Here is a 57671-nt window from a genome sequence, read left to right on the forward strand (position 1 = left end):
AGGAGCGAGTCTGCCAGGGCCTGGCCGGTCTCCCAGGCGAGGCGCGAGGGTACGGCCTTGGGGTCGACGGAGTAGAAGTTGCGGCCGGTCGGCAGGACGTTGACCAGACCGCGGAGCGGGGAGCCCGAGGGTCCGGCGGGGACGAATCCGCCGTCCAGCGCGTGGAGGGCGTGGTCGAGTTCGTCGGTCGTGGCGGCCAGCCGCGGCACCACCTCGCGGGCCGCGAAGTCGAGGATGTCGCTGACGGCCCGCGGGTGCCCGGCCGCCACCCCGGCGACGGCTTCCGGAGACCAGTCCGCGTCCTCCATCGCCTGGACCAGGGCGCGGGCCCGCTCCTCGGCCTCGTCCGCGGTGACCCGGGTCGCGGCGGACTCGTCGAGCCCCAACGCCTCGCGCAGGCCCGGCAGGGAGGCCGTGCCGCCCCAGATCTGACGGGCGCGCAGGATCGCGAGGACGAGGTTGACCCGGTCGGCGCCGGCCGGGGCGCCGCCCAGGACATGCAGGCCGTCGCGGATCTGCGCGTCCTTGATCTCGCAGAGCCAGCCGTCGAGATGCATGATGAACTCGTCGAAGCCCTCGTCCTCGGGGCGGTCTTCGAGCCCCAGGTCGTGATCGAGCTTGGCCGCCTGGATCAGGGTCCAGATCTGTGCGCGGATCGCCGGCAGCTTCGCCGGGTCCATCGCCGCGATCTGGGCGTGCTCGTCCAGGAGTTGTTCGAGCCGGGCGATGTCCCCGTAGCTGTCGGCGCGCGCCATCGGCGGTACGAGGTGGTCCACGAGGGTGGCGTGGACGCGCCGCTTGGCCTGCGTCCCCTCGCCCGGGTCGTTGACCAGGAACGGGTAGATGAGCGGGAGGTCGCCGAGGGCGGCGTCGGGGCCGCAGGCGGCGGAGAGGCCGGCGTTCTTGCCGGGCAGCCATTCCAGGTTGCCGTGCTTGCCGAGGTGGATCATCGCGTCGGCGCCGAAGCCGTTGTCGTCGGCCGGGGCCGCGATCCAGCGGTAGGCGGCCAGATAGTGGTGCGAGGGCGGCAGATCGGGGTCGTGGTAGATCGCGATCGGGTTCTCGCCGAAGCCGCGCGGCGGCTGGATGAGGATGAGCAGATTGCCGCGGCGCAGGGCCGCGAGGACGATGTCGCCCTCCGGGTTGCTCGACCGGTCCACGAACATCTCGCCCGGGGCGGGGCCCCAGTGCTGCTCGACGGCTTCGCGGAGCTCGGCCGGGAGGGTCGCGTACCAGCGCCGGTAGTCGGCGGCCGGGATGCGGACCGGGTTGCGGGCCAACTGCTCCTCGGTGAGCCACTCCTGGTCGTGGCCGCCCGCCTCGATCAGCGCGCGGATCAGCTCGTCGCCGTCGCCCGACGCGAGGCCGGGGACCTCCTCCGTACCGAAGTCGTATCCCTCGGCGCGGAGTCGGCGCAGCAGGGCGACGGCGCTGGCCGGGGTGTCGAGGCCGACCGCGTTGCCGATCCGGGAGTGCTTGGTCGGGTACGCGGAGAGGACGAGCGCGATCCGCTTCTCGGCGGCCGGGATGTGGCGCAGCCGGGCGTGGCGCACGGCGATCCCGGCGACGCGGGCGGCGCGCTCGGTGTCGGCGACGTACGCGGGCAGGCCGTCCTCGTCGATCTCCTTGAACGAGAACGGAACGGTGATCAGGCGGCCGTCGAATTCGGGGACCGCGATCTGGCTGGCGGCGTCGAGCGGGGAGACTCCCTCGTCGTTGCCTTCCCAGTCGGTGCGCGAACCGGTGAGGCAGAGGGCCTGGAGGATGGGTACGTCGAGGCCGCTGAGGACGCCCGCGTCCCAGGACTCGTCGTCACCGCCCGCCGACGCCTCGGCGGGCCGGGTGCCGCCCGCGGCGAGGACGGTCGTCACGATCGCGTCGGCGGCGCGCAGCGCTTCGATGAGTTCGGGCTCGGGGGTGCGCAGCGAGGCGACGTACAGCGGCAGCGCGCGGGCGCCCGCGTCCTCGACGGCACGGCACAGGGCCTCGATGAACGCGGTGTTGCCGCTCATGTGGTGGGCGCGGTAGTAGAGCACGGCGACGACCGGGCCGTCGGTGCGCCGGGGGGTGCGCTCCAGCGGGCCCCAGGAGGGTGCCGGGGCGGGCGGGGCGAAGCCGTGGCCGGTGAGCAGGACGGTGTCGGAGAGGAAGCGGGCGAGCTGGTCCAGGTTGGCGGGCCCGCCGTGGGCCAGATAGGCATGGGCCTCGGCGGCGATGCCGATGGGAACCGTCGAGGCGGCCATCAGCTGGGCGTCGGGGGCCTGTTCGCCGGTGAGGACGACGACGGGGCGTCCGGTGGCGAGCACCTGGTCGAGGCCGTCCTGCCAGGCGCGTACCCCGCCGAGGAGGCGCACGACGACCAGGTCGACGCCGTCCAGGAGCTGTGGCAGGTCCTGGAGCGGGAGCCGGGAGGGGTTGGCGTAGCGGTAGGAGACCGGGCCCTCCGAGGCGCGGGCGCTGAGCAGGTCGGTGTCGGACGTCGACAGGAGCAGGATCATGCGGCGTCGGGCCTTCCTCGGGGTGTCCACGCCCCGGGCGGTGTCGGAATGAAGCTCCCCGCTCGAACGGATCCGAGCGTGTGGGGAAGGGAGTTCCTGACTTGCCCGGCCGTGGCCGGACTCACAGTGGCGGGACCGTGCCGGACTTGCACCGGACTTCCTCCCCTGTCGCCGTCTGTGGCGACGACGTGCCGGATGGCCCGTCACTAGGCATAGTAAGGGCCGGTCAACCGATGGAGGACATACGGATCTGGTCAGATGGTCGGTATGCTCGCCGCCATGCCCCGACCTGCCACTTCGCCTTCACCGCCGGGAGACGCGTCTCCCCGGGACCGCGGTGACGCCTGCCCCGGCACGCTGCGGCTGCACCGGGCGGACGACGGCGCTCTGGCCCGCGTCCGTGTTCCCGGCGGGCTGCTGACCGCGGTGCAGGCGGACGCCCTGGGGGCGTTGGCGGGGAGCCTGGGCGATGGTGAGTTGCATCTCACTTCGCGCGGCAATGTCCAGTTGCGCGGGCTGGGCCCGGACTGCGGAGGCGAACTGGCCGACAGGCTGGGCGAGGCGGGGCTGCTGCCCTCCGCGCGCCACGAGCGGATACGCAACATCGTGGCGTCGCCGCTCTCGGGGCTCGACGGCCGCGGCGCACGGGACGTCGGCCCCTGGCTGTCCGCGCTGGACGCGCTGTTGTGCGCGGGCGACCGGACGGCGGGCCTCTCGGGCAGGTTCCTGTTCGTGCTCGACGACGGCCGTGGCGATGTGGACGCGCTGGGCGGCGACGTGACGTTGCTGGCGCAGGACGACGGAACGGCGCTGCTGCGGATCGGCACGGCCAGGACAGCGGTACGAATACCGGGCGCGCAGGCGCCGCAGGCCGCCCTCCTGGCGGCCGGGACCTTCCTGGATCAGGCGTCGGGCACCGGTGCCTGGCGCGTGTCGGACCTGCCCGGCGGTGCCGGATCCCTCTTCGACGAGGTCGTACGACGGTTGCGGGCGACGGGTACCGGCACCACTTCCACCGAGGACCGTGCCTGCCCGCGGAGCTCGGACGGCCCCGCCCCCGGCGTCGTGACCGGCCCGCACGACGGGGCCGCGCTGTCCGTCGGCATCCCCCTGGGGCGCGTCGGCCCGGCGCAGTGGCGGTCGTTGACGGACACGGCCCGGCACCGGGGCCGCGGTGAGTTGCGGCTGACGCCGTGGCGCGGGGTCGTCGTACCGGGGGTGGAGCGGCGGCGGGCCGCGGGTCTGCTGGACGATCTGGGGGCCACCGGCCTCGTCGTCGGACCCGGCTCCCCCTGGGCCGGGGTGGGTGCCTGTATCGGCCGGCCGGGCTGCGCGAAGTCGCTGGCCGATGTGCGGGCCCAGGCGGCGGACGCGGTGGGGGCCGTGGGCCCGTTGCCGGTGTACTGGTCCGGGTGCGAACGCCGGTGCGGCCACCCCCGCGGCGAGTGGGTGGACGTCGTCGCCACCCCCGACGGACACCGGATCTCGCTCGTACGGGGCGAGGTACGGGACGCCCCCGTGAGCGTCCCCGACAGCCCCGGTGGGCTCGCCGCCGCGGTGGCCGCGGCCCGCCGCGCGCGCGGCTGATCCCGTACGCCCCACTCCCCTGTACCCGACCGTCGCACACCCGAGGAAGAGAGCGAAAGCACCGTGCACCAGTACGAGAAGGACGGACCGGCGATCTATCGCCAGTCCTTCGCCACGATCCGTGCAGAGGCGGATCTCGCAGGCCTGCCCGCCGATGTGAGCCAGGTCGCGGTCCGCATGATCCACGCCTGCGGGATGGTCGACCTCGTCCGTGATCTCGCTTTCACCCCGGACGCGGTCGCCCGCGCCCGCGCCGCTCTGCGGGCCGGCGCACCCATCCTGTGCGATGTGGCCATGGTCGCCAGCGGCGTCACCCGCAAGCGGCTGCCCGCGGACAACGAGGTGGTGTGCACCCTGTCCGACCCGGCGGTGCCGGAACTCGCGAAGCAGCTGGGCACCACCCGCAGCGCCGCCGCCCTGGAGCTGTGGCGCGACCGGCTGGACGGCGCGGTCGTCGCCGTCGGAAACGCACCGACCGCCCTGTTCCGGCTGCTGGAGATGATCGAGGAGGGCGCGCCGCGCCCCGCCGCCGTCATCGGCGTGCCGGTCGGCTTCATCGGTGCCGCCGAGTCCAAGGACGCCCTGGCCGCGCACCCGTCCGGGCTGGAGCATCTGATCGTCCGGGGCCGTCGCGGCGGCAGCGCCATGGCGGCCGCCGCGCTCAACGCGATCGCCAGCGAGGAAGAGTAGACGTGAGCGAGCAGAAGACGGGCCGGCTGTACGGGGTCGGGCTCGGCCCCGGCGATCCGGCCCTGATGACCGTACGCGCGGTGGAGATCATCGCCGAGGCCGATGTCATCGCCTATCACAGTGCCCGGCACGGGCGGTCCATCGCCCGGTCCATCGCGGCGAAGCACATCCGTACCGACCATGTCGAGGAGCCGCTGGTCTACCCCGTCACGACGGAGACCACGGACCACCCGGGCGGTTACCGGGGAGCGATGGAGGAGTTCTACGCCGAGGCGGCGGCCCGCCTGGCGGTGCATCTCGACGCCGGCCGCACGGTCGCCGTGCTGGCCGAGGGCGACCCGCTCTTCTACGGCTCGTACATGCACATGCACAAGCGGCTCGCCGACCGCTACCCGACCGAAGTGATCCCGGGCGTCACCTCGGTCAGCGCGGCCGCCGCACGGCTCGGTACCCCGCTCGTCGAGGGCGAGGAGGTGCTGACCATCCTGCCCGGCACCCTGCCGGAGGAGGAGCTGACCGCCCGGCTCGCAGCCACCGACGCCGCGGTGGTCATGAAGCTGGGACGTACGTTTCCCGCCGTGCGCCGCGCCTTCGAGACGTCCGGGCGGCTGCCCGAGGCGCGGTACGTCGAGCGCGCCACGATGGCCGGGGAGCGGGTGGGCGACCTGGCCGAGGTCGACGCCGGCTCCGTGCCGTACTTCGCGGTCGCGGTCCTGCCCAGCAGGATCGGAGCGCCGCGTCCCGAACGCGCCCCGGAGGGCGGCGAGGTGACCGTGGTCGGCACCGGCCCGGCCGGGCCGCTGTGGCTGACTCCCGAGACGCGCGGGGCGCTGGCCGCCGCCGACGACCTGGTCGGCTACACCACCTATCTGGACCGGGTGCCGGTACGGCCGGGGCAGGTGCGCCACGGCTCGGACAACAAGGTCGAGTCGGAGCGCGCCGAGTTCGCCCTCGATCTGGCCCGGCGCGGGCGTCGGGTGGCCGTGGTGTCGGGCGGCGACCCCGGGGTCTTCGCCATGGCGACGGCCGTCCTGGAGGTGGCGTCGCAGGACGAGTACGCGCAGGTGCCGGTGCGGGTGCTGCCGGGGGTGACGGCGGCCAATGCCGCCGCTGCCCGAGCGGGTGCGCCGCTGGGCCACGACTATGCGGCGATATCGCTCTCCGACCGGCTCAAACCGTGGGAGGTGATCGCTGAGCGGCTGCGCGCTGCGGCGACGGCGGATCTGGTGCTCGCGCTGTACAACCCCGGTTCGCGCAGCCGGACCTGGCAGGTCGGCAAGGCCCGTGACCTGCTGCTCGAACACCGCTCGCCGGACACCCCCGTGGTTCTCGGCCGGGATGTGGGCGGACCCGCCGAGAACGTGCGGACCGTACGCCTGGGCGATCTCGACCCCGCCGAGGTCGACATGCGCACGATCCTGCTCGTCGGGTCCTCGCAGACCCGCTGGGTACGGCGCGGTGACGGTCGGCAGATCGTCTGGACACCCCGCCGCTATCCGGAGGACTGAGCCGGGTGCGCCGTGCGCCACACGCCCTAGAGCCGGCGGAGGACGTGTTCCCGGAGCCAGCCGACGGCCGGTTCGGGGCCGTCGACGACCGGGATGCCCTCGGGCACGGGCGGCCGCCGCACCACCACCACCGGGATCCGCGCCTCGCGGGCCGCGGTGAGTTTGGGGGCCGTGGCGGCGCCTCCGCTGTCCTTCGTGACGACGACGTCGACGCGATGACGGCGGATCAGCTCACGTTCTCCGTCCAGGGTGAACGGGCCCCGGTCGAGCAGGACCTCCATCCGGGCGGGGTACGGCGCTTCGGGGGCGTCCACCGAGCGCATCAGGAACCACAGCTCGTCCAGGCCCGCGAAGGCGGCCAGCCCCATCCGTCCGGTCGTGAGGAACACGCGCCGTCCCAGCGCGGGCAGCGCCGCCGCCGCCTCGGCCAGGGAGCCGGCCGAATGCCAGTCGTCGCCTTCGCCGGGCACCCAGCCGGGCCGCCGCAACGCCAGCAGGGGAACATGGGCGGCAGCGGCGGCAGCGGCCGCGTTGAAACTGATCGTCCCGGCGAAAGGATGGGTGGCGTCGATGAGCACGTCCACCTGGTGCGTACGCAGCCATGCGGCGAGCCCGTCGGCTCCCCCGAAGCCGCCGATGCGGACCTCGCCCGGGGGAAGCCTCGGGCCGGACACGCGTCCGGCGAGCGAACTCGTCAGCCTGGCACCGGCCGGGAGCAGCTCCACCAGCAACCCGGCGAGGCGACGGGCCTCCGTCGTTCCGCCGAGTACGAGTACATGCATCGGATCCATCCATGGGTGAGAGTGAGGGCGGACGCAGCGCCCAGCTGAAGCACACCGGTCTGCGGCCCGGCTGGACCACCGGCGCCTGTGCGACCGCGGCGGCCACCGCCGCGTACACGGCCCTGCTGACGGGCGACTTCCCCGACCCGGTGACGATCACCCTACCCAAGGGGCAGACGCCGGCTTTCGCGCTCGCGGTGGAGGAGCTGGCCGAGGGGCGGGCGACGGCCGGGGTGGTCAAGGACGCGGGCGACGACCCCGATGTGACGCACGGCGCTCTGGTCCGGGTGACCGTACGGCGGCTGCCGACGGGCTCGGGTGTGGTGTTCCGCGCCGGGCCCGGCGTGGGCACGGTCACCCTTCCCGGGCTGCCGCTCGATGTCGGGGAGCCGGCGGTCAATCCCGTGCCGCGCCAGATGATCCGCGGCCACATCGCACGCGTCGCCGCGGAGCACCGGGGTTCCGGGGACGCCGAGGTCACCGTCTCCGTGGACGACGGCGAGGAGATCGCCCGCTCCACCTGGAACCCTCGCCTCGGCATCCTGGGCGGTCTGTCGATCCTCGGCACGACCGGTGTCGTGGTGCCGTACTCCTGCTCGGCATGGATCGACTCGATCCGCCGCGGCGTGGACGTGGCCCGTGCCGCCGGGCACACCCACGTGGCCGGGTGCACGGGTTCCACCTCGGAGAAGACCGTGGTGTCCGAGTACGGTCTGCCGGAGATCGCGCTGCTCGACATGGGGGACTTCGCGGGCGCGGTGCTGAAGTACGTCCGCCGTCACCCGGTGGACCGGCTCACGGTCTGCGGCGGGTTCGCGAAGCTGTCGAAACTCGCCGCCGGACACCTCGACCTGCACTCCGCCCGGTCCCAGGTCGACAAGCCGTTCCTGGCCGAGCTGGCCCGGCGGGGCGGTGCGGACGAAGCCCTGGCGGCCGAGGTGGCGGTCGCGAACACAGGTCTCGCGGCACTCCAGTTGTGCCGCGCGCGCGGTGTACCGCTCGGGGACCTGGTGGCCGTGGCGGCGCGGGACGAGGCGCTGTCGGTGCTGCGGGGTGCGCCGGTCGCCGTCGATGTCATCTGCATCGACCGGGCGGGCGCGGTCGTCGGGCGCAGCAGCGTGCGCTGACCGTCCGCCCGGCCGATGCGGTGGTGCCGTCAGCAGGCGTGGCGTTCGCGTCCGGGCGAGTAGAGGTGGCTGTCGCGGAACTGTTCGGCGCCCAGCGTGCGGCCGACCATGATCACGGCGGTACGGATCACGCCCGCCGCCTTCACCTGCTCGGCGATGTCGTCGAGGGTTCCGCGCAGGACGAGTTCGTCCGGGCGTGAGGCCAGCGCCACGACGGCGGCCGGGCAGTCGGCCCCGTAGTGCGGCAGCAGTTCCTCGACGACACGGTCCACGTACCTGGCGGCGAGGTGCAGCACGATCAGGGCGCCGCTGCGGCCCAGCGTGGCCAGGTCCTCGCCCTCCGGCATCGCGGTCGCGCGGTTGGCCACCCGGGTGAGGATGACGGTCTGGCCGACGGTCGGCACGGTCAGTTCACGCTTGAGCGCCGCCGCGGCGGCCGCGAACGCGGGTACGCCGGGCACCACTTCGTAGGGCACACCGGCCTCGTCGAGCCGACGCATCTGCTCGTTGACCGCGCTGAACACCGAGGGGTCGCCCGAGTGCAGCCGCGCCACGTCGTGGCCGGCCCGGTGCGCGGCCGTCAGCTCGGCGGTGATCTGGTCGATGTCGAGCTGTGCGGTGTCCACCAGGCGGGCGTCCGGGGGGCATTCGGCGAGCAGTTCCCGGGGGACCAGGCTGCCCGCGTACAGGCACACCCGGCAGGAGGCGAGGGTGCGGGCGCCGCGCACGGTGATCAGGTCGGCCGCCCCCGGGCCCGCGCCGATGAAATACACGGTCATCTGTTGTCTCCTGGGTCTTGCGCGGGCTCTTCTGCTGAGCGTTCCGCATCGGTACTGATCGAGGGTTTGCGTACGGACCACTGGGTGACCGGCATGGCCTGCCGCCAGCCGGTGAAGCCGCCGACCGGCACGGCATGCGCGACCGCGAGCCGGACCAGGTCACCGCCGTGCAGGCGGTGCGCCCCGGCGAGCAGCGCCTCGGACTCCAGCGTGACCGTGTTGGCGACCAGCCGTCCGCCGGGCGGCAGCGCGTCCCAGCAGGTGTCGAGAAGGCCGGGCGCGGTCAGCCCGCCACCGATGAACACGGCGTCGGGCGTGGGGAGTTCGGACAGGTTGCCGGGGGCCCGGCCGGTGACGACGCGCAGGGCCGGGACGCCGAGACGGCCGGCGTTGCGCGCGATGCGTCCGGCCCGTGCCGGGTCGCGTTCCACGGTGATCGCGCGGCAGGACGGGTGGCTCCGCATCCATTCGATCGCGATGGACCCCGAGCCGCCGCCGATGTCCCAGAGGAGTTCGCCGGGGGCGGGCGCGAGCACCCCGAGGGTCGCGGACCGGATGTGCCGCTTGGTGAGCTGCCCGTCGTGTTCGTAGGCCTCGTCGGGCAGGCCGGGGACGGCGCCGAGGCGCAGGGCTTCGGGGGTGCGCCGGCAGTCGATCGCGATGACGTTCAGCGGGTCGCCCGGTGGGTGCGGCCAGTGGTCCGCGGTGCCCTCCAGGCATGCCTCGTCCGCTCCGCCGAGCTGTTCGAGCACGCGCAGCCGGCTCGGGCCGAAGCCCTGTGCGCGCAGCAGTCCGGCCACCGTGGCCGGGGTGCCGGCGTCCGCGCTGAGGACCAGCACCCGTCGGCCGTCGTGCAGTGCGGCGGCCAGCCGGGCGGCGGGGCGGCCGACCAGGGTGACGACCTCGGTGTCCTCCAGCGGCCAGCCGATCCGGGCACAGGCGTAGGAGACGGACGAGGGGTGGGGCAGGATCCTCGGCGCACCGGCACCGAGCACTTCGGTGAGGGCCCGGCCGATGCCGTAGAACATCGGGTCGCCGCTGGCCAGGACGGCGAGCCTGCGCCCGGCGTGCGCGGCGAGCAGGCCGGGGACGGCCGGCCGCAACGGCGAGGGCCATGGCACCCGTTGTCCCCGGCAGGACGGCGGGAGCAGGGCCAGTTGCCGCTCACCGCCGATGAGAACCTGTGCGTCGACGAGCGCCGTGCGCGCCGCGTCGGTCAGTCCAGCCCATCCGTCGGCGCCGATTCCCACGACGGTCACCGCAGGTGGGACGGGTTGTTCGGGTGGAGCGAGAGTCACGGCCGGTACCTCGGTGTTCAGGGGATGACGCAGCCGAACTCTACTGTCCGGCCATGATCGGGCGACGGCCAGGTGGCCACCCCCGTACCCTTATTGCAATCTCACGGGCGACCCGGACGCGGTGGTCTTCCCGCGTCCGCTCACCGGGCCCCGCGACGCTCCCTACGCGTTCCCCTTCCCCGGCCTGAAGACCGCCGCCCGCACGTACGGGCCCTGGCGGAGGCGCGGGGCCGGGCCGCCGGTGTCACCCTGCGTGTGCCGCCGCTGCGGCTGTGCACCGACAACGGCGCGATGATCGCCGCGGTCGGGGACCTGCTGGTCCGCGCGGGCGCACAGCCGGCACCGCTGGACGTGTCCATCGACCCATGGGCGCCGCTGGAGTACGCCGCACTGCATCCGGTCGCCCGCACCGGTGCCGGGGCGGCGTGACACCCGGGCACCGGTGCGCGGGCACGGGTCAGAGATCGACGTTCCTCAGATACGCGGCAAGTGAACTGATGGCCGCCGGATTGCGCGGACTCTCCACCAGGTCCGCGTAATCGAGGACGAAGACACGGTCGTTCTTGATGGCCGAGACATTCGCGAGCGGCGGATAGGACTTCAGGAACTTCTCCTTCTGCGCCGCGCCATTGTCACCGTAGTCGTTGATCACGATCACCTCGGGGTCACGGTCGACCACGGTCTCCCAGCCCACGGTCACCCAGCTGTCCTTGAGGTCCTTCATGACGTGATCGCCACCGGCCTTGGTGATGATGTCGTGCGGCCCCGCGAAAGCACCGGAGGTCAGCGGCTTGTCCCGCCCGTCGTCGTACAGGAAGACCCGCGGGCGGTCGGTACCCTTCGGCGCCTTCGCCTGCGCTTCCGCCACCTGCTTCCGGAACATCGCGACGAGGGCCTCCGCACGGTCCTCCACATCGAATATCTTTCCCAGGTTCCGCAGATCGGTGTAGAGCGCGTCGAGCGGTGCCATCACCCCGCGCGCTTTCCCCTTGCCGTTGCGGCACGACTCGCTCAGCAGATACGACCCGATGCCCACTTTCCGGAGTTCGGCAGGAGTGAACCCGTCCCCCTCGCTGAATCCGTAGTTCCATCCGGCGAAGACCAGATCGGCACGGGCGTCGAGGACCAGTTCCTTGTTGATCCTCTCCTTGGAGAGCCACTTGGCCTTCCGGTATCCGTCCTTCCAGGGAACGGACGTGAGGTCGCCCTTGTCCTCGGGCATCACATATCCCGCCATGTGGTCCTCGAGTTCGAGCGCGAACATGATCTCGGTGATGCCGACGTCATTGGTGACCACGCGCTGCGGGGCCTTGTCGTAGGTCTTCTTCTGGCCGCAGTTCTCGACGGTCACCGGATAGTGGCCGGTGCTTTTCCGAGCGCTGTCCTTCTCTCCTTGGTCCGAGGGCATTTCCGCACCGCAACCGGTGAGGACCAGGGCGGCGGCGATCACGATCGCGGCGGGGCGTACGAGGTTGTGCATGGCGGCGGTGACTCCTCAGGAATCGGGTCGAGCGGGGCGAAGACGGTCGAAGAGCAGCTGTACGGCGCCGGTCTCCGGATGCGGGACGCGGTGTGCCCGTACGCCGAAGACCTCGGCCAGCAGGCCGGGGGTGAGCACGTCGTGCGGAGCGCCGGAGGCGACGATCCGTCCGCCGTCGATGACATGGAGCAGATCGCAGTGGAGTGCGGCGAGGTTGAGGTCGTGCAGCGCGGTGAGGACGGTCAGCCCGCTGTCGCGCACCAGCGCCAGCACTTCCAGCTGCTGTGCGATGTCGAGGTGGTTGGTCGGCTCGTCGAGCACCAGCAGCCGGGGCTGCTGAGCCAGCGCGCGGGCGATCAGCACCCGCTGCTTCTCGCCGCCGGAAAGAGTGAGGAAGCCGCGGTCGGCGAGGTGGTCGGCGCCCACTCCCGCCAGCGCGGCCCCGCACGCCTGCCGGTCCTCGTCGGTGGTACGTCCCATCGACGACTGGTGCGGCAGCCGCCCCATCTCCACGACCTCGGCGACCGTGAAATCGAATTCGGTGGCCGCCTCCTGGGGAAGTGCGGCCAGCCGGCGCGCGCTTTCGCGCGCGCTCATGGCGTACAGATCCTCGCCGCCGAGCCGCACCGTGCCGCCCGAGGGACGCAGAGCCCGGTAGACACAACGCAACAGGGTGGATTTGCCACTGCCGTTGGGCCCGACCAGACCGACGAGCTGCCCCTCCCCCGCTCCCAGTGTGGCCTCCTCCACCAGCCGTGCGCCGGCGATCTCGACCGTCAGAGCATCGATGTCGATCCGCATCAGGCGCCTCCGAACGTGTAGGAGCGGCGGCGCATCAGGAGTACGAAGCACGGCACGCCGATGACCGCGGTCAGCACGCCCACCGGCAGTTCGGCAGGCGCGAGCACCACGCGGGAGAGGATGTCCACCCAGATCAACAGGACAGCACCCACCAGTGGTGCGACGGCCAGCAGCCGGCGGTGGTCCGCGCCGACGAGCATCCGTACGGCGTGCGGGACCATCAGTCCGACGAAGCCGATCGCACCGCTGACCGCGACCACCGCCCCCGTGACGGCCGCGGAGACCAGGAAAAGTTCCTTGCGCAGCCGCCCCGCGTCCACCCCCAGCGCGGCAGCGGTCTCGTCGCCCATGGCCAGGGCGTTCAGCCGACGCGCCGACCAGGCGAGGTGGGCGAGACCGCCGAGCACGGCCCCCGCGGCAATCGGTACGGAGGCCCAGTCGGCTCCGCCGAGGCTGCCGAGCATCCACATCATCGCGGAGCGGGCGGCTTCACCGCGCTCGGCCGCGAACACCATGAACGTGGTGACGGCCGAGAAGCCGTAGTACATCGCGGTGCCCGTCAGGACGAGCCGCAGCGGGGTCAGACCACGAGCGGTGCGTGCGATGGCGTACACCAGCATCATGGCGAGGAGCGCGGAAAGGAACGACGCCGTGGACAGCGCCCAGATGCCCAGCGTGCCGAAGGCTCCGAAGATGAGCACGGCATTGGCACCGACCGCCGCGCCCGAGGAGATGCCGAGGACGAACGGGTCGGCAAGGGCGTTGCGGACCATGGCCTGCACGGCGACGCCGATGGCCGAGAGTCCGGCCCCGACGACCGCGGCCAGCACGGCTCGCGGAAAGCGCAGTTCCCAGACGATGGTGTACGCGGGCACCTGGTCAGGGGCTATTCGGCCGCCCGTCAGCCCGGCCCACAGACAACACAGCACTTCGCTCCAGGAGAGCCCCGACGCCCCGATGCCCGCCCCGCAGACGAGGGAGACCGGGAGCACGGCGCACAGGACGGGAAGGAGCAGCGACAGCGACACGCGCCGGGGCGGCGCGGGCCCGGCTCCGGCACGGGCCGTGCGCGAGGGCACGGCAGGCTTACGGACGAGGGGTGTGGCCACGGGCGGATCGCTTTCGCCTCGGGCCGTGCACCTACGTGATCAAAGGAGCAGCCCGGACGCGGAGCGCCCTGCGCAGCACCACTCGCAGTCCACGGCGAATTGACAGGAGCCTTCACCACCGCGGGTAATCGGGCTCACGGGGCCATATCTCGGGCTCCGCCTACCGTTGCGGGTCAGCGCCGGATTTCGACCGGACTTCCCCCGCGGGGCACTTGCAGCTTAGCGTGCATGGGTTGACACACCGTCAGGGGGGATGGTCGGTGTGCACCGATTTGCGCACGTGCGGCCAGGTGATGGCTGGTCGACGGGGGCTGGTCCGCGGCTTCTGCTCGCGTGGCCCGCCCCGGCCGTCACCACTCTCCTGCACGGAAGAACCGGGGGGCCTCGCCCCGAGGGGAACGCGATGGCATTCCGGTCAGCGCGAGGAGATCTCGGCGAGCCAGGACTGACAGCGGCTGCCGAAGGGCTCCGCGTGCGCGGTGAGCGCAGCCCTCAGTCGGTCGGCCGACGCCGTGGCCCGGTCGATGACGTCGGCCGGGTAGGAGTATCGGACCCGGTGATCGGCAAACTCGTCCTCGTCGTCGACGAACACGCTTCCCCCGTCACGTACGCGGCAGACATCGAGGTCCAGGTCGATCATGGTGACCTCCCCGGGGTGCAACCACCGGGCCGGGGTGGTGACATCGCAGTAGGCGTCCAGCCGCGCGGGAGCCGCTTGGAACAGCGCCGTCCACCAGGCATCACGGGGAAAGAGCATGACCCTGGCCTCCCGCGTGGCATAGACAGGCCCCTCGGCACCCTTGCTGTAGACGGTGCCGACCGGCGCCCCGAGCCAGACCCCGTGCTCGTCCTCGCCCAGCCGGACCATGGAGTGGTGCCAGTGCAGGCTGCCGTCGTACTTACGGACGGAGACCAGCACCTCATCAGCATCCATGAACGCATCCATGGCCGGGACACTACAGCGATGGCCCGGCAACCGACCGGTGACCGGCAACCGCTCCGTCCGGGGTGTCCAGGACGAGGAAGGCGTTGTCGTTCTCCTGGCCGCCTCCCGTGACCCAGCCCGCGCTGCGCCAGCCCCACCAGCCGTGGGGGGCGTTGCCCTTGTCGTAGTTGGGCGCAACACGGTAGTTGGTGCCGCCTTCACCGAAGCCGCAGTGACGTGCGGTGGCCACCACCGAGCGGTTGTTACTCGTGACAACGTTGCCAGAGCGGATGTAGTCGCCCTTGCCCGGGATCGTGAAGTACAGGCGCCCCACCGTGCCCCATACGCTGGCACGGGTCTGAACTCCTGTGCCCGCCAGGGCTCTTGTCGCGGGTATGTGGACCGGCTCGCCGCCGGCCTCGGCGACCGCGCCCACGGAGGGCCGCGCCGCGGAGACGGTGTCGGGCGCGGACATCGGCACGGCCGCGCGGATCCGCGCCGGGGTCCCGTGGCCGGGCCGTACCGCTCAGCCCTGGTGCTTGCGGCGCGCGGCGGCTGCGTTGCGACCTGTCACCAGGTGTTCGTCGGCCAGCTTCCCGACCCGCGCGACATCACGCTCCGCAATCGCCTTGTAGAGGCCTTCGTGCTCCTGCGCGACGCCCTCCAGGTCGTCGTGCTGCCCCAGCAGCCAGCGCATCCTGCTGCGAAGAGTGCTCTGGAGCTCGTTCAGGAGTTCGTTGTCGGCCAGTTCGGTGACCGTCTCGTGGAAGTCGGCGGCGGCCCGGTGGGCCCGTACGGCATCCCCCTTCTCCGCCGCCTTCAGCTCGGCGTCGAGATCCGAGCGGAGCTTCTCGAGTCCCGCGCGGGTGCGCCGTTGGGCGGCGAGCCGGAAGGTCAGCGTCTCCAGGGCCGCGCGGACCTCGTCGAGGTCCTCGACGTCCGCCGGTGTGAACTCCCGTACAACGGCCCAGGTTCGCGGCCTGGGTGTCACCAGCCCCTCGGTGACCAGCGCCTTCAGGGCCTCTCGGACGGGCAGCCTGCTCACCCCGAGCTCCGCGGCGAGCTCGCGCTCGACGAGCTTGCTGCCCGGCTCACGCACACCGTCGATGATCTCGTCACGCAACTGGCGCGTGACCCGCTCCGACTCCGGCTCGAAGTCTCCAGACCCTGTCATGTCCTCAATTCTCTCATCACTCGACGTCCGTATTCGGTATGCCGTCCGCGGCACGGGATTCTCAGGCCGGTGCGTAGCCGCGCGCGCGGATCAGGTCGCGGGCGAGCCGGGAGAAAGCGCGCGCGGCGGCGCTCTCGTAGGCGCTCTCCCGGTGCAGCAAGGTGGCGACGCGGGCGGGCAGCGGAGGGTCGATGGGAATCGGCGTGAGGTGAAGGTGGTCGTCCGCGATCGCGTCGGGCAGCACGGTGGCCAGCGGGCCGGTACGCCGGACGATTTCGGTGAGGGCCTGGATGGTGTTGGCCTCCACGGAGATCGGCGGGCTGACACGATGCCGGGCGAAGTAGCCGTCGATATGGCTCCGGGTGGCGAAGTCGCTGCTGAGCAACGCGAGTTGCTGGTCGGCCAGGTCGCTCACCGGCAGTGGCCGGTCGCCCCGGTCCTCGGCACGGTCCGTGGCGACGACGAGGCTGAGGGTCTCGGTGAACAGGGCGGTCGCGGTGATGCCGGGCAGATGGGATCCCGCGAAGGCGATCCCGAGGTCGAGATCGTCGGCCAGAAGGCTCGCTTCGATGCGGTCCTGGGTCATTTCCCGCAGGTCCAGCGTGATGCCGGGGTGGCGCGCGTGCAGCGCCTCCACGAGCGGGCCGACGAGATACGCGGTGAAGGTCGGCGTCACCGCCAGCCGCAGATGCCCCCGGGAGAGGTCCGCGACGTCGAGGACGGCACGGTCGGCGGCCGCCAGTTCCCGCAGTGCCCGCCGCGCGTAGTGCACATAGGCCTCGCCCGCGTCGGTGGGGCGGACGCCGCGACCGCTTCGGTCGAGCAGCTGGACACCGACGGCCCGCTCCAGTTGCTTGATCTGCTGCGACAGTGTCGGCTGCGAGATGCGCAGCTCTTCGGCGGCGCGCGTGAAATTACCGTGTTCGGCCACCGCGATCAGATAGCGGAGGTGACGTAGTTCCGGACCCATACGCGCAGCATAACTCACACTATTGATGCGATCTATAAGGATCATGGGTAGCAAGACTTGGACACTATAGATGGAGGTCATGCATGGTGGATTTCGTCAGCCCGTCGGGCCGGCATTCACCGAAAGGAGTGACCGATGCATGACCTCACGGGCGGCCTCGTGCGTTTCCGTCGCGACGTCTTTCCCGCCAAGGCGGGGCTCTTCGCCCACCTGGCCACGACCCACCGGCCGAAGACGCTGTTCGTCGGCTGCTCCGACGCCCGCGTGGTCCCCGAACTGATCACGCAGAGCGACCCGGGCGAGCTGTTCGTCATCCGTACCGCCGGCAATCTCGTCCCCGCGTACGCATCCGGCCCGGACGGCATCGCGGCAAGCGTCGAGTACGCCGTCGCCGTGCTGCACGTGACCGACATCGTCATCTGCGGCCACTCCTCCTGCGGCGCGATGACCGCCCTGGCGGAGGAGCACGACCTCAGCGCCGCGCCGGTCATCGCCGGCTGGCTGCGGCACGCCGACGCCGCGCGGGCCCGCGCCGCCGCCGAGCCGGCCGTGTCCGGACCGGCCAAGGTCGCCGCGCTGGTGCGGGCGAACGTGGCCGCCCAACTGCAGAACCTGACCACCCACCCCTCCGTGGCCCGCGCCCTGGCCGACCGGACGCTCACGCTGCACGGCTGGGTGTTCGACATAGCCACCGGCACCGTCGAAACCATCGATGCCGCCCCGGCCGCGGCCTGACCACCCACCCCCCTTCACCACGACGACCGCCCGGCCGCACAACAAGGCCGGCGCCCCGAAAGGACCCCCTGTCATGACGCACGCCCAGTTCGACCCCACCGCCCGCCAGGCCCTCGCCATCGCCGCCGTCGAGGCCAAGACCCGCAAGGACCTCAGCTGGCAGCAGATCGCCGACGCCGCCGGGCTTTCGGTCGCCTTCGTCACCGCCGCCGTCCTCGGCCAGCACGCCCTGCCGCAGAACTCCGCCGAGGCCGTCGCCGAGCTCCTCGGCCTCGACGACGACGCGGCGATGCTGCTGCAGACCATCCCGACCCGCGGATCGATCCCCGGCGGCATTCCCACCGACCCGACCATCTACCGCTTCTACGAGATGCTCCAGGTCTACGGCACCACCCTCAAGGCCCTGGTCCACGAGCAGTTCGGCGACGGCATCATCAGTGCCATCAATTTCAAGCTCGATGTGAAGAAGGTCGCCGACCCCGAGGGCGGCGAGCGCGCCGTCATCACTCTCGACGGCAAGTACCTCCCCACCAAGCCGTTCTGACCCTGCGCGGAACACAACACGGCGGGCCGGACGACGCCGTACGGCCGCGTCCGGCCCGCCGCGGGCCACCCGCCCGCCCCACACCCACCGCCCCGCACCGGAGGACCCCCATGGACTTCGCCCAGCGCACCATCGACATCGCCCGCAAGAACGTGGAAGAGGGTGGACGCCCCTTCGCCACCGTCATCGTCAAGGACGGCGAGATCCTCGCCGAGAGTCCCAACAGGGTGGCCCAGACCAACGACCCCACCGCCCATGCCGAGATCCTCGCCATCCGGGAGGCCTGCCGGAAGCTCGGCACGGAGCACCTGGTCGGCGCGACCATCTACGTGCTCGCCCACCCCTGCCCGATGTGCCTGGGGTCGCTGTACTACTGCTCCCCCGACGAGGTCGTCTTCCTCACCACCCGCCACGCCTACGAGCCGCACTATATGGACGACCGCAAGTACTTCGAACTCGACACTTTCTTCGGCGAGTTCGCCAAGGACTACACCGAACGGCGACTGCCCATGCGCCACGAGCCGCGCGACGCCGCCGTGGATGTGTACCGGCTGTGGCAGGAGCACAACGGCGGCAGCCGCCGCGTCCCCGGCGCGCCGACCGCGGCGTAGCCGCGCGAAGTGCCTACGCAGGGCCACGTTCACGATCGTGCTGTCCAGCAGGATCATCAGCCGGGCCAGGCCCAGAACGCACAGCACCCACCAGCGCTCGGGTGCGGGAACGGGAGGCTGTGGGGCGACGTGGGGCCAGGCATGACTTTTTTGTATACCAAATGGACGCAATGCGGCAACGCAGGTTCCTTTCGCATCTCGATGCGGGCAACAGGGACCCATGCACGACCACACATGGGATACGAAAGTCTCCGGTGATCGACCTGAGCCCGAGGCCGGGGTGGCAGGCTGGGAGTGGAGAGCACGCTTCGAACCAGTAGGGGGAACAGATGCCGGAGTCGGAATTTCCGCCCACGCGCGTGGCGGGCCGGGGCCGCGGTTGGTACCGAGGTGACTGTCACGTGCATTCGGTGCACTCGGACGGGAGCCTGACGCCGGAGCAACTCGCGGCCGGTGCCCGCGCGGCGGGGCTGGATTTCCTGGCGACCACCGAACACAACACCTCCGGGGCGCACAGCGCCTGGAACCGGCACGTCGGCGACGATCTCCTGGTGATCCTCGGCGAAGAGGTCACTACCCGGACCGGGCACTGGCTCGCGCTGGGTATCGGCCCCGGACAGGTGGTCGACTGGCAGTACGGTCTGCGGGACGATCGGGTCGGCCGCCATCTGGACGAGGTCCATCGAGCCGGTGGACTGTGCGTGGCGGCCCATCCGCACGCACCGTACGCCTCGGGCACGTTCATGTACCCGTACCAGGGCTTCGACGCGGTCGAGGTGTGGAACGGGCAGTGGAGCTCGGACGTGCCGTGGAACGCCGACAACGAGGCAGCCCTGGCCGAGTGGGGGCGCGGCCTGGCCGTGGACATCCACCAGGGCCGGTGGCGTCCGGCGATGGGTAACAGCGACACACATCTGGCGGACCAGATCGGGATCCCGCACACCGTCGTGCTGGCCGAGGGACTGGGCACCGACGCGATCCTCGCCGGAATCCGGACCGGCCGGAGCTGGATCGCCGAATCGGCCGCTGTCGACCTGTCGTTCACGGTCTCGGCCGGTGACCGGAGCGCCGGAATCGGTGAGCGGCTGAGGACGGGTGGCGCACCGGCCGAGGTGAGGGTGGACGTACGCGGTGTGCCCTCGGGCACGGTCAGCTTTCACACCGAGCGGGGAAGGGCACATCACGTGTCGTTGCCCGGGTCGGGATCGGGCGCCGTGGAGTGGCGCATCGGCGCGGCGGAGTCGGCCTTCGTCCGTGTCGAGGTGCGCCATCCCGACGGGCTCATGGCGGCGCTCAGCAACCCAATCGTCCTGACCTGAAGGAGCGGCGCCGTCCGGCAGATCGGCTGGAGAACGAGTCCCGTACGGTCAGCCCGTGGCCGGCCGCACCGGTGGTGCGAGGTGCTGCCACAGGAAGGTGTGCATCAGGGCCTCGTTGTGGGCGGACTGTTCGTTGTCGCTGGCGCCCGCATGGCCACCGCCGGTGTTCTCGTGGAAGAGGACCGGGTGACCGAGCTCGCGCAGCCGTGCGGCCGCCTTGCGGGCATGGCCGGGGTGGACGCGGTCGTCACGGGTGGAGGTGGTCAGCAGAACCGGCGGGTAGACCCGGTCCGCGGTGAACTGGTGGTAGGGGGAGATGGCACGGAGGTGGAGGCGATCGGCTTCGGTGTCCGGGTTGCCGTATTCGGCCATCCAGGACGCGCCCGCGAGGAGCTTGTGGAAGCGGAGCATGTCCAGCAGCGGTACCTGCACGACGATCGCGCCGAACAGGTGCGGGTAGCGGCTGATCATCGCACCCATGAGCAGGCCGCCGTTGCTTCCCCCCGTGGCGCCCAGCATGGCCGGGGTGGTGATGCCCCGCGCGTCGAGGTCCTCGGCGACGGCCGCGAAGTCCTCGTAGGCTCGCGGCCGCTCCGCGCCGAGCGCGGCCTGGTGCCAGTCCGGTCCGTACTCACCGCCGCCCCGGATGTTCGCGATCACGTAGGTGCCGCCGCGCTCCAGCCACGCCCGGCCCGTCACCGCGTCGTAGGAGGGGGTCAGGGAGACCTCGAAGCCGCCGTAGCCGTAGAGCAGGGCAGGGCCGGGGCCGTCGGCGGAATGGGCGGGGCCGATCACGAAGTACGGCACCCGCGTACCGTCCGGGGAGGTCGCGAAGTACTGCTCGACCGCCAGACCGGTCGTGTCGAAGCGGGCCGGAGCCTGCTTGAGGATCTCCGAGTCGGCGCCGATCCGCCCGTGGTGGAGGGTGGACGGCTGCAGGAACCCCGACACGTCCAGGAAGTACTCGTCGGAGACGTCCGGGTCCGTGTCCACGACCGAGACGGCGGACAGCGCCGGGACGTCCGCGAGCGGGCTGCGTGCCCATCCGCCTTCCGGAGTGGGAGCGAGGACCTCGATGCGGGTGCTGACGTCGTGCATCGTCTCCACGATCAGATGGTGACGGGTCCAGTGGTGCCCGGACAGAGCCGTCCGCTCGTCCGGGGTGAACAGCACCTCCGCCGTGCGGTCGCCCGCGAGGAAGGCGTCGAAATCGAACGCCAGCAGGGAGCCCGCAGGCTGTCCGAGCCAGTCGGACTTCAGGGTGACGATCAGATGCCGGCGATGGGCGTAGGCACTGGCGTCTTCGGGGACGTCGATCCTGACGAGCTTGTCGTCCGGGGTCAGCAGGAACATCTCACTGCGGAAGAAGTCCAGCCACCGGGCGACGAAGTCCCGCTCGAAGCCGGGTGTGGTGTCGTGCCAGGCCCAGGCCGCCACATCTCCCGTCCCGGCCTCGAAGACCTGAGTGGCTTCCTCCAGCGGCGTGCCGCGCCGCCACTTGCGGACCGTGCGCGGATAGCCGGCTTCGGTCAGTGAGCCCGGCCCGAAGTCCGTTCCGATGAAGACGGTGTCGGTGTCGGTCCACCCGATGCGCGTCTTCGCCTCCGCCACCTGGAACCCGCCGTCGACGAAGGCTCGGGTGTCGAGGTCGTACTCACGGACCACGACGGCATCACCACCGTCGCGCGACAGGCACACCAGCGCCCGGTCGTGATCGGGCCGGCGCACTCGCGCCCCCGCCCACACCCACTTCTCGTCCTCCGCCGCGGCGAGCGCGTCGACGTCGAGAAGGACCTCCCACTCAGGAGAATCCTTGCGGTACTGCTCCAGCGTCGTACGCCGCCACACACCGCGCGCGTGCCCGGCGTCCCGCCAGAAGTTGTAGAGGAACGCTCCGCGACGGACGGTGTAGGGGATACGGTCCGACGCGTCCAGCACCTCCCTCAGGCTCCCCTTCAGGGAGGCGAATGCGGCGTCGGCGGCCAGTGCTGCCACCGTCTCGGCGTTCCGCTCGGCCACCCATTCGAGCGCGGCCCCGCCCTCGATGTCTTCCAGCCACAGGTACGGATCTTCATCAATCACACACCGCATTGTGCAGGCACGGAGGGCGCACCGAAACCACATCCGCTCGCACCACGCCCGGCACGAGGGTTCACAGCCAGCCGCGGCGGGCCGCGATCACGCCGGCCTGGAAGCGGTTGGCGGCGCCGAGGAGGTCGTGCAGGCGGCTGATGCGACGGCGCATGGTGCGGACGGACCAGCCGAGCTGACGGGCTATCGCCTCGTCCTTGAGGCCGCTGACCAGGAGGGTGAGTACGAGTCGGTCCTCCTCGCCGAGGGGGTCCTCCGCGGGGGCGTTGAGGGGCACGGCCTGCTTCCAGCACATCTCCCAGTAGCCGGTGAGGGCGTCCAGCAGGGTGGACGGGCGGATCACCGCGGCACGGACGTCGTCGAGGTCGAGGGAAAGCGGCATCAGGGCGAGCCTGCGGTCGGCGATGGCTAGTTTGATGCCGAGTCCGGGCAGGACACGGGCCTGTTCGCCGTGCCGGACCAGCTCGCGGATGTCGTCGAGGACGCCCGGCCATTCCAGGGCCTCGGGGGCGTAGACCGCGCGGTACCGTACGCCGCGGCCGAGCGCCGTCGCCTCCACCGGGTTGGAGGTGGTCAGGGCGTACGGCGGCCGGTCCAGGGTCATCACGTCCTCGTGGGCCTCCTGTTGAAGGCGGACGAACCAGCGGCCGAGTGCCTCGCTGCCGGTGGTGATCTCCACCTCGTCCTCGTCGGTCGTGCCGGTGCGCGCGGCGGCGAACAGCCGGGACAGTTCGCCGGCCGCCGAGCGGACCCTCTCCAGCTCATTGCTCCTGGCCCGCACCAGGGCCTCGACGGCGGCCCCCGGCTCGATCGCGGCGTACCGGCGGCGGGCGCCCGCGAGCCGGCCGACCAGCCCGTGGTCGCGGAGCCGGTCCAGGGCCCTGGCGACGCGCTCGGCCGAACAGCCGAGGTCCGCGGTGAGTTCGGCGGGCGCCGCCGTCCGCCGGGTCAGGACAGCGCGGTAGACGCTCTCGTCGAACGGATCGATGCCTGCCGCGGTGAGTTGCGAGGTCTCGGGAGTCATGGACGGATCGTGGCCCAGTCGTGCCAGCGGCAGCAATGGGCCACGAAGATCAGTTGTGCGGCAAGTGCCCTCACCACTAGGACCTTTACGCATGGCAATGAAGTCACGAAGATCGCGTCATGCCGCTCTCGCCGCCGTTGTTCTCGCCGGCACGTTGGCGGCGGCACCGGCCGCCGCCGACGCGTCCGCCCCCGACCCGTCGCAACGAGTGCTCGTCGAACTGTCCGGGAATCCCGCGGTCACCGCCGCGCCCGGTGGATCGCTGCTGTCCGCCGAGGCCGCCCGCGGCGTCGGCGCCGCCCGCCGCGCGCTCGACGCCCGGCAGGAGACCTTCCTCGGCTCGGCGAGGCACGCCGGGCTGCACCCCTCGGCAACCCGCAAACTGGGCCTGCTCATCGATGCCGTGGCGATGACGGTGCCCGCGTCCGAGGTGGGGCGGCTGTCCTCGCTGCCGGGTGTCACCGCGGTCCGCCCCGACACCCGGGTGCTGACGAAGACGGACGCGAGCGTCCCGCTGATCGGCGCACCCGGCGTCTGGCAGCGCAAGGACCCCACCGGAAGGCGCGTCACCGGCAGGGGAACCACCGTCGCGATCCTGGACAGCGGGGTGGACTACACCCACCCCGACCTGGGTGGCGGCCTCGGCAAGGGCCACAAGGTCGTCGGCGGGCACGACTTCGTCAACGGCGACGAGGACCCGATGGACGACAACGGCCACGGCACCCACGTCGCCGGCATCGTCGCGGGCAGGGCCGCCGGGAAGGGCGGCGTCACCGGCGTGGCCCCCGGCGCGGATCTGCTGGCCTACAAGGTGATGGACGCCGACGGCTCCGGCTACACCTCGGACATCATCGCCGGGATCGAGGCGGCCTCCGATCCGGCCAACCCGCACCGCGCCGATGTCATCAACATGAGCCTCGGCGGCCCCGGCGACGGAACCGACCCGCTGGGCCGCGCCGCGACCGCGGCCGTACGAGCCGGTGTGGTCGTGGTGGCCGCGGCCGGCAATGACGGACCGGGCGCGGGGACGGTCAACAGTCCCGGAACGGCCGACGGTGTGGTCTCGGTCGGCGCGTCGACGAGCAATCTGCGGCTGCCCAGCGCCTATCTGGCGGGCCGGAAGCCCGAGTTGATCCAGAGTTACCGCGGGATCCTGTCCGCGAACCCGCCGGAGCGGCCCGTCACGGCGCCGCTCGTCGATGTCGGCGAGGGCACCGCCGAGGACTGGAAGCGGGTCGGCGACGTACGCGGAAAGATCGTGCGGGGGCAGCTGCTCGTCGCCGCCGACGCTCGGTACCTGACGGCGAGCGCCGTGGAGTGGGCGCAGGAGGCGGAGAAGCGTGGCGCGATCGCCGTGCTGGCCGGGCTGCCCTCCGGCGACGGCCCGGTGTTCGTCGCCGGAGCACCGGGAGAGGTCCGGCCGCCGGAGGTGAACCCCGAGCCGGGGGTGGCCCAGGCGCCGGCATCGCCCGCGCGGATCGACGCCTCCGGCGACTCGCTGCGCATGGACCGCCTGGTGGTCATGGGCATCGACTCGACCCAGTACACGGAGTTGAGCGCCCGGCTCGCCGCCGGGAAGGTGTCGGTGACGCTGCGCGGCACCGACACCACCGACCGGATCGCCTCGTTCTCCTCACGCGGTCCCTCCCAGGACTTCGGTCTGAAGCCCGATCTGGTCGCACCGGGCGTGGAGATCCGCTCCACCATGCCCAAGTCGCTGTACGGGCCCGGCCAGTACCGCATGTCGGGCACGTCGATGGCGGCCCCGCACGTCGCCGGTGCCGCGGCCCTGCTGCGCCAGCTGCACCCCGGCCGGACGCCCGCCGAGATCAAGGCCGAACTGATCGGCACCGCGAAGCCGCTGAGCGGCACCGGGCCCACGACGCAGGGCTCGGGCAGACTCGATGTGGCCGCGGCCGCCTCCGCCACGGTCACCGCCTCACCGGCCTCGGTGTCGTTCGGGCTCGCCGATCTGTCCCGGCGTCACGTCGGCGGCACCGCGAAGGTGACGCTGCGGAACTCCGGCAAGCGCCCGGTCACGGCCTCGCTGCGGACCGACGGTCCGGCCACCGTCTCGCCGAAGCGGGTCACCGTACCGCCGGGGAGGACCGCGACCGTCACGGTCTCGCTGCGCGTCGCCCGGCCCGCTGCCGACGCCGGGATCAGCGGCCGTCTCACGGCGACTCCCGACCGGGGACCGGCGATCGGGGTGCCCTATCTGCTCGCCGTCCGGCATCTGGCCGTGCAGGCCGCGCCCGACCCGAGCGACGGCCACTCGACCGTGCACATCGCCGCGCCGACCCGGCTGGCCGCACCGCCGGTCGTCACCGTCACCCCGCCGCACGGCAAGGCCGTCCAGTACGCCTCCACCCTCGATCCGGCCAACGGCTACTACCGGGCCGAGGTGACCGGCGGCGTGGCCGGTGCCTACCGGGTCTCGGTACGCGGCACCGCAGGCACCGGACAGCGGCTCACCGGCGCCGGCGCCTTCGAGGTCACCCCGGTCGACAGTCGCGGGGACCGCTGGCAGCCGGCCGGCCCCAACAGCGAGGCCGGTGCCGTCGCCCTCTCGTCGAGCCGTCCGAAGCAGGCCGTCCTCACCCAGTACCAGAAGGCGGCTCCCTGGCTGACCACCGACAACGGCTCCTCCTGGCGCCAGTTGGGCCGGCTGCCGGTCGCGGACGGCACGGGTCCGCTCGTGGTGGACGCGCGGAATCCCGACCGCTGGTGGTACGCGGTGAACAGCGTCCACGACGGCAGTCGCCGGGGCGCCGTCCTGCGCACCGATGACAACGGCCGTACCTGGCGCACACTCGACGTCCCGGACACCCGCATCGCGGCGCTCGCCGCCGATGAACGGACCCGCACCCTGGTCGCGGTCACCTCGGACGCCCTCCTGGTCAGCACGGACGCGGGCGACCACTGGACGACGTATCCGACCGGTGTCACCGGCGCCATCACCGCCGCCGTCATCACCGGTGACACCCTCTACATGACGACGTATCACGGCGTCTGGGCCCGCTCCGGCATCGGCTCGGGCGCCCCCGGCGACGCCCGCCTGCTCTTCGCCCCGTCCGGCGGGACCGTCGGCGGGCCGGCCGCCGACTCCTCGGTCGTGGCGGTGTACGTCACGGGCCGGGGCGTCGTCGGTTCCCATGACGGCGGGAAGACCTGGACCACCTTGCTGCCCATGACGGAGGGCGGCCTGCGCCTGACCGTCTCGGGTGACGACCTGTACCTGAGCACGCTGTCCGGCAGCGGCCGTCTCAGCCGCGACCACGGGCACACGTGGACCGAGGTCGCCGGGCCGTCGCGCGCGGCGGTCCCGGTGGACTACGACCGCTGGGCCGACGGTTCCGTCACCGTCTCCAGTGAGCAGGACGGTCTCTACCGGGGTGCCGCGGACGGCACCGGGTACCGGCGGATCGGCGTCCAGGGACTGACCGTCAACGATCTCGCGGTCAGCGACGGCCATCTGCTCGCCGCCACCGACAGCGCGGTCTTCCGGACCGCCCTTCCCGTCGCGAACCCGGAGTGGGGCCGGTCGGGCGGCGAGGGCAGGAGGGGCGTCGGCGTCCCGCAACTCGCCGTGTCGGCCAAGGATCCGAAGGTGATCTGGAAGGTCCGGCGCACCGCGTTCGGCGCGTTCACCGTCGAGCGCAGCGGGGACGGCGGTGCCACCTGGGAGAAGAGGGGCAGTTCGGCGGAGGTGCCGACGGCGCTGCTGGTCCACCCCGCCGACCCGAACCGGGTGATGGTCGGCTTCCGAAGCCTTCTGGGCGAGGGGCTGTTCGCCACCAGCGACGGGGGCGCGACGTGGAAGAACCTCTACCATGACCGCTCCTTCGGCACCATCGTGGGCGATCCGGCAAATCCGCTGCGCCTGTGGCTCGGCAACACCGACGGTCTCTACCGTTCGGACGACGGCGGGGTGACCGTCAGCAAGGTCGCCGACGGCCCGGTGACCGCGATCGACCTCGACGGACGGCGTCTCGTCATCGGCGGCGAGAGCGTCCGCGTCAGTACCGACGGCGGCCGGACCTTCCTCACCGCGGACACCGGTGCTCTCGCGATCCATGTCTCCGACCTGCTCCGGGTGAAAGACACGTTGTACGCGGCCACCACCAGCTCCGGTGACAGCGGCCTGCTGCAAGGCGGCCGCGGCGTACTGCGCAGCACCGACCGCGGTCTGAGCTGGCAGAACATCTCCACCGGCCTGCAGAACACCGACACCACCAAACTGGCCGCGAGTCCGGACGGCCGCACGCTCTACGTCGGCACCATCGACGGCGGCGTGCACCGTCTCGACCTGCGCCACTGATCACCGCGCCCGTGGGGCGCCCGGACGGAATCTCCGTCCGGGCGCCCCACGGGCGCTTCGACGGCGGCTTCGGCGCCTTCCGGCCGTGACGGCGCTCGCCGCCCCGGCGGCATTCCGCCACACCACCTTCACGTTCACATGCGTGTTCGTACCCGCGGAAACCAGCGTCGCGCCGAGCTTCCCGTCCACCGTGACCCCGAAGGTCACCTCCACCTCCTCGGGCGGCGGGTCGACGGCGCGCAACTGGGCCGACGCCCCTTCGGCAGCCGACCGTAAGCCGGCCAGGGCACCCTGCCAGGTGTCCGCCGCCGCCCGGACGATCCGGACCCCGGCCCCGGCCCCGGCCCCGGCCCCGGCCAGTCAGCCGCCCCCGTTGCGACTTGCCTCGTCGGGGACTTCGACGTAGCCCCGGCTGTCCGTACCAACCGCGAACTCCACTACCTCCACGCGCGCACCTCTGCTGCCGAGTGTTCCATCTGGCCGCCGGCCAGGGGGAGTTGTCGGGGTACGAGGCCGAAGACATGGGGTGGCCTGCCGTGCCACACCGCTGCGCGCCGTTCCGCGCAGGCCGGACGCACCTCCAGGACCGAGGGCGACAGAAAGCATGTACCTCACACCGACCGAGGGGAACGGGCTGGAAGCCGGCCCTGTCCATCCGCAGCATTCGATCACCTGAGGGCTGGCCCGTAATCCCTGGTGCACGCCCGCCAGGGATTGCGGGACAGCCCTCAGTCGGGGCCCGGCTACCGCTTCCGGCTACGGAGGAGCATCGTGGAAGACAGACCTCAGGAGGCAGGCATGTCCGGTTTCCCCCTGCGGGACAGCATGGCCGTGGCCGCTGCCCTGGTCTGCCCGCCCGCCGTCGCCGGGCTGCTGGTGCCCTTCCGTACGGACCTCACCAGCACCACCACGGCACTGATCCTCGTCGTGGTCGTCGTGGCGGTCGCCGCCATCGGGAACCGGGTGGCCGGCGCGCTCGCCGCGCTTTCGGCCGCCGTCTGGTTCGACTTCTTCCTCACCGTGCCGTACGAGCGCTTCACCATCGACAAGGGCGACGACATCCAGACGGCCGTGCTGCTCCTGGTGGTCGGCCTGGTCGTCTCGCAGCTGGCGGCGCGGGCCCGACGGCTGCGGGTGGTCGCCATCACCGACGCGGGTCACCTGGCCACGATCCACGACACCGCTCAGCTGGCGCAGTCCACGAATTCCCCCGACGCGGTGGTCGACCATGTCCGGGGTGAGCTGACCCGGCTGCTCGGGCTGAAGGGCTGCCGGTTCGAGTACGGAACGCTGCTGGGGCACCCGCCGCGGCTGGAACAGGACGGCGACGTGGTCATCGGGCGGCGCACGTGGGACATGGCACGGAGGGGCTGGCCGCAGGAGGAGATCGAGTTGCGCGCGATCGGCAACGGCCACTACTACGGCAGGTTCATGCTCACGCCGACGCCCGGCACGGAACCCGCCTCGTTGCAGGCGAGACTGGTGGCGGTGACTCTGGCCGACCAGGCGGGGGCGGCCATGGCGACGACCGGTCCGAAGGAACACGGCTGACGGGGCGCGGCGCGTTCGGGTTCGCGGCCTGCCGCGAGATCCGGACGGCATCGCGAGGACTTCGCCGTCAGGGGGAAGGACAGCCGGCACGGGGACGGGCGGCGTCGCGGGCCCGCGTGCCATCGGCTCGGAGGGCCCGCGTGCCATCGGCTCAGAGACCGACGTCGCGGCCGTTGATGTCGGCGAGGGATTCGCGGCGGACCAGTAGCCGCGCGCGGCCGTCCGCGACGGCGACCACCGGCGGGCGGCCGACCGCGTTGTAACTGGATGCCATGGACAGGTGGTAGGCGCCCGCGACCGGGACGGCCACCAGGTCCCCGGGGCGGATGTCGCCGGGCATGGTCACATCGGCGGCGAGCACATCGCCCGCCTCGCAATGCCGGCCGACGACGGTCGCCGTGCAGGGCCCGGCCGTCGAGCGCCGGCCGATGAGCCGGGGCGCGTAACGTACGCCGTACAGGGCGGGCCTCGGGTTGTCGCTCATTCCGCCGTCCACGGCCACGAAGATCCGGTCGCCGGTCCGCTTCACCGCGAGCACCCGGTAGAGCGCCACGCCCGCGGGCCCGACCAGTGCACGGCCGGGCTCGACGGTGAGCCGGGGTACGGGGAGGCCGGCCGCGGTGCAGCTCGTGGCCAGTTCCCGGCGGATGCGGGCGCCGAGGGACGGTATGTCGAGCGAGGTCTCGCCCGGCCGGTAGGCGACCGCGTGCCCGCCGCCGAGGTCCAGCTCCGGCAGGACGATTCCGTGCTGGTGGCGGATCTGGGCGAGCAGCCCGACGACCCGTCGCAGCGCGGTCAGGTAGGGCTTGACGGTGGTGATCTGCGAACCGATGTGGCAGTGCAGTTCGACGAGTTCCAGCCGTGGCTGGTCGAGGATCCGCGCGACGGCGTGCTGAGCGCTCCCGTCGGTGATCGACAGCCCGAACTTCTGGTCGTCCGTGCCGGTGCGGATCGCGGCGTGACTGCCCGCGCTCACACCCGGAACCACACGCACCAGCACCTTCTGGCGGGCGCCGTCCGGGACGAGCGCGGAGAGCCGGGCGATCTCCCACGCGCTGTCGATGACGATCCGCCCGACGCCCAGGCGCAGCGCGGCGCCCAGGTCGTCCGGACTCTTGGCGTTGCCGTGCAGCACGATGCGCTCGGGCGGGAAGCCGGTCGTCACGGCGAACTCCAGCTCGCCCGCGGAACAGACGTCCAGGCCGAGGCCCTCCTCCTGCACCCAGCGCAGGAGGGCACGGCAGAGGAATGCCTTTGCCGCGTAGACGACATCGGTGTCCGGGAAGGACCGCAGGTAGGTGCGGCAGCGTTCCCGCACCTCGCCCTCGTCCAGGAGATAGACCGGTGTACCGAACCGCTCGGCCGCCTCCACGAGGGAGACGCCTGCCACCGCGACATCGTCGCGGGAGGTGAGCCGCGCCGAAGCGGGCCAGACGGACAGGCTTGCCGCGTTGCCCGGCGGCACGGGGGCCGCGTGGGGCACGGTCGGTGCGGGCGTCGGAGCCGACGGCCCGGGAAGTGTTGTGGTCATGGTGTTCCCCCAGCCGATCAAGAGGTTGATGCAGGAGACAACGACGGTGTTCCGGCCGCGCGGACCACGTCGACCGCTCGCAGATTCCGGACCGGCCGGCACTCGCGCTGTGGCGCGGGGGCCGTGCGGCGGGTGAGCCGCGCGGAGGAGGCGGCACCGGGACCCGGGACAGCGAGCAGCGGGTCGATGACGAGATCGACGACCCCCAACGGCGCGACGAGCGCGCGTACCGCCGGCTCGGACAGCCGGATCCAGGTCTGCCGCTGCCCGAGGGTGAGGAGCAGCTGCCGCTCGTGGGTGAAGGCGACGGCGGTACGTGCACCGAGAGGCGTACGGAAGAGGCGGACGCAGTGGCCCGCGGGCCCCGACCGGACCGGAACGAACAGTCCTCCGGTCCGGTTCGGTTGAAGGGGGTCGGGGTCCTCGGCACACTGGTTGTCGTTCATGGCACTCCTCGTGGAGACGGGTACATCACCCCGGACTACTGGCAAGCCGGGACATACCAGTGACGCTATGCCCGCTCCTGCCCGACCGAACATCTCCGTTAGCGCTCCCTTGATCCCGCACGGACGCCCCTTGACGCACGATTGACGACGGCATCGTCGTCCAGCCCCGCCGAACGCCGCCGGGCCCCGAAATCGCATTGCGGCGAGCCGACCGGGCAGTGTGACTTCACGTGTTCGTTTGGGTACGTTGAGTCAATGACCGGTGCGGCATCGTTCTCCCCGGCGTATCGCCGCATGTGGGACGGCGGCGTGCTCCTCCTACTGCTCTGGCTGGTCTTCCACCTCCTGGGCTGCGCACACAGCCATGGCACGGCGTTCGACACCCATCACGGCCCGACGAACTCGGTTGCCGCTGCCGCCGCTCCTGAGGCGACACCGCCCGGTCCGACCACGGCGTCGTCTCCCGATCCGGCACCGTGCTGCCCCGAGACGGATCACACGGCGGACTGGATCCGCATCGACTCCCCACCCCCTCCCGCCCCGGGCGGGGCGCTCCCGGTGGAGGTCCGGCCCTGGGCGCCCGCCGCCGCCCTGCCGGGCGACGGGACGGCTCGGGCACCCGATCACGGCCTCCTCGGCGGGCGGTGCATCCTCACGGCCCTGTGCGTGGCGCGGACCTGACCGGGCCCGCACAGCCGCCCACCCGCTGCATACCCGTCCGGCCCGTGCCGGACCGGATCGGGCCGCTGTGTGTCCGCTCCCTGATCCCCCGATGCCCCGACGGCCGCTGCCGGCCCGGGGCGAGGAGCCGTGACACCTTCATGAACATCCCCTCGTACGCCCCTGCCCCGACGTCTGCCCGTGGACCTTCCGATCTGGTGGGCCGCACGCCGGTGCTGTGGATCGGTGAACCCTTCGCCGACGCCGGCCGTGGTTTCTGGGCCAAGCTCGAAGGCGCCAACCCGGGCGGCATCAAGGACCGCCCCGGCCTGCACATGGTGGCCCGCGCCCGGGAGCGCGGCGACCTGGTCCACGGTGCGCCGGTCGTCGAATCCTCCAGCGGCACCCTGGGACTGGGCCTGGCCCTGGCCGGGATCGCCTTCGGACATCCGGTCACCGTGGTCTCCGACCCCGGACTCGAGCCGGGAATCCGCCGGGCGCTGGACGCCTACGGCGCCCGCGTCGAGACCGTCACCACCGCGCACCCGGTGGGCGGCTGGCAGCAGGCCCGGCGCGAGAAGGTGGCCGAACTGCTCACCGGAACTCCCGGAGCGTGGTGCCCCGACCAGTACAACAATCCCGACAACGTGGCGGCCTACGCCCCGTTGGCCGCCGAACTCGTCGCGCAACTGGGCCGCGTCGACGTCCTGGTCGCTTCCGTCGGAACCGGCGGCCACTCCGCGGGGGTCTCGGCCGCGCTGCGCCGGACGTTCCCCGACCTGGCGCTGATCGGCGTGGACTCGACCCGTTCGACGATCTTCGGGCAGCCGGCCGGACCGCGGCTGATGCGCGGGCTGGGTTCCAGCATCCACCCGGGCAATGTCGCCTACCCGGCATTCACCGAGGTCCACTGGGTGGCCCCGGCCGAGGCGGTCCGCTCCTGCCGGTCGCTGGCCCGCCACCACTACGCCTCGGGCGGCTGGAGCGTCGGCGCGGTCGCGATGGTCGCCGGTTGGGCCGCCCGCACCTGCCCCGCCGGAACAAGGATCGCCGCGATCTTTCCCGACGGACCCCATCGCTATCTCGACACCATCTACAACGACGGCTGGTGCCACGGCCACAGCCTCCTGGACCCCCCGGTGCCGCTGCCGGACGAGCCGGACGAGATCACCGACCCGGGCGAGCGCACCGTGACGTCCTGGACGCGTTGCCGAACGGTCACCGGCCCGGCCGTCGTCCCTGCCGTACTGGCGGGTGCCCGGTGAGGCGGCTGCGCGCGCAGGTGCGCTCCTTCGAGCCCGGCATCCGGCTGCTGATGGTCAACCAGTTCGGCATCAACCTCGGCTTCTACATGCTGATGCCCTACCTCGCCGACCACCTCGCCCACGGCCTCGGCCTGGCCGCGTGGGCGGTCGGCCTCGTCCTGGGCGTACGCAACCTCTCCCAGCAGGGCATGTTCTGGCTCGGCGGGACCCTGGCCGACCGGATCGGCTACAAACCCATGATCCTGACCGGCTGCGCTCTGCGGACCGGAGCGTTCGCGCTGCTGGCCCTCGCCGACACCGTGCCCGCGCTGATCATCGCCTCCGCCGCGACCGGGTTCGCCGGCGCCCTGTTCAACCCCGCCGTCCGCGCCTACCTCGCCCAGGGCGCCGGAGAACGCCGGGTGGAGGCGTTCGCCGTCTTCAACGTCTTCTATCAGGCGGGCATCCTGCTCGGCCCGCTCGCCGGGCTCGCCCTGCTCACCCTCGAATTCCGGGTGGTGTGCGCCGCGTCCGCGACCGTGTTCGGGGTCCTGGCCGTCGTCCAGGCCCGTGCCCTGCCGGCACGGCGTCCGGCACCGGACGCGGAGCGTACGAGTGGGTGGCGGGGCATCGCGACGGACTGGCGGACGATTCTTCGCAACCGGCCCTTCGTCCTGTTCTCCGCCGCGATGGCCGGCTCGTACCTGCTGGCCTTCCAGGCCTACCTCGCCCTGCCCCTGCAGGCCCGCACCCTGCTGGGCGACGACAGCGGCACCGCGATGGGTGTGGTCTTCGCCGTCTCCGCCGCGGTCGCGGTCGCCGGTCAGCTCCGGCTGACCGACTGGGCCAGGAAACACCTGGCCCCGCCGAAAGCGATCGCGCTCGGCCTGGCCGTCATGGGCGCCGCGTTCCTGCCCCTGCTGCCGGGCCCGCACCACCGCGGCCACGGACTGACCGCCGTACTCGGGCTCGGGGGCCTGGTGGCGTGCGCGGCGCTGTTGGCCGCGGGTGCCGCGCTGCTGTACCCGTTCGAGATGGACACGCTGGTCCGTCTCTCGGGACAGCGTCTGGTGGCCACCTACTACGGCGCCTACAGCACCGTGGCCGGCGTCGCCGTCGCCCTCGGGAACCTCGCCGTGGGAGCCCTGTTCGACCTGGCCACCCGTACCCATGCCCCCTGGCTGCCGTGGACCGCGCTGTCCATGCTCGGCCTCGCCTGTGCCGCCGCCCTGACCGGCCTGCGCCGCACCGGGCACCTGCACCTCGCTCCCACCGCGGCACCGGCCCAGGCGCCGACCACGGCGTGAGAGCGCAGAGGCCGTCGGCCTCGCACCCGTTCCGTGCGAGGTCACCGCCGCCCCGGGGGACGGTCGGCGGTACCGGCTCCGTCGCGCCTACGCCCCGTACCGTGCTCGCACGGCCAGTGCGATCAGGTGGTGGATCAGGAATTCTCCGGGCGCGCGGTTGTCCTTCAGACGGGCGAGGTCGTCGGGGCCGAACCAGTCGAAGGCGGAGTGCTTGGACCGTTCCAGGACCGGGTTGCCCAAGCCACCGTCGACCTCGACGAGATAGTCGGCCTCGTGACGGAGTCCGGCGCCGTCGTCGCCGGTCCAGGTGCTGGTGCCGAGGAACCGCCGCACGTGGCGCAGGCGCCAGCCGGTCTCTTCCTCGATCTCGCGGGCGAGAGCGTCCAAGAGGGTCTCGCCGGCCTCGACGTGGCCGCCCACGATGTCCCACGTGTCGGGAAAGAGCCGGCGGTCCGAGCTACGCCTCTGGGCGAAGGCCGCACCGTCCTGGTCGAGGATGACCGCGCCGACGGTCCAGACCGCACCGGGCACGGGAACGGGCACTTCGACATCGTCGTTCACGGTGAACTGCGAGACCGCACCCCGGTACTGACGCATCATTTCTCCGCGTCGCCGTTCCTGACAGCCACCTGGTCCGACCACGGCGCAAGAACCGTCGTACGCGACTCGGGATGCTCCCGCAGCCAGGCCAGGAGCGGGAGCAACTCGGTGGCCGGAGCGTACAGACGGAGCGAAGCCGCTCCGTCCTCACGGCGGGTTCCTCCCGTGATGCGGTAGGCGCTTGCCGGGCGGGCGAGATCGATATGCAGTCCGTCCGCCACCCGTGCCCCGAGGATCTCGTCCCAGGGCACCTCGACGGCTCCGTACATGTTCGATCGCACCACCATCGGGGTGAGCTCGACCGTCGCCCTCCTGGGCCTGCGCAGGGCGCACGCACCGACCACCGCGAAGGCGGCGGACACGAGCAGCAGAAGTCCGAGCCCGAGCATCACGACCGGCCGGGACCGGCCGGGCTCTCCGTAGCGATTCGGCGTCCGCATGTACGCGTCGCCCCAATGTGCCACCGCGCTGCCGCACATCGCGACCGCGGCAACCGCCAGCAGGCACGCCAGCACGATGAGCGACGCGGCTCGACGCCGTGCCCGGCGGAGCTCCGCCGGCTGCTGCGGCGCGTGGACGACACCCGACTCCGTCGATCGCCACAGTCCGCCGAGTCGGGGAGGCAGCGCGGCGGGAAACATGCACATGACCTTACAGCGGACGCCATACCGGCCATGCGGGCCCGTCGTCGGGCGAGGCGTTCAGCGGCCGGCACAGCAACACCCAACGCAACAAGGTCAGGCCAACCTAAGTGCATGCAGGTTGCGTGACCTGGACGTCGGCTGCCGCCCGTGCGACGGCCTGCCGGCGCGCCCGACGGACTACCTGCATGCTGCCGCTCACGGACGCCACGGTCTCAAGCCCGAGCAGGTCGCTGCCGAAGAGTCGGTAGCGGACCGGATCGATCGACCTCCGGTGCTCACGCACGGCGTGTACGTCGTAGCGCGTGAAGTCGCCGGCGATGCAGATCAGGCACGGTCCGCTCCACAGCACCTGAGATACGGCCGTAGCCCCGAGCCGGTCACGGACCAGGCGCTCAAACTCGGCCCGGTGATCCATCAGCCACGAGAGATAGAACAGGCCCTGGTTGACGACACCGGAATCGACGCCCCGCTTGTACTCGATATTACCGACCGCAGGGGCTCGGACACGGCTCTGAACTGCAACTTCTCACGGACTGCATGTCCGAGGGGAGTTGGGGCATTGCTGTAACTCGTCCGAGCGGTCTCGGTGTTGGTGGTGGTCCTGCGGGTCTCCTGCAGGTCTCCTGCAGGTCTCCTGCAGTGTCCTTCGAGGATCTGCCGGTGACGCTGTCCTGCCGCTTTGGCTCGCCGGGGGACTCTGTTGCTCAATTCGTCTGGGCTCGGGGACCGCGGATGCGCGAGGGCGACTTGCCCGGTTCTTGACGTTCTGGTGGTGAGGCTGCGGGCACGGGAGGTGCTGACGAACCGGATGCTCAGGAATATGGAGTTGCGGGCGGCGGCCCGGCTGACCGAGGCGCTTGGGATCCGTTGCCGCGTTGCAGACCGTTAGCCTGTCGGTATGTCGGAGCGTGTCATGCCCGGTCGCACGGACGGCCTGATCACCCTGGTTGCCGCGGACGCTCTGTGGGTCGATTTGACGGCCGACAGTGCTGTGCCGACGGCTTCTGGGGCATTCACCTGCTCTCCTGCCCGTGCCCAGGTGAGGTACGTCCTGCTCGGCGGCCATGTGGTGTCGACGGTGCGGGCGAGCAACGGTCAGTGGAGTGTTCCGGAGGTCGAGGTGCGCCGGGCGGCCGCGGAACTGAACGCGGTCGGGATGGATCGGCACGACCTCGTCCGCATCGGTCCGTTTCGTGGGGCGCCGAGGCAGGAGTGCAACGAGGAAACGCCGCTGCGTTGGCGCCGGCGCATCAAGGGGGAACTGCAGGAGCTGGGCGGCCCCGAGCGGGCAGCACGACGTGAAGACGCCCGGCCGTACCATCTGGCGGGGATCGACTGGCGACAGATACTCGTGGAGCAGACCCGCGACGGGACGCAGCGCACGTGGTGGCTGCCGCGCGCTGTGGTCAGGCTGCTGGACGCGGCCGAGCACGCCGAAACGCAGTGGGTACAAGCCGCGCGGACCCGCCAGGCAGGCGCAGCCGTCACCGAGCCGCCCTCCCACCCCCGCCAGGCCCGAGACGCCGGCGGTCGGCAGACGACGAGCCCCGAGGGCCCCACCCCCTCACTGCGCCCGTACAACAAAGAGCTGGAAGGCCAGCTGTACTCGGCGCTCAGCAGGAAGCCCGGTACCTCCCGCAAGGTGGCTGGGTGGGCGTGCGCCGTCTGCCGCACCGCGCCCGCCACCGTGCTCGACCACTGCCACGAACACGGCTACGTCCGCGCCCCCGTCTGCCAGTCCTGCAACACACAGGAACGCCCCGACCACCTGTACAGCAACGACATCCGCGTGGCGAACCGCTACACACGCCTCTTCCACACCGACACCGACGACTGGCTCCGCCACTGGCACCGCTGCCCCGGCTGCCGCGCACGCACCACCCTGCCCCTGCCGCACCTCGCCGCATGGACCGCCCACATAGCCTGCCGATCGCTGCGCCCGACCCACCGCGCCCCCCGCGGGCGCAAGCCCTGCGGTGTCCTGCGCGTGTCCTGGACGGGCAGTCAGAACGCGCCCCGTTCCTGCCTGCTCACTGTCACCGTCGACTTCTGCCCCTCCGGCGAGCACCGTGTCCTGGCGCGAGTCCCCTACCGCGAAGCCGCCGAGCGGTTTCGTGCCTGGTTGGCCGAGACGGCCCCTGCCGTGGCCGCCGCGGCCGGTCCTGACCGCCTGGACGGCCTCCCTGCCCAGTTCCGGCCAGTCATCGCGGACACCAGCGGCGAGGGCCTGGAACTGTTTTGAGCGGGCACCGGGAAACCTGACACCCCACCGCCACCTCGCAGGTGCCGGCTCCCGACACGGTCACCCCGCACGCCCCAGCGAAATGCGCAGCAGAGTCCCGCGGCGCAGCGTGCGTCACAAGATCGGCGCGCTGCTTGTCACCCGTGTGCTGGCGAACGCGCTGCCGGGCCTGGACGGAAGCTTCGATTCCCCCATGGGACGGCGAGGGCATCGCGGCGTTCCCAGCCGATCCCACACGCAACCACCGGGCCCCACGACACGAACCCCAACCGTGCTGAGAAGCGGACGGATGGCACCGCACGTTGGCTCCACCCCGGCCCACCGTGAAGCCCTCGAACCGGACAACTCGCCTCCAATCGCCACGAGGACCGCCGAAACTCGCAGAACACCCATTGAGGATCCGCGCGAGCCGTACCCGAATCGTGGCACTGTCCTGCCGAGGCTGTGTTCACCCGGTGCAGTCGGGCAGTCGCCTCAGGTGGGCGGCGGCTTCAGTGTGGCGGGGATGGTTGAGTTCCGTGAGGGTGCGGTGGGCCGTGATCAGGGCGGCGCGGGCTTCCTTGTGGCGGCCGAGGTGGTGCAGGGCGATGCCGAGGTCGAGGCGGGCAGGTGAGCTCCAGGCCGGCATGTCTGCCGCCTCGAAGGCAGTGAGCGCTTGGCGCAGGGGGGCTTCCGCCTCGGACCAGCGGGCGAGCACGGCAAGGTCGCAACCGAGGTGGTGGAGGGTGGCGGCGTGGTAGACGGCGATCAGGTCGGGTGACTGGCCGGGGATTCCCGCGCGGCAGATGGCCTCGCTGCTGAGGTGGATGGCGAGGGCCTGGCCGGCATGGCCGGTCTCGCGCAGCACGATACCGAGGGTGTTGAGGGTGGTCAGTTCGGCGAGACGGCCTTGCGGGGTGGTGTTGTCGCGGTGGCAGGCGGCGGAGTCGCGCAGCCAGGCGATGGCCTCGCCTGTGCGGCCGAGACGTTTCAGCGCACCGGCCCCGTAGCCCAGGGCCCAGCCCATCTGGAGCCGGTCGCCGCTCTCCCGGGCTGCGGTGAAGGCCGCGTCGGCGGTCTCCAGGGCGGCATGGTGGTCGCGGGTGCACATGTTGTAGGCCCAGGCGAGATAGTTGAGGTGAACGGTCTCGTCCACCCGGCTGCCCAGCGCACGGGCGGCAGCGACGGCGAGTTGGAACACCTCCGCCCACTGCTCCCAGTGCTGGGTGCGGTCGGAGAACCAGTGCATGGCCTCGGCGGTGTCGATGACCTGCCGGTGCCATCCGGCGGCCTGGGCGTGGTGGAGCGCCCAGAGCCATTGGGCACGTTCGGCTTCCAGCCAGGCGCGGGCCGGTTCAGGGCCGGTGGGGGCAGTCACGGGGTCGGGGTCGCCGTCGGGGGCTCGGCGGTGCTCCGCGTCGAAATGGAGCGCCGCCGCCGTGGCCCGGGTCAGCATCCAGCGGGCGGTCCGGTTGCGGGCGCCCGCGAGGGCGGCGGGGTCGTCGTCGGCGGCGAGCTGCTCGGTGGCGAACAGTTTCAGCAGATCGTGGAAGCGGTAGCGCTCGGTTTCCGGGTGGGTCTGGAGAAGTCCGCGGTCGGCGAGGTCCTGGGCGCAGAGGCGGGCCCGGCGCAGCGTGGTGCCGGCCAGCAGGGCGGCGGTCTCCGGGCTGAAGTCGGGGCCGGCCGCCAGGGCGGCGCGCCGCAGCAAGGTACGGGCGATCGGGGTGAGCCGGCGGTATGACAGCGCGAACGCGGCCCGCATTTCGAGGCTGCCGGCTCTCAGAGCGTCCAATCGGCTTTCTTCGCGAGCGAGTTGGGCGACAAGCTTGCCCAGGCGCTCCTGCGGCCGGATCGCCAGGCGCTGTCCGGCGATCCGGACGGCCAGCGGCAGGTGGCCGCACAGATCGGCGAGGTCGCGGGCGGCCTGGGCCTCCCGGGCGACGCGCTGTTCGCCGATGATGCGGGTGATCAGTTCGACGGACTCCTCTCGGTGCAGCAGGGCGAGGTCGATGCGGTGTGCGCACTCCAGGCCGGCCAGGGCGTGGCGGCTGGTGACGACGGTCAGCGAGCTGCCCCGGCCCGGGAGCAGCGGGCGGAGCTGGTCCTCGTCGGCGGCGTTGTCCAGCAGCAGGAGCAGTCGACGGACGGCGGCGATCGAGCGGAACAGGCCTGTGCGGTCCTGGGTGTCGTGAGGGATGGCACGCTCGGTCACGCCGAGGGCGCGCAGCAGGCGGGCCAGGACCTCGCGTGGGTCAGCGGGCCGTTCGTCCATGCCGCACAGGTCGATGGCGAACTGGCCGTCGGGGTGGTGCGGGGCGAGGGTGTGTGCGGCGTGGACGGCGAAGGCGGTCTTGCCGAGGCCCGGCTGTCCGGTGACGACCGCGACAGGTGCCGCGTCTCCTCCGGGGTGTTCGGCCAGGGCACGCAGACGGGCCAGGGCCTGGGTACGGGCGGTGAAGTCACTGAGGTCGCGCGGCAGCGGCAGGGCGCCCGAGGGTGCGGCGGCCAGGCGTGGGCGGGGCCGGCCGAAGGCGGCGACCCGTTCCAGGTCTCCGCGGTCCGCAGCGTCCAGGGCGAGTGCGCGGGCCAGGGCCTGCACGGTACGGCGCTGCGGTCCGCGAGTGCGGCCGCGTTCCAGGTCGACGAGGGTGCGGACGCTCACTCCCGCGGCGTGGGCGAGTCGTTCCTGGGTGTGGCCGGCGCGGACGCGCAGGCTGCGCAGCAGCTCCCCGAACCCGCCGTGCGCGGATCCGCCGCTGCTCATGATGCCGCTCCCCCCGGCGGTGCACCACGGCCGCGGCGCGAACCGTCCGGCAGCAGGGTGCGGGACGTGGTCCTACCGGATGGGAGGTGGTTCTGCCAGGTGTACGGCCTGGTGATGCGGCTCGGCGCCGGGTCGTTGGACCAGGTGCTGCCGGGACCGGCTGCTGGTGGACGCCCGCTGGCAGAGGCTCGGCAGGGCTGCCGCACGTGCAACGCTCCTCGTGGTGCTGCGCTCCCCCGGGTGCGGCGCGAGCTGTACGACAGAAGTATGCCGGATGCAGTCCTGCGGGTTGAACTGCCTGGTCCGCGCTGCCGGGCGCGTGCTCGACTGGGTCCGGCCCCGCTGCCGGGGCACGGCGGGTGACGGCAGTATCCGGGTGAGGCGTCGATGCGCCTGGCCCCGGACAGGATCGGAAGGTGGCGATGGGGATGAGCGGCGACGCGCGCATGTCGAGCCGTCAGATATACACAGTCGGTGCGCTGGCGGGGGTGACGGTGGGGTGCAGCGGGCCGTGGACGCCCAGGGCGGCCGCGGGCGGCCGCACCGGCGCTCTTGTGCTCGCCACGCCAGGACGACGAGGCGCCCGGCTTGACCGGGTCGGTCCTGGAGCACCAGGCCACCGGACGGCCGGTCCGCCCGGTGCTGGTGGCGAAGGGCGCGAACAACCAACCGGCCGGGACGATGAACGAGGCCCCGTGCCCGATGACCGTCGGCCCCGGTCGCCACCCATACTCTGCGGGTGGCTGCCACGGCCTGACGTGGCCGATGGACGGGCGCGTCGTGATCGCGCTTGGGCGGCCTCGGAGTTCACCGCCTCGGAGGTGGCCCTGGGCGCCGACGAGGTCATCAACCTGAAGGTGCCCGCCCCCCGTCCGACTCCGCCAGGAGCTGCAATCGGTTCCTGGAAACGGTGAAGGCGGAGTGCGAGGCCATCGCACAGCGGAAGCCGGGCGCCTCGCACCAGTCCACGGTCGGCCGGTGGCCGCCGGGATCCAAGGCCCTCAGCAACGCGTCGTACCTCCCTCTTGGTGCGGGTGGGCCCCGGGCTCGTACGGCCCGGCGGACCGCGCTTTGTGATCCCGGGAGGGCTCTTTCCCGGAGGCGTATGAGGGCTCTGGAGGAGGTTCGTCTCCAGGGCGGACGGGGGCGCGCGGTGTGCCCGACGGGTATGACGGTCATGGCCGAACCCGTGAATGCCGCACGGCGCCCGTGCGAGCCGCCGTCGCGGAGCGTGCGGCGGATCGTCTGCGCGTCTACCGCCGCATTGCCGCCGTACCAGGGCGTGTTCGAGAAGTAGCGTCGTCCGCCCGGAGGGCGGGTCTCGCGAGGTCTGGCGCGTGCGATCGCAAGGCGCCGGGGTGCCCTCGTAGCGGAGCTACCAGGGCATTTCGGCAACGCGGCGAGCGTGCGTGTCAGACCCCGCGAGACAGACGGGACTTCTCGAACACGCCCTGGGCAAGGAAGACCACCTGGTGCTCGGTGGCTCCCGGGGCTGCGCCCGACGGGTTCGCCACCCTCCACGACAGACTCAAGGCCGACTCCCGAGGCCGCAGAGCCGACCATTCAACCGCACGCCCTGTGGCTGTGCGACCACCACATCGACATCACCACGGTGCCGGCCCTGCCGGCGGACCCCTGCTCCTCGGCCTGGTGCGGCCCTGGGCCGCGTCTCCCCCTGGTGAGTACCGTTGCACCGTGCCGGCTCCTTGTCCCGGCCCATCGCCGCTGTCTCACCAGGTGTTCGGAGTGATCGCCCCGGTCATGCCCCACCGTCCGCCGATCAGCCCCGGCCCGTGGAAGGACACACCATGACATCGAGCCCCCTGTCCCTCACGAGCCCGGATCGTCCGGCCGCCCGCTACACCGTGGAGGAACTCTCCAGAATCGTCGGCATGTCACCGAGGAACGTCCGAGCGCACCAATCCCGCAAGCTGCTGCAGCCGCCGATCCGCAGAGGGCGGGTCGGCTACTACGACGACACGCATGTGCGCAGACTGGAGCACATCGTTTCACTGCAGCGGCAAGGCTTCAATCTGGTGTCCATCGGCGCCATTCTCGGTGCGGAGGGCCGCGATGACGACCGGGAAAAGCTCACCGCCGCCCTGCAGCGGGCGATACGGGAGAAGCCCGGCGTTTTCCACTCCTTGAACCGGCACGGCATGCTCGGCTGGGACGAGGATGGCGCCGTGCGCATCGCCCGACCCGGTGTCTTGCGTGCCGCCCTGGACCTCGTCCGGGCGGGAATCCCTGAGGCGGTCACCCTGCAGTGCCTGGCGCGGTTGCTGGACCGGATCGACGGTGCCGCCGAGGAGCTGATCAAGATCGTCGGCGCGGACATCCTCTCGCTCAACCTTCCTTGCCACGAACGGAATTCGGCTGCCGGATTGGATGACCACAGCACCGGCACATTCACCCAGGGACTGGTGGAACTCCTGGCGAGCGCCTTCCGCGCGGCTGCCGAGAACCACGGCCGGGAACTGGCCGCGGACCTGCTGGCGAGCAGCTACGGGTCCGCGCCCTGGGTCGAGGAATCCGTCGTCGTCGAGAACGGCTGAGCAGCCCGGCTCCCCCGAGCGGGCCGATGACACCATTCCGTGCCGTGGTCGATCCGATGTTGGGCACGGGATCGATCCTTTCGCCGAGGACCGGCCCGATCCGCACTACGGTCGGTGCCGGCCGGGATTGCCGCAGGCGTTGCGGGACGGCTGAATGCCGTATTTCGATCCGTCCCTGCCCACTCGCCGCACGACCGTCCCCGTATCAGGATCGTGAAATCCCATGAATCGCACGTCCCCGTTGCCGGGTGCCGCCAAGGTCGAGAGCTATCGGCTGCGCGCCGACGCACGGTTGACCAACGAGCCGGGCGGGTGCCTGGTGCTGGAGCAGTCCCGCTACCGGCTGCGCCTTCCCGACCCGGAGGCCGGCCGGCGGGCGCTGCTGCTGCGCATGGCGGAGGGTTGGCTGAGCGACCTTCAGATAGCCCAGCTCGTCACCGGCCTGGAGGGCGAAGCGCGGATCCTGCCCGCTCAACTGCTTGTACGCCGACTGCTATTGCACTCCTGGCTGGAGCGCCGGATCGCCGCCGGAGCCCGGGCGCTGCTGGACGTGGTGCCCCGTGGGCTCGGGGCGCAGAGCGGTCCCGCCCGGCGCCTGCACAGCGCCGGGGTGGTCTACCGACTGTCCCGGTTCGCGGTGCTCCGCACCGATCAGGGGCGGATGCTGGCCCATTCCCCGCTGAGCACCGTCGCCATCGCCTGCGCGCACACCCAGCTGGGCGCCGTCCTGGCGGGCGCGGCGGCGAGCGGGGTCAGACGGCTCGACGTGGCCAAGGGACTGGAGGTGGACGAGCCTACCGCCGGCCACTTGTTGGACGAGCTGCTCTCCGCCCAAGTCCTGGTGACGTCCGAGGAAGCCGAGGCCGAGCTCGAAACCGCTCCGATGGGTTTGTGGTCGCCGGAGGAACTGTGGCTGCACGACCGGACGCGGCCGCAACGCCACGCGGCGCCGATCGGCGCCACCTACCGCTTCCGCGGTGTCCTGGAGCCGGAGCCTCCGCAGACGAGCGGGCCCACAGCGCGTCGCACGATTCCGCTGCCCGCGCCGTCCCCGCGCCCCGCCGAGGCGACGCCGGACTCGCTGGCGGCGGTGATGTCCCGTCGCCGCAGCGTGCGCCACCAGGACGACGCCCGGCCGATCTCCGCAGCCCAATTGGCCGAGTTCCTCCATCGGGTCCAGCGCCTCGAACCCGCCGCCACCGGCAGCGTCGACGGCCTGGAGACCGGCAGGCGCCCGTACCCGGGAGCGGGTGGGATCGGTGAACTGGAGATCTACCCGCTGATCTCGCGCTGCGCCGGACTGGAGAGCGGGCTCTATCACTACGACTCGGTGCGGCATCGCCTGGCGGCCGTCGCCGCCACGGGCCCCGAGACCGCGAAGATGCTTTCGTTCGCGCGCGCCACGGCCACCATGCCGAACCCGCCGCAGGTGTTGTTCGTGATCACCGCACGGATCGGGCGCCTGATGTGGAAGTACGAGGGAATTCCGTACGCGCTGGCGCTCAAGGACGCCGGAATCCTGACCGCGTGGATGTACCTGGTCGCCACCGACATGGGTCTGGCCCCGTGCGCGCTGGGGGCGGGAGACGTCGCCTCGTTCGCCGCGCTGTCGGGACTGGACACGCTGGTCGAACCCGCCATCGCTGAGTTCGCCCTCGGCTCTTGCCCGTCCGACTCCGAGGAGCAGCTTTGAGATTCCGCAAACAGGCCCTTCGAAAGCTGGAATCACCCGAACAACTCGACGAAATCGCCCGGCTGGCCTCGATACCCACCTGGTTGACGACGGTGGCACTCCTGGTCGTGGTGCTCTCCGTCGGCACTTGGTCGGCGTTCGCCACGGTACCGAAGACCGTCACCGCCCCCGGGGTGCTCACCCACGCTGCGGGCGCCGTCACCCTGGACGCCACCCGGCAGGGACAGGTGGGCGCGGTCCTGGTGGTCCCGAACCAACGGGTCCGCAAGGAGCAGCCGCTCTACACCCTGGTCAGTCAGAACGGCTCGACCGTGACGGTCACCGCGCCGTGGACCGCGCACGTTGTCAGCGTCCGGATCTCCGAAGGGGAGATGCTGCTGCCCGGGAGCAAAGTCGCCGTTCTGGAGCGGCTGGACACGCCCGGCGACCGGCTGGAGGCGATGGTCTACGTACCGGCGACCCACGCCCCGCTGCTGCGCGTCGGCATGCCGGTGCGACTGTCGACCCCGGTGGCGCCGGTGAGCGTCTTCGGCACACTGTCCGGAACGGTCTCGGCCGTCGGCTCCCTTCCGGAGACCGAGGAATCCCTGCACGCCTTCCTCGGCGCCGACCGCGATGTGACGCCGTTCCTCACCGCCGGTTCGGTCGTCGCGGTGACCGTCCGCCTCACCCCCGACGCCGAGTCGCCGACCGGGCTGAAGTGGTCGCGCTCCTCCCCGTCCTTCGCGCTGAACTCGCAGAGCGCGGTATCGGCGACCCTGACCGTGGCCCAGGAGCACCCGCTGAATTGGCTGGTGAACCAATGAGTCCGACCATCCCGAAGCGCGGCACCGACCGGCCGACCGCCAAGCGGGTGCGCACCCCCACCGTGATCCAGATGGAGGCCACCGAGTGCGGGGCGGCCTCACTGGGCATCGTGCTCGCCCACTACGGCCGCCACGTCCCGCTCGAAGAGCTCAGGCAGGCCTGCGGGGTGAGCCGGGACGGCTCCACCGCGGCCAGCGTCGCCAAGGCGGCGCGCCGATACGGGCTGACCGCACGAGGCCGGCAGAGTCCCATCGCGGACCTCGCCTCTGTGCGGCTGCCGGCCATTCTGTACTGGAATTTTGAACACTTCCTGGTGCTGGAGGGCATGGGGCGGAAGGTCAGACTCAACGACCCGGCCACCGGCCCTCGTACGGTGAGCTGGGAGGAGTTCGACGACGCGTACACGGGCATCCTGATCACGCTGGAACCGGGTCCCGGGTTCGAGCCCGGAGGACACCCGTTCAGTCTGGTCCGCACGCTGCGGGAACGCTGGCGCAATCTCGGCTCAGTCGTGCCGCAGACCGCGATCCTCGGCCTCCTGGTCGCTATGGTCGGCATCGCGGTGCCGGCCCTTACCCGGGTCTTCGTCGATCGGGTGCTGCTCGGCTCGGACTCGGGCACCTCAGTCGCGCTGGTCGCGGCCATGGCCGTGGCCACCGTGATCACCCTCGTCGCCGGATGGCTGCAGCAGCGCCTGCTGGTGCGCGCCGAGACCGCGGTGGCGCTCGGCAGCGCGGCACGCCTGATGCGGCACATGCTGCGGCTTCCGTTGGGCTTCTTCAACCAGCGCATGGCGGCCGATCTCGCTCGCCGGGTACGCACCAACGACGTGGTGGCCGACATCTTCACCCGGCGTCTGGCATCCACCGCGGTGGACATGGCACTGGCCCTGTCCTACGCCGCGCTGCTGTGCCAGTACGACCTCGTCCTGGGGCTGTGTGCGCTGGTCTTCTCCGGCCTCAACGTGGTTGTGCTGCGCTGGCTGTCCGCCATCCGCGCGACTGCCATTGCAGGCCTGCAGGCCGAACGCGGCCGGCTCTTCGCCGCCGTGTACACCACCATCTCGATGATCGAGACCGTCAAGGCCAGCGGGCAGGAGGAGCTGAGCTACCAGCAGTTCGCCGCGCGCCAGGCGGCGGTCACCACAGGTCAGCAGAAAGCGGGCGTGCCCGCCGCCGTCGTGGCAGCGGTGCCCGCCCTGCTCGCCGCGCTGAACACCGCCGTGCTGATCGCACTGGGCAGTCACCTCGTCCTGACCGGCACCCTGACCGTGGGAGTGCTCGTCGCCATGCAGGGCCTGGCCGTCGCGATGAACCGGCCCGTCACCAGCCTCACCACGGTCAGCGCCCAGGTCGAGGAAATCGGCGCGGACCTGCAGCGCCTCCAGGACGTGGAACGCTATCCGCTGCCACCCGCACCTGTCGTCTCCGGCGCACCGACACCGTTGGAAGGCCACGTGGTGCTCGACAGGGTCACCTTCGGTTACAACCCGCTCGTCCCACCGCTCCTCCAGGACTTCTCACTCGAGCTGCCTCCTGGCGCGCGGGTGGCACTGGTCGGCGGCTCCGGCAGTGGAAAGTCCACCGTCGGCCGGCTGCTCGCCGGCCTGTACCAGCCCTGGAGCGGGCGGATCACCATCGACGGCCGGGATCCGCACACGCTCGACCCGGGGCTGTGGGCCGCCACCATGGCGATGGTCGACCAGGACAAGATCATGTTCGAGGGCACGGTACGGGACAACATCACCCTGTGGGACCCGACCATCCCCGACGAGGACGTCGTGCAGGCCCTCAAGGACGCCTGCATCCACCAGGAAGTGGCGGCCCGGCCCGGCGGCCTGGCCAGCCCGGTGCACGAAGGCGGACGCAACTTCTCCGGAGGCCAGCGCCAACGTCTGGACATCGCCCGCTCCCTGGTCCGCAACCCCCGGCTGCTCATCCTGGACGAGGCCACCAGCGCCCTGGACACCGAGACAGAGCGACTGATCGACTCCAACCTGCGCCGCCGGGGCGCCACCTGCCTCATCGTTGCCCACCGCTTGTCCACCATCCGTGACTGCGACCGGATCGTTGTGCTGCAGCACGGCCAGGAGGTCGAACGCGGCACTCACGATGCCCTCATGGCACGCGACGGTTCCTACGCGGCACTCATCCGGCACCACGCGAAGTCAGCGGGGGAAACCACATGAACACCGTCGTTCCGCCCCAGGACTGGGACCTGCTCGCCCAACTGGCGGCCCCCGGCTCCACCGCGACCCGCCGCATCGACGGGCGACACACCGTCTACCTGGTCGAAGGCGGGCCGGCCGACATCTTCGCAAGCCGTCTCGTGCCCGACGGCGACACCTCCCGGCAGCACTTCGTCGCCCGCTGCCCCGCCCACAGCGCGATCCCCTCCTCGACCGCGACCGGCGAGTGGCAGCTCACCGTGGTGCCACTGGCCGGCGGCCGGCTCCGCGGCGTCGACCACGACCAGCTCTCCAGGCTGTGCCGCCAGGTCCAGCCGGAGGAGTCGGACGGCTGCCGGCCGCCCGGTCGCGATGACCGGATCGCCGACGTGATCAGCGACGCGCTGGATCGTGCTCTGCAGGCCGTCTCGGACGCCGTACGCTCCACCAGCGCCCCGCGGGATGCCCAGGTCCTGCGCTCCCGGCAGATCGTCTCGCTCACGCGCGGCCGCACGGTCGTCGGAAGCGGCCGACCGTGCTGGATCCGGCTGGCGGATGGCCGCATGAGCAAGAACGGCTTGGCCGGACGTGAGGCGCTCTTCCTCGGTCTCCAGGACTGGACCCGTGCGGAGTCCGACTGTCTGGTCGAGCTCCTGAACACCCCGGACCTGCTGCGCTCCGGAGCCCTGTTCGAGGCGGTCGACCAGCAGATGGCCCATCTGGTGCGTTCGCTCGGCGATCGCGCCCTGGCCGCCGACACCGTGTTCCTGCACGCTCTCGATGTCCGCAAACGCGCGGCCGAGCAGATGGTGGCAGCGAGTGCCCGACGGGCCCTGGGAGTGCTCGGCGCCAACCGCGCCCGCGGCGGGCGACTCGCCACCGACGGCGCCCAGGACGCCCGAGCCTGGGCGGTCGAGACCCTCCAGGTGGTCACCGAAGGAGCGGACGTCACCGTGACCGAGCCGCCCACTCACACGCCGGGAACCAGCAACCCTGGCGACGAACTCCGAGCGGTCGCCCAGAGCTCGGGGCTTCACCTGCGTCAGGTCCGGCTGTCCACGAAGTGGTGGCACAACAACGTCGGACCGCTCATCGGCTGGCGCCCGACCCAGGCAGTCGGCTCGGCATCCGCTGATCAGCCGACGGATACGCCGACCGGCGGCCCGGCCGTGTCGGCCGGCACCGAAGGGGATGCCCGGCTGATTCCGGTTCCCCTGCTGTTCGCCCGCGGCAGGTACTGGATGGTCAACCCGCACACACGGGCGCGTACCCCGGTGGACCAGCGGCGCGCGCAAACCTTCAGCCGGAACGCCACCCTGGCCCAGCTGCCCCTGCCCGCGCACAGCAGCCTGCGGCAACTCCTGCGCCGGGGGGCTTTCGGCACCGCGTCGGAGCTGCGTTCCATGCTGGCCAACGGAGTTGCCGTGGCGTCGCTCAGCCTCGCCACCCCGCTGCTGATCGGCCAGGTGCTCAGTTCCCTGACGTCCGGAGGCCTTCAGGACCTTCCCTGGGCCACCGGGCTGTACCTGGTGAGCGCCGTCGCAGCGGCCCTGTTCACCGCGCTCCTGAATCTGCACGCGTTGCGGCTGGAGGACCGTTTGGAATCGGGGGTCCAACTCGCCCTGTGGGACCGGCTGATCCGGCTCCCGTCCGACTTCTTCACCCAGACCACCAGCGGCGTCCTGGCCAGCAAGATGCTGGGCACCGCCTACGCCCGCCAGGCCTTGAACGGGCTGGCGACCCGAACCTTCCTCGCCCTGCTGACCGCGGCAGCCGGACTGGCTCTGACTCTGAAGATCAATCCCGTCGTCGGTCTGTACACCCTCGTGCTGCTGGCCGGCACCAGCGGCCTGGGAGTCCTCTTCGGTGCGGCGATGATCCGCCGTCAGCGCCAGGCCCTGCCCGCCGAGCACCACGCCGCGGCAGTGACCAACGAGATCTTCGGCGGCATCATGAAGATCAGGCTGGCGGGCGCCGAGAACGCCATGTTCAGCCGCTGGGCGCAGGCCACCGTCGCGGCCCGCGCCCGGCTGCAACGCGTTCACCGGGTGCAGGGAGCCCTGTCCGCGGTCGCCGTCACCGTGCCCATCGCCGGACAACTGATCCTCTTCGCCGTCCTGGCAGGCCCTTTGCGGGGCCAGGTGCCGGCGAGCGGCTTCTTCACGCTCAACGCGGCCTTCGCCCTACAACTCCAGTCCATGATCCTCCTGGTCACCAGCGGTGCCGAGTTCGTCGTCGTGCTCCCCCGCCTGCACGGCCTCTCCGAGGTACTGACCGCGCGGGCCGAGCGGGAACCCAGCCACGTCCAACCGGTGGACCTCCGGGGGGAGATCGAGATCGTCAACGCGACCTTCGGCTACCCGGGCCAGGACACCCCGGTGCTCGACAAGGTGACACTGCACGCCCACCCCGGCCAGTTCATCGCGATCGTCGGTACCAGCGGCTCCGGCAAGTCCACCCTCCTGCGGCTGCTGCTCGGCTTCGAGCGCCCGCGCAGCGGCTCCGTGCTCTACGACGGACAGGACCTCGCCGAGCTCGACGTGCAGACCGTACGCCGGCAGTGCGGAGTGGTCCTCCAGGACGGGCGGCTGTTCAGCGGCACCATCCGGGAGAACATCTGCGGCGCCCAGCCCTACTCCGTCGAGCAGGTCTGGGAGGCCGCCGCCATGGCAGGGCTCGACGAGGACATCCACCGGATGCCCATGGGTCTCAACAGCTTGCTGTCCTTCGGCGGCGGCGCCCTGTCCGTCGGCCAGAGGCAACGTGTCCTCATCGCCAGGGCGCTGATCTCCAAACCGCGGGTGCTCTTCTTCGACGAAGCGACCAGTGCTCTCGACAACCACACCCAGGAGATCGTCACCGCCAGCACCCAGCAACTCGCCGCGACCCGAATCGTCATCGCCCACCGGCTCTCCACCGTGATCAACGCGGACGTCATCCTGGTCATGGACCAGGGCCGGATCGTCCAGAGCGGCACCTATCACGAGTTGCTCGCGGACACCGGTGGACTGTTCCACCGGCTTGCCCAGCGCCAGCTCTGGGCGCAGTCGGCGAATCCGCGCGATGCGGCCGCAATCTCTCCAACTCCATGACGGAAAGCGAAGGTTCGCACTATGGAAGAAGCCGAGCGCACTACTTTCACCGCTCGCTACAGCGCGGTGGTCGCGGCCGCCTGGTCGGACCCCGGCAAGGAGCGGATGCTGTCCTCCGACCCTGGGGCCCTGCTCGCCGAACACGGAATCAGCGTGCCGATGGGCACCGTCATCGAGGTCGTCCGCGATCAGCCCGCGACGTCCGACGTTCTGGAATCCCAGATCCGGGCCTGGGAGGAGATTCCCGACCGCGGCACACTCAGGCTGCTGGTCCCGCACCCGGAGCGATTCGAGGCGATCGACCTCACGGAGGAGGAACTGGACTCCCTCGTCGCCGGTCTCGGCCACCCCGCCCTGTCCGACGTTCCGCGCTGAACGCCCGTCGGTCCCTGGCGCGGCATCTGCTGATGCCGCGGCCGGAAGAGCCCGGTTGCCGTGGTGGAACCGTGTGGCCGTCACTGTCGAACCCCAGGAAACCGAAACCCCAGGAAATGCAGAGGAGAAAGACCGTGAACGAGGAAGACGAGACCTACGCCGCCGATCTCTCGGATGACGAGCTCCAGGCCCTCGTGGCAGGTATCAAAGGGTTGACCGTCACGAACGACGAATAGGCACCGCCGTCCGGCACCCACGGCGGCCGACGGGCAGGACGCAGATCGTCCGCCGGCCGCCGAACCGCATTTCGGCGGCGCCACCGGCAGACGACAGAACGGTCGTGCCGTCATCGGCACGACCGTTCCCCAAAACCCCGCCTTCGCGAATGTTCAGCTTCTCAGCCGTCGAGCAAGGCGGCCAGCGCCGCGAGCGAGGGCGCCGCTGTCGTGTCCGTCCCCGGGCCGTCCGGAGCACCGAACTCGACCGCCGCGCACAACTCCTCCGGTGTCAGCGCACCCAGCCGGTCCCGATAGTGGTCGAGCAGCTCGGCCGCGGTCTTGCGCAGTCCTGCCTCGTCCACCGGACAAGGCGGAAGGGACAGTTCGGTGTCGAGGTACCGGACCAGCATGGCCCGTAGCGCTTCGGTGCCGGGCCGGCGAACCGTCAGCGACAGGTGCACGGACAGACCGCCGCTCTGACCGACGGCCGAGTGCGGTGCTCCTCGCGGGATGTAGAGCACCTGCCCCGGCTCCACCGTGGTCTCCAGCACCGCTGGCCCCGGGTGCGGCGCATATCCGGCATCCCACTCACCACTCGCCGGGACGCTGTGCACCTGCCACCGCTTGCTGCCGTTCAGCTGCACGACGAAGACGTCCGCATCGTCACGATGCGGACTCAGCCCTTGTTCCCCCGGCGGCGTGACGAAGACGAACGCCTCGACCGGACGGCCCAGTTCGGCGCTGAGGCGGCCGGAGAGCGCCGCCGCCCCCGGATGCCAGTGCTCGATGTTCCGCATCAGCAGGGTGGCTCCCGAGGAGACCCTCCTCAGTACCTTGTCCGGGTCGGCGTAACCGGGGAACTCGTGTTCACCGACACTTCGCACCGTAGTGAAGTCACCCAATTCCAGGTTCCGTCCGCTGCGGACCAGTTCCAGATAGGGTCTGCGGAGCAGGCCGCCGGTCAGCGCTGTGTCCAGGTCGGCCAGCGTGACCAGCTGTGCGGGAGGCGCGCTCGGGCGCAGCACACGAGCCTCACGTCGCCACGCGGTCCCGAGGAACAGCTCAGGGTCGCCCACCAATGAGCGGAGAGTTTCCATCCAGTGATCACTTTCTCTTACGAAGCGCTTCGAAGCGGATGGGTCTTGGCGCCCAGCGCCTCAACCGCGGTGCCCACGGTGGAGAGGAGATCGCTGTGGACCGGCAGCCCCGGCCGCGCACAGCGCAGCTGTGCCACCACGTCCGAGCGGCGCCGGTAACCGTTCTCGACGCCCACCGCGATCGCCCGCCCGGCGGCCGCCGCCGCTCCCAACTCGTAAAGCGCGATGGGCTGTTCGGGCCGCGCCGCGTTTCCGCTCGGAAACCAGAAGAGCACCAGGTCCGCCAGCGCCAAGTGCCGATACTCCCAGGCCACCATGGACTCGTTGAAGCCTGACGAGCCGGCGATGACCCGACGCGGGCTGAGGAGGGCCAGCGAGCACCGGTTGGCGCTGCTGCCAAACCAGATCTGCTTGAAGGCGGTTATCGCCTCATATCGCCAGTCGGGGCAGTTGTGCATTCCGCCGGCGAGGAAGACCTTCGTTTCCTCGGCCCGGGGCACGTATTCCTGCATGGACTCGATGACTCGCACCTGTGCGGTCTTCATCATGCGCCGCTCTCTGCTGGTGACGGGACGAGAGGAATTCAGGAGTGGATGCACCTGGTACGTTCCGGGGCCTCCGCGACCTCCAGACGCTGAACCACGGAGTTGCGCTTGCCACCCGCGGTGAGCACGAACCTGCCCTGCGACCGATGACGGGGCAGAAACCCTGACGAGGCCCGAAGCGCTCGCCAAGATCGCTCTTGCGGGTCAGCGGATGGCCGCTCGGCCCCACTTGCTCCCGGCCGCGCAGAGCGCGGTGCCGCGGCACCCGTTGCGGGGCGGTGGCCACCAGTCGACCCGATCGCCCGGCCCTCCTGGCCTGGTCGCGCCGGGCCGGACTCCCAATCTCCCGTGAGAATGAAGTATCGCGTGTCATCCGCTCACGCACCTGTTCAAATTCGCCCGCGAGGTCACTCAGCAGATTCAGCAGGGCCCTTCACATGGGACTGGTCGTGTACCCGCGGCACTCGCCGCCGGGCACACGACCAGGAACGTGAGGTCAGATCCGCTCCAGCCCGCCCGAAAGGGCTTCCAGCTCCTCGTCGTTGACCTCGGGGCTGGGCTCCTCCGAAGCGGTTTCCGGCGCAATCTTCTGAGTGTCGCTCATGTCTCTTCTCCTAGTGGTGTTGACAGTCTGAAGTTCTGTCAGAAGTCCTCAAGGAATACCTTTCGGACTCCCGGAAAATCACTTCTCTCGGGTGAGATGAGTCGAACTTAGAGACACCCTGAAGTGGTCGACAAGCCCTTTCCGACAGTTACTCCGTTGCATGCATGACCGCGGCTCCAACGCTTCATCGATCCGTGTCACCATCACATGCACTTCTGGCACGTCGGCCGGTCGTACTGAAACCGGTACCACGCCGGCGTGGTGCGGCACGTTGTTCGCTGTCGGCCCGGACCCGCCCCTCACCCCGGCACCGATCCGTGCAACCGCCCCGGCCAACTCGGACAGAGGCGCTGCCGTTCTCCCGGAAAGCCCGGCCGTCCGTTCCTCCCGGCTTAGGCTGCGGGCCCTGCGACAGTCCGATCGACGGGACTGCTCATCAGCCCGCAACCAGCTCTTCGAGAGGAGCGCCCAGATGTTCCTCGGTATGGCCATCGACGCAGCCGGCTGCCACCCGGAGTCCCGGTGGTATTCGCCCGTCGATCCGCTGAGCCCCGGGCACTATTCACAACTTGTACAGGAAGCCGAACGGGGTTGCTTCGACTTCGTGACGCTGGACGACTCCATGGCGCTCCCGGACGGACCTTCCGCCGCCGATGGGCTTCCGGACGCGGTGACCGTGCTTGCCGGGGTCGCTCCGCTGACCACCACCATCGGCCTGGTGCCCACGGTGACGACCACGCACTGCGAGCCCGTGCACGTGTCCAGGGCACTGGCCACGCTCGACCACATCAGCCAGGGCCGCGCCGGTTGGCGCCGACGAATGGTCACTGCGGAGGCCGAAGCCGCGCACTTCGGGCCCGAGCCACCCGTCGGCCTGAATGAACTGCGCGCAGAGGAAGCCGAGTTCACCGAAGTGGTCACCAAGCTCTGGGACAGCTGGGAGGACGGTGCGGAGATCAGAGAGGTGGCGGCCGGGCGCTTCCTCGACCGGTCCAAGCTCCACCACATCGACCATGCCGGACGACACTTCCGCATCAAGGGCCCGTCGAACGTACCGCGACCGCCGCAGGGCCACCCTGTCCTCGCGGTCGACCTCGATCCGCGGAGATACCGGGTCACCGCTCACGACGCCGACATGGTGTTCGTCGATGTCCGTGATGCGCTGGAGGCGCGAGCACGAGTGGAAGCACGCACCAGGGTCATCGGCGAGCTGGAGATACTGTTCGACGGTGACCACGGCGTGTCCAGCTGGGACTGCCGTACCGGCGAAGCCGCGTCGCGCCGCTTCAGGTTCGCTGGATCACCGATCGAACTCGCTGATCTGCTGGGCGACATGTGGGGTTCCGGGAATGTCGACGGATTCCACCTCCGCCCCGCGTTCCTGCCTGCCACGCTGTCCCGGTTCGTCGCGGAGGTCGTCCCGATCCTGCGCCGGCGGTCCTTGCTCCGCCCTCCTCAGGGAACCTCACTGCGCGAGCGGCTCGGCCTGCCCGAGAAGGCCCCGAACGTGTTCCCGGTCTGAAAGGTGGCCCCCTCGATGAGCAAGCCCGTCAAACAGATGCACCTCGCCGCACTCTTTCCCGTCAACCACCTGACCGTCTGGCGCGATCCGCGCGCCGGGAGTCAGGTTGAGTTCGCTTCCTACTCTCACCTGGCCCGCACCGCGGAGCGGGGCAAGTTCGATGTCTTCCTCCTCGCCGACTTCCCGCGACTGGTGGAGCACCGCGCCGAGATCTCCGATGTCGGCGTCGCCGGCCAGCTGGACCAGATCACAGTGCTGTCGGCGTTGGCATCCGTGACGAACCGGATAGGGCTGGCCGCCACCGTCAACGCCACCTTCAACGAGCCCTTCGACGCGGCCCGCAGGCTGGCCACCCTGGACCACCTATCCGGCGGCAGATGCGGCTGGAACGTCGTGACCACCCCTGACGCCTGGACGGGCGAGAACTTCCGCCGCGGCGGCTATCTGCCGCACGCCGACCGCTACCTTCGGGCAGCGGAGTTCGTCGATGTCGCCAGGATCCTGTGGGGCAGTTGGGGATCGCACGGAGCCACCCGGTTCCACCACGAAGGGGCGCACTTCCGCGTCGACGGACGGTTCACCGTACCGACCAGCCCTCAGGTGTACCCACTGACCATCCAGGCAGGGGACTCGGAGCAGGGCCGGGAGTTCGCGGCCGCGACAGCAGAAATGATCTACAGCCGCCGTCTGGGCCTGGCCGGCCAGGCCTTCTACTCGGACGTCAAGCGCAGACTGGCCCGCTACGGTCGTGCCCCGGAGCACGTGAAGATTATGCCCGGGGTGTCGTTCATCCTCGGCGACACCGATGAGGATGCCAGGGAGAACGCCGAACTCATGCAACGGCAGGCAGTGAGCCCGCAGCTCGCGATCTGGTACCTGGAACGCACCTGGGGACGCGACCTGTCGGCCTACGACCCTGACGGACCGCTGCCTGATGTCGACCCCGATCCCGAGGCGGCACCTCCCGACTGGCCGGGGCTGGCCGACGGCGCGGTGCGCTTGCGCCGGGTGCAGAAGTGGCGGGCCTTCGCCGCCGAGCAGAACCTCGGCATCCGGGAGCTCGTGATGAAGCTGACAGCAGGCAGGCCCTTCATCGGCACACCCGCTCGCGTGGCGGAGCAGATGAACGACTACGTCCAGTCGGACGGTGCCGACGGATTCGTGGTGGTGCCCCGATTCGCCCCCGGCGGACTGGACGACTTCGTCGACCAAGTGGTACCCGAACTCCAGAACCGTGGCGTCTTCCGCACCGAGTACACGGACCACACCCTGCGCGGACACTTCGGGCTTCCAGCGCCCTCCGAGCACCTGCAGAAGGCGCTCCGCTGAACGGCCGCCGGAGTCGGCTCTGTTCGGACCGGGGCAGCGAAGCCGTGATCCGAGCCGGGCGGCACCTCCGGCCAACTACGTGCCGCTCCCCCACGTGCCACTCTCGACCCAGCAACTGAAGCCGCGGCAGACGGTGTCGTCGTCAGGCCGGTTCATGCTGCTGTGGCCGCTGTCGGCCCGTACCAGGGAGCATGAGCAACCGTACGGCGCGGACCACCCGGATTTTCGTGGAACAGCCGCCGCACGGTCGAATCGGATTTTCGTGGAACAGCCGCCGCACGGTCGAATCGATCAACACCGGCCTGCCGTCGACCGCCACGTCCACCAGACGTCGCTGGTAGCGGCTGTGCACACGGCGCGAGGCCGTCCCGAAGCCGGGACACGGCAGACTCCGTTGGGAAATCCGCAAACCGACTGCCTTGATCAGGGGTTCAGGCGGCTCTACCTTCTTGATCGGGTTGATCGAGCCATTCGTAGGGTTGGGTCACCCAGGGGTGCTGGGTGTGGCTATCAGGCGGCTGCCGTCTCGTGGCTGAACTCGCTTCGCCGCCCGGCACCCCACGACGACTCGGCCGCCGATTAGGAAGTGCGAACAAGTCGCTGCGTAGAGCAATGCCGGCGAGGTCGTCCGTGGCACGAGCTGAACGAACACTGACGTCAGGAGCGCGATGAGCCGGATATGGGCGGGGATCGACAGCGGCAAGGGCCACCATCACGGCCTGGCCCTGGACGCCGACGGCAAGACCCTGCTGTCGCGGCGGGTGGCCAACGACGAGCCCGAGTTGCTGAAGCTGATCGGCGACGTCCTGGACCTGGCCGACGGCCGCGAGGTCACCTGGGCCATCGACATGACCGGCGGAGAACCCGCGCTGCTGCTGGCCCTGCTGGTCAGCCACGGCCAGGAGGTCCTCTACATGCCCGGCCGCCTGGTCAACCGGGCCTCCGACGGCTACCGCGGCGAAGGCAAAACCGACGCCCGCGACGCCTACGTCATCGCTGACCAGGCCAGGATGCGCCGCGACCTGCGGCTCATCCGCCCCGGCGACGAAGCCGCCATCGAACTCAAACTGCTGACCGGACGCCGGGCCGATCTGGTCGAGGACCGCACCCGCTCGGTCAACCGCCTGCGCGGCACCCTGCTGAGCATGTTCCCGGCCCTGGAACGGGCTCTGGACGTGACCAACACCGGCCCGCTCAAGCTGCTGACGGGGTACCAGACCCCGGCTGCCATCCGACGGACCGGCGTCACACGGCTGACGAAGTGGCTGGCCAACCGCAAGGTCCGCAACGCGAGAACCCTCGCCGAAACAGCCGTTGAGGTCGCCG

Annotated in this window: 44 protein-coding genes, 2 pseudogenes and 2 riboswitches (2 of these 48 running past the window's edge); of the genes and pseudogenes, 24 read left to right on the forward strand and 22 right to left on the reverse strand. The window is 71.1% G+C overall.

What is annotated here, in order from left to right; all coding sequences use genetic code 11:
- Positions 1 to 2498 carry the 5' portion of a cobaltochelatase subunit CobN gene (gene cobN / locus OG520_RS03870; RefSeq protein ID WP_406016417.1) on the reverse strand. Its footprint begins 1099 nt before the window's first position, so the window shows 2498 of its 3597 coding nt (coding positions 1–2498); its start codon is at positions 2496 to 2498; its stop codon lies beyond the left edge, outside the window.
- An 86-nt stretch (positions 2499 to 2584) separates the two neighbouring features.
- A riboswitch (adenosylcobalamin (AdoCbl) riboswitch) is annotated at positions 2585 to 2665 on the reverse strand.
- 100 nt (positions 2666 to 2765) lie between these two features.
- Between cobN and cobG the strand changes: the two genes are divergently transcribed.
- From cobG to OG520_RS03885, 3 genes are all read left to right on the forward strand, one after another.
- Positions 2766 to 4085: a precorrin-3B synthase gene (gene cobG / locus OG520_RS03875; RefSeq protein ID WP_406016418.1), complete on the forward strand. Its 1320-nt coding sequence runs from the start codon at positions 2766 to 2768 to the stop codon at positions 4083 to 4085.
- 63 nt (positions 4086 to 4148) lie between these two features.
- Positions 4149 to 4775, forward strand: coding sequence for a precorrin-8X methylmutase (locus OG520_RS03880; RefSeq protein ID WP_266430381.1), 627 nt, complete (start codon positions 4149 to 4151; stop codon positions 4773 to 4775).
- 2 nt (positions 4776 to 4777) lie between these two features.
- Positions 4778 to 6283: a precorrin-2 C(20)-methyltransferase gene (locus OG520_RS03885; protein ID WP_399329901.1), complete on the forward strand. Its 1506-nt coding sequence runs from the start codon at positions 4778 to 4780 to the stop codon at positions 6281 to 6283.
- 26 nt (positions 6284 to 6309) lie between these two features.
- On the opposite strand, the gene OG520_RS03890 is transcribed toward OG520_RS03885, so the two are convergent.
- Complete coding sequence (locus OG520_RS03890) at positions 6310 to 7065, reverse strand: cobalt-precorrin-6A reductase (RefSeq protein WP_406012178.1); 756 nt, start codon at positions 7063 to 7065, stop codon at positions 6310 to 6312.
- Between the two features lie 11 nt (positions 7066 to 7076).
- Here OG520_RS03890 and OG520_RS03895 point away from each other — a divergent pair, with 11 nt between their 5' ends.
- On the forward strand, positions 7077 to 8192 hold the full coding sequence (locus tag OG520_RS03895) for a cobalt-precorrin-5B (C(1))-methyltransferase (protein ID WP_406012179.1): 1116 nt from the start codon (positions 7077 to 7079) through the stop codon (positions 8190 to 8192).
- 29 nt (positions 8193 to 8221) lie between these two features.
- On the opposite strand, the gene cobM is transcribed toward OG520_RS03895, so the two are convergent.
- Both cobM and cbiE read right to left on the reverse strand, forming a co-directional pair.
- Complete coding sequence (cobM, locus tag OG520_RS03900) at positions 8222 to 8971, reverse strand: precorrin-4 C(11)-methyltransferase (RefSeq protein ID WP_266430369.1); 750 nt, start codon at positions 8969 to 8971, stop codon at positions 8222 to 8224.
- Positions 8968 to 10269: a precorrin-6y C5,15-methyltransferase (decarboxylating) subunit CbiE gene (gene cbiE / locus OG520_RS03905; protein ID WP_406012180.1), complete on the reverse strand. Its 1302-nt coding sequence runs from the start codon at positions 10267 to 10269 to the stop codon at positions 8968 to 8970. The genes cobM and cbiE overlap by 4 nt, the downstream gene beginning before the upstream one ends.
- A 106-nt stretch (positions 10270 to 10375) precedes the next feature.
- Between cbiE and OG520_RS03910 the strand changes: the two are divergent.
- A pseudogene (locus OG520_RS03910) lies at positions 10376 to 10698 on the forward strand (tRNA (adenosine(37)-N6)-threonylcarbamoyltransferase complex transferase subunit TsaD); the annotation flags it as partial.
- A 28-nt stretch (positions 10699 to 10726) separates the two neighbouring features.
- Here OG520_RS03910 and OG520_RS03915 read toward each other — a convergent pair.
- The 7 genes from OG520_RS03915 to cynR all read right to left on the reverse strand — a co-directional run bounded on the left by OG520_RS03915 (position 10727) and on the right by cynR (position 16728).
- Positions 10727 to 11749 (reverse strand): ABC transporter substrate-binding protein, encoded by a 1023-nt coding sequence (locus OG520_RS03915; RefSeq protein ID WP_406012181.1) that lies wholly within the window; start codon positions 11747 to 11749, stop codon positions 10727 to 10729.
- 15 nt (positions 11750 to 11764) lie between these two features.
- Positions 11765 to 12550, reverse strand: coding sequence for an ABC transporter ATP-binding protein (locus OG520_RS03920; protein ID WP_399329896.1), 786 nt, complete (start codon positions 12548 to 12550; stop codon positions 11765 to 11767).
- Positions 12550 to 13659, reverse strand: a complete 1110-nt coding sequence (locus OG520_RS03925; protein WP_406012182.1) for a FecCD family ABC transporter permease — start codon at positions 13657 to 13659, stop codon at positions 12550 to 12552. Before OG520_RS03925 ends, OG520_RS03920 begins: the two co-directional genes overlap by 1 nt.
- Before the next feature lie 101 nt (positions 13660 to 13760).
- Positions 13761 to 13906, reverse strand: a riboswitch (cobalamin riboswitch).
- A gap of 168 nt (positions 13907 to 14074) precedes the next feature.
- Entirely contained in the window at positions 14075 to 14593 is a 519-nt protein-coding gene (locus OG520_RS03930; RefSeq protein ID WP_406012183.1) for a DUF402 domain-containing protein, read from the reverse strand.
- Positions 14594 to 14615: 22 nt separating this feature from the next.
- Positions 14616 to 15065, reverse strand: coding sequence for a hypothetical protein (locus OG520_RS03935; protein WP_406012184.1), 450 nt, complete (start codon positions 15063 to 15065; stop codon positions 14616 to 14618).
- A 45-nt stretch (positions 15066 to 15110) separates the two neighbouring features.
- On the reverse strand, positions 15111 to 15758 hold the full coding sequence (locus OG520_RS03940; RefSeq protein ID WP_399329892.1) for a GntR family transcriptional regulator: 648 nt from the start codon (positions 15756 to 15758) through the stop codon (positions 15111 to 15113).
- 61 nt (positions 15759 to 15819) lie between these two features.
- Positions 15820 to 16728 (reverse strand): transcriptional regulator CynR, encoded by a 909-nt coding sequence (cynR, locus tag OG520_RS03945; RefSeq protein WP_406012185.1) that lies wholly within the window; start codon positions 16726 to 16728, stop codon positions 15820 to 15822.
- Between the two features lie 135 nt (positions 16729 to 16863).
- On the opposite strand from cynR, the gene OG520_RS03950 reads away from it, so the two are divergent.
- The 4 genes from OG520_RS03950 (at position 16864) to OG520_RS03965 (ending at position 19937) form a co-directional block, all read left to right on the forward strand.
- Positions 16864 to 17463, forward strand: a complete 600-nt coding sequence (locus OG520_RS03950; protein WP_399329890.1) for a carbonic anhydrase — start codon at positions 16864 to 16866, stop codon at positions 17461 to 17463.
- 73 nt (positions 17464 to 17536) lie between these two features.
- Positions 17537 to 18007 carry a cyanase gene (gene cynS / locus OG520_RS03955; RefSeq protein ID WP_266430348.1) on the forward strand — a complete coding sequence of 157 codons (471 nt, stop codon included), beginning with the start codon at positions 17537 to 17539 and terminating at the stop codon, positions 18005 to 18007.
- A gap of 110 nt (positions 18008 to 18117) precedes the next feature.
- Complete coding sequence (locus OG520_RS03960) at positions 18118 to 18618, forward strand: nucleoside deaminase (RefSeq protein ID WP_406012186.1); 501 nt, start codon at positions 18118 to 18120, stop codon at positions 18616 to 18618.
- A gap of 329 nt (positions 18619 to 18947) precedes the next feature.
- Entirely contained in the window at positions 18948 to 19937 is a 990-nt protein-coding gene (locus tag OG520_RS03965) for a CehA/McbA family metallohydrolase (protein WP_406012187.1), read from the forward strand.
- A gap of 48 nt (positions 19938 to 19985) precedes the next feature.
- Here the strand turns inward: OG520_RS03965 and OG520_RS03970 are convergent, their stop codons facing one another.
- Together OG520_RS03970 and OG520_RS03975 are read right to left on the reverse strand one after the other, a co-directional pair.
- Complete coding sequence (locus tag OG520_RS03970) at positions 19986 to 22028, reverse strand: prolyl oligopeptidase family protein (protein ID WP_406012188.1); 2043 nt, start codon at positions 22026 to 22028, stop codon at positions 19986 to 19988.
- Positions 22029 to 22089: 61 nt separating this feature from the next.
- Positions 22090 to 23052, reverse strand: a complete 963-nt coding sequence (locus tag OG520_RS03975; RefSeq protein WP_266430336.1) for a helix-turn-helix domain-containing protein — start codon at positions 23050 to 23052, stop codon at positions 22090 to 22092.
- 91 nt (positions 23053 to 23143) lie between these two features.
- On the opposite strand from OG520_RS03975, the gene OG520_RS03980 reads away from it, so the two are divergent.
- Positions 23144 to 27373, forward strand: a complete 4230-nt coding sequence (locus OG520_RS03980) for a S8 family serine peptidase (protein WP_406012189.1) — start codon at positions 23144 to 23146, stop codon at positions 27371 to 27373.
- Here OG520_RS03980 and OG520_RS03985 read toward each other — a convergent pair whose 3' ends face one another.
- Positions 27374 to 27733 carry a CU044_2847 family protein gene (locus OG520_RS03985; protein WP_406016419.1) on the reverse strand — a complete coding sequence of 120 codons (360 nt, stop codon included), beginning with the start codon at positions 27731 to 27733 and terminating at the stop codon, positions 27374 to 27376.
- A 438-nt stretch (positions 27734 to 28171) separates the two neighbouring features.
- Here OG520_RS03985 and OG520_RS03990 point away from each other — a divergent pair, with 438 nt between their 5' ends.
- Complete coding sequence (locus OG520_RS03990; protein ID WP_406012190.1) at positions 28172 to 28924, forward strand: DUF4118 domain-containing protein; 753 nt, start codon at positions 28172 to 28174, stop codon at positions 28922 to 28924.
- 151 nt (positions 28925 to 29075) lie between these two features.
- Here the strand turns inward: OG520_RS03990 and lysA are convergent, their stop codons facing one another.
- On the reverse strand, positions 29076 to 30455 hold the full coding sequence (gene lysA / locus OG520_RS03995; RefSeq protein WP_406012191.1) for a diaminopimelate decarboxylase: 1380 nt from the start codon (positions 30453 to 30455) through the stop codon (positions 29076 to 29078).
- A 17-nt stretch (positions 30456 to 30472) separates the two neighbouring features.
- Positions 30473 to 30901 carry an SAV_915 family protein gene (locus tag OG520_RS04000; protein WP_406012192.1) on the reverse strand — a complete coding sequence of 143 codons (429 nt, stop codon included), beginning with the start codon at positions 30899 to 30901 and terminating at the stop codon, positions 30473 to 30475.
- Positions 30902 to 31156: 255 nt separating this feature from the next.
- Here OG520_RS04000 and OG520_RS04005 point away from each other — a divergent pair, with 255 nt between their 5' ends.
- From OG520_RS04005 to OG520_RS04015, 3 genes are all read left to right on the forward strand, one after another.
- Complete coding sequence (locus tag OG520_RS04005) at positions 31157 to 31582, forward strand: hypothetical protein (RefSeq protein ID WP_406012193.1); 426 nt, start codon at positions 31157 to 31159, stop codon at positions 31580 to 31582.
- A 140-nt stretch (positions 31583 to 31722) separates the two neighbouring features.
- The gene (locus OG520_RS04010) at positions 31723 to 32826 is read left to right on the forward strand and encodes a PLP-dependent cysteine synthase family protein (protein ID WP_406012194.1); all 1104 of its coding nucleotides are present in this window, start codon (positions 31723 to 31725) and stop codon (positions 32824 to 32826) included.
- On the forward strand, positions 32823 to 34112 hold the full coding sequence (locus tag OG520_RS04015) for an MFS transporter (RefSeq protein ID WP_399329878.1): 1290 nt from the start codon (positions 32823 to 32825) through the stop codon (positions 34110 to 34112). The genes OG520_RS04010 and OG520_RS04015 overlap by 4 nt, the downstream gene beginning before the upstream one ends.
- A gap of 87 nt (positions 34113 to 34199) precedes the next feature.
- On the opposite strand, the gene OG520_RS04020 is transcribed toward OG520_RS04015, so the two are convergent.
- The 3 genes and pseudogenes from OG520_RS04020 to OG520_RS04030 all read right to left on the reverse strand — a co-directional run.
- Positions 34200 to 34712: an NUDIX hydrolase gene (locus OG520_RS04020; RefSeq protein ID WP_406012195.1), complete on the reverse strand. Its 513-nt coding sequence runs from the start codon at positions 34710 to 34712 to the stop codon at positions 34200 to 34202.
- Positions 34709 to 35359, reverse strand: a complete 651-nt coding sequence (locus OG520_RS04025; protein ID WP_406012196.1) for a hypothetical protein — start codon at positions 35357 to 35359, stop codon at positions 34709 to 34711. The genes OG520_RS04020 and OG520_RS04025 overlap by 4 nt, the downstream gene beginning before the upstream one ends.
- Before the next feature lie 124 nt (positions 35360 to 35483).
- Positions 35484 to 35837, reverse strand: a pseudogene (locus OG520_RS04030) (transporter); the annotation flags it as partial.
- 417 nt (positions 35838 to 36254) lie between these two features.
- On the opposite strand from OG520_RS04030, the gene OG520_RS04035 reads away from it, so the two are divergent.
- Positions 36255 to 37598 (forward strand): endonuclease domain-containing protein, encoded by a 1344-nt coding sequence (locus OG520_RS04035; protein ID WP_406012197.1) that lies wholly within the window; start codon positions 36255 to 36257, stop codon positions 37596 to 37598.
- 448 nt (positions 37599 to 38046) lie between these two features.
- Here OG520_RS04035 and OG520_RS04040 read toward each other — a convergent pair whose 3' ends face one another.
- Positions 38047 to 40341, reverse strand: coding sequence for a helix-turn-helix domain-containing protein (locus tag OG520_RS04040; protein ID WP_406012198.1), 2295 nt, complete (start codon positions 40339 to 40341; stop codon positions 38047 to 38049).
- 1808 nt (positions 40342 to 42149) lie between these two features.
- Here OG520_RS04040 and OG520_RS04045 point away from each other — a divergent pair.
- The 6 genes from OG520_RS04045 to OG520_RS04070 all read left to right on the forward strand — a co-directional run bounded on the left by OG520_RS04045 (position 42150) and on the right by OG520_RS04070 (position 51030).
- A complete protein-coding gene (locus tag OG520_RS04045; RefSeq protein WP_406012199.1) occupies positions 42150 to 42896 on the forward strand; it encodes a MerR family transcriptional regulator in 747 nt (248 codons plus the stop codon).
- A gap of 223 nt (positions 42897 to 43119) precedes the next feature.
- A complete protein-coding gene (locus OG520_RS04050) occupies positions 43120 to 44589 on the forward strand; it encodes a SagB family peptide dehydrogenase (protein ID WP_399329873.1) in 1470 nt (489 codons plus the stop codon).
- Entirely contained in the window at positions 44586 to 45395 is an 810-nt protein-coding gene (locus OG520_RS04055) for an HlyD family efflux transporter periplasmic adaptor subunit (protein ID WP_406012200.1), read from the forward strand. Before OG520_RS04050 ends, OG520_RS04055 begins: the two co-directional genes overlap by 4 nt.
- The gene (locus tag OG520_RS04060; protein ID WP_406012201.1) at positions 45392 to 47584 is read left to right on the forward strand and encodes an NHLP family bacteriocin export ABC transporter peptidase/permease/ATPase subunit; all 2193 of its coding nucleotides are present in this window, start codon (positions 45392 to 45394) and stop codon (positions 47582 to 47584) included. The genes OG520_RS04055 and OG520_RS04060 overlap by 4 nt, the downstream gene beginning before the upstream one ends.
- Positions 47581 to 50655 carry an ATP-binding cassette domain-containing protein gene (locus OG520_RS04065; RefSeq protein WP_406012202.1) on the forward strand — a complete coding sequence of 1025 codons (3075 nt, stop codon included), beginning with the start codon at positions 47581 to 47583 and terminating at the stop codon, positions 50653 to 50655. Before OG520_RS04060 ends, OG520_RS04065 begins: the two co-directional genes overlap by 4 nt.
- Before the next feature lie 21 nt (positions 50656 to 50676).
- Positions 50677 to 51030 (forward strand): hypothetical protein, encoded by a 354-nt coding sequence (locus OG520_RS04070; RefSeq protein WP_399329870.1) that lies wholly within the window; start codon positions 50677 to 50679, stop codon positions 51028 to 51030.
- A 397-nt stretch (positions 51031 to 51427) separates the two neighbouring features.
- Here the strand turns inward: OG520_RS04070 and OG520_RS04075 are convergent, their stop codons facing one another.
- The gene (locus OG520_RS04075) at positions 51428 to 52345 is read right to left on the reverse strand and encodes a JmjC domain-containing protein (protein WP_406012203.1); all 918 of its coding nucleotides are present in this window, start codon (positions 52343 to 52345) and stop codon (positions 51428 to 51430) included.
- A gap of 17 nt (positions 52346 to 52362) precedes the next feature.
- Positions 52363 to 52893 (reverse strand): nucleoside 2-deoxyribosyltransferase domain-containing protein, encoded by a 531-nt coding sequence (locus OG520_RS04080; protein ID WP_406012204.1) that lies wholly within the window; start codon positions 52891 to 52893, stop codon positions 52363 to 52365.
- A 1073-nt stretch (positions 52894 to 53966) separates the two neighbouring features.
- On the opposite strand from OG520_RS04080, the gene OG520_RS04085 reads away from it, so the two are divergent.
- The 3 genes from OG520_RS04085 to OG520_RS04095 all read left to right on the forward strand — a co-directional run.
- A complete protein-coding gene (locus tag OG520_RS04085) occupies positions 53967 to 55016 on the forward strand; it encodes an LLM class flavin-dependent oxidoreductase (protein WP_406012205.1) in 1050 nt (349 codons plus the stop codon).
- Positions 55017 to 55031: 15 nt separating this feature from the next.
- Complete coding sequence (locus OG520_RS04090) at positions 55032 to 56345, forward strand: NtaA/DmoA family FMN-dependent monooxygenase (protein WP_406012206.1); 1314 nt, start codon at positions 55032 to 55034, stop codon at positions 56343 to 56345.
- 668 nt (positions 56346 to 57013) lie between these two features.
- Positions 57014 to 57671, forward strand: the 5' portion of a protein-coding gene (locus tag OG520_RS04095; RefSeq protein WP_406011714.1) for an IS110 family transposase. Its footprint extends 539 nt past the window's final position; only the first 658 of its 1197 coding nucleotides appear in the window; it begins with the start codon at positions 57014 to 57016; the stop codon falls past the right edge of the window.

This window comes from Streptomyces sp. NBC_00984 (assembly GCF_045162475.1).
In the GTDB taxonomy this organism is placed as follows: domain Bacteria; phylum Actinomycetota; class Actinomycetes; order Streptomycetales; family Streptomycetaceae; genus Streptomyces.

What these genes read in the sequence shown, in the direction of transcription:
- cobG (WP_406016418.1), top strand. Translation starts at nt 2,766, where the DNA reads ATGCTCGCCGCCATGCCCCGACCTGCCACTTCGCCTTCACCGCCGGGA.
- OG520_RS03890 (WP_406012178.1), bottom strand. Translation starts at nt 7,065, where the DNA reads ATGCATGTACTCGTACTCGGCGGAACGACGGAGGCCCGTCGCCTCGCC.
- OG520_RS03895 (WP_406012179.1), top strand. Translation starts at nt 7,077, where the DNA reads ATGGGTGAGAGTGAGGGCGGACGCAGCGCCCAGCTGAAGCACACCGGT.
- cobM (WP_266430369.1), bottom strand. Translation starts at nt 8,971, where the DNA reads ATGACCGTGTATTTCATCGGCGCGGGCCCGGGGGCGGCCGACCTGATC.
- OG520_RS03915 (WP_406012181.1), bottom strand. Translation starts at nt 11,749, where the DNA reads ATGCACAACCTCGTACGCCCCGCCGCGATCGTGATCGCCGCCGCCCTG.
- OG520_RS03920 (WP_399329896.1), bottom strand. Translation starts at nt 12,550, where the DNA reads ATGCGGATCGACATCGATGCTCTGACGGTCGAGATCGCCGGCGCACGG.
- OG520_RS03930 (WP_406012183.1), bottom strand. Translation starts at nt 14,593, where the DNA reads ATGGATGCTGATGAGGTGCTGGTCTCCGTCCGTAAGTACGACGGCAGC.
- OG520_RS03940 (WP_399329892.1), bottom strand. Translation starts at nt 15,758, where the DNA reads ATGACAGGGTCTGGAGACTTCGAGCCGGAGTCGGAGCGGGTCACGCGC.
- cynR (WP_406012185.1), bottom strand. Translation starts at nt 16,728, where the DNA reads ATGGGTCCGGAACTACGTCACCTCCGCTATCTGATCGCGGTGGCCGAA.
- OG520_RS03950 (WP_399329890.1), top strand. Translation starts at nt 16,864, where the DNA reads ATGCATGACCTCACGGGCGGCCTCGTGCGTTTCCGTCGCGACGTCTTT.
- cynS (WP_266430348.1), top strand. Translation starts at nt 17,537, where the DNA reads ATGACGCACGCCCAGTTCGACCCCACCGCCCGCCAGGCCCTCGCCATC.
- OG520_RS03960 (WP_406012186.1), top strand. Translation starts at nt 18,118, where the DNA reads ATGGACTTCGCCCAGCGCACCATCGACATCGCCCGCAAGAACGTGGAA.
- OG520_RS03965 (WP_406012187.1), top strand. Translation starts at nt 18,948, where the DNA reads ATGCCGGAGTCGGAATTTCCGCCCACGCGCGTGGCGGGCCGGGGCCGC.
- OG520_RS03970 (WP_406012188.1), bottom strand. Translation starts at nt 22,028, where the DNA reads ATGCGGTGTGTGATTGATGAAGATCCGTACCTGTGGCTGGAAGACATC.
- OG520_RS03975 (WP_266430336.1), bottom strand. Translation starts at nt 23,052, where the DNA reads ATGACTCCCGAGACCTCGCAACTCACCGCGGCAGGCATCGATCCGTTC.
- OG520_RS03980 (WP_406012189.1), top strand. Translation starts at nt 23,144, where the DNA reads ATGGCAATGAAGTCACGAAGATCGCGTCATGCCGCTCTCGCCGCCGTT.
- OG520_RS03990 (WP_406012190.1), top strand. Translation starts at nt 28,172, where the DNA reads ATGTCCGGTTTCCCCCTGCGGGACAGCATGGCCGTGGCCGCTGCCCTG.
- lysA (WP_406012191.1), bottom strand. Translation starts at nt 30,455, where the DNA reads ATGACCACAACACTTCCCGGGCCGTCGGCTCCGACGCCCGCACCGACC.
- OG520_RS04000 (WP_406012192.1), bottom strand. Translation starts at nt 30,901, where the DNA reads ATGAACGACAACCAGTGTGCCGAGGACCCCGACCCCCTTCAACCGAAC.
- OG520_RS04005 (WP_406012193.1), top strand. Translation starts at nt 31,157, where the DNA reads ATGACCGGTGCGGCATCGTTCTCCCCGGCGTATCGCCGCATGTGGGAC.
- OG520_RS04010 (WP_406012194.1), top strand. Translation starts at nt 31,723, where the DNA reads ATGAACATCCCCTCGTACGCCCCTGCCCCGACGTCTGCCCGTGGACCT.
- OG520_RS04020 (WP_406012195.1), bottom strand. Translation starts at nt 34,712, where the DNA reads ATGATGCGTCAGTACCGGGGTGCGGTCTCGCAGTTCACCGTGAACGAC.
- OG520_RS04025 (WP_406012196.1), bottom strand. Translation starts at nt 35,359, where the DNA reads ATGTGCATGTTTCCCGCCGCGCTGCCTCCCCGACTCGGCGGACTGTGG.
- OG520_RS04035 (WP_406012197.1), top strand. Translation starts at nt 36,255, where the DNA reads ATGTCGGAGCGTGTCATGCCCGGTCGCACGGACGGCCTGATCACCCTG.
- OG520_RS04040 (WP_406012198.1), bottom strand. Translation starts at nt 40,341, where the DNA reads ATGAGCAGCGGCGGATCCGCGCACGGCGGGTTCGGGGAGCTGCTGCGC.
- OG520_RS04045 (WP_406012199.1), top strand. Translation starts at nt 42,150, where the DNA reads ATGACATCGAGCCCCCTGTCCCTCACGAGCCCGGATCGTCCGGCCGCC.
- OG520_RS04050 (WP_399329873.1), top strand. Translation starts at nt 43,120, where the DNA reads ATGAATCGCACGTCCCCGTTGCCGGGTGCCGCCAAGGTCGAGAGCTAT.
- OG520_RS04060 (WP_406012201.1), top strand. Translation starts at nt 45,392, where the DNA reads ATGAGTCCGACCATCCCGAAGCGCGGCACCGACCGGCCGACCGCCAAG.
- OG520_RS04065 (WP_406012202.1), top strand. Translation starts at nt 47,581, where the DNA reads ATGAACACCGTCGTTCCGCCCCAGGACTGGGACCTGCTCGCCCAACTG.
- OG520_RS04070 (WP_399329870.1), top strand. Translation starts at nt 50,677, where the DNA reads ATGGAAGAAGCCGAGCGCACTACTTTCACCGCTCGCTACAGCGCGGTG.
- OG520_RS04075 (WP_406012203.1), bottom strand. Translation starts at nt 52,345, where the DNA reads ATGGAAACTCTCCGCTCATTGGTGGGCGACCCTGAGCTGTTCCTCGGG.
- OG520_RS04080 (WP_406012204.1), bottom strand. Translation starts at nt 52,893, where the DNA reads ATGATGAAGACCGCACAGGTGCGAGTCATCGAGTCCATGCAGGAATAC.
- OG520_RS04085 (WP_406012205.1), top strand. Translation starts at nt 53,967, where the DNA reads ATGTTCCTCGGTATGGCCATCGACGCAGCCGGCTGCCACCCGGAGTCC.
- OG520_RS04090 (WP_406012206.1), top strand. Translation starts at nt 55,032, where the DNA reads ATGAGCAAGCCCGTCAAACAGATGCACCTCGCCGCACTCTTTCCCGTC.